Source organism: Variovorax sp. 278MFTsu5.1, assembly GCF_048305045.1.
Lineage (GTDB): Bacteria > Pseudomonadota > Gammaproteobacteria > Burkholderiales > Burkholderiaceae_C > Variovorax > Variovorax guangxiensis.
In genome coordinates this window covers 2,316,232-2,371,148 of sequence record NZ_CP157622.1, presented here as the reverse complement: position 1 = coordinate 2,371,148, position 54,917 = coordinate 2,316,232, and the positions used below count along the sequence as shown (strand labels likewise).

General features: G+C 68.4%; 57 protein-coding genes (1 of these 57 running past the window's edge). 39 read left to right on the top strand and 18 right to left on the bottom strand.

From position 1 onward, the window contains the following. Window positions 1-1,091: the 5' portion of an ergothioneine biosynthesis protein EgtB gene (egtB, locus tag ABL844_RS10670; RefSeq protein WP_184636212.1), read on the bottom strand. 169 nt of this gene lie to the left of the window's left edge; the window shows 1,091 of its 1,260 coding nt (coding positions 1-1,091); its start codon is at window positions 1,089-1,091; its stop codon lies beyond the left edge, outside the window. Window positions 1,092-1,258: 167 nt separating this feature from the next. Here egtB and ABL844_RS10665 point away from each other — a divergent pair, with 167 nt between their 5' ends. Together ABL844_RS10665 and ABL844_RS10660 are read left to right on the top strand one after the other, a co-directional pair. Continuing rightward, window positions 1,259-2,605, top strand: a complete 1,347-nt coding sequence (locus ABL844_RS10665; protein WP_418131223.1) for an NAD(P)/FAD-dependent oxidoreductase — start codon at window positions 1,259-1,261, stop codon at window positions 2,603-2,605. Between the two features lie 11 nt (window positions 2,606-2,616). Continuing rightward, a complete protein-coding gene (locus ABL844_RS10660; RefSeq protein ID WP_418131222.1) occupies window positions 2,617-2,865 on the top strand; it encodes a hypothetical protein in 249 nt (82 codons plus the stop codon). A gap of 21 nt (window positions 2,866-2,886) precedes the next feature. Here the strand turns inward: ABL844_RS10660 and ABL844_RS10655 are convergent, their stop codons facing one another. Together ABL844_RS10655 and ABL844_RS10650 are read right to left on the bottom strand one after the other, a co-directional pair. Further along, window positions 2,887-4,830 (bottom strand): PhoX family protein, encoded by a 1,944-nt coding sequence (locus ABL844_RS10655; protein WP_418131221.1) that lies wholly within the window; start codon window positions 4,828-4,830, stop codon window positions 2,887-2,889. Between the two features lie 96 nt (window positions 4,831-4,926). Beyond that, complete coding sequence (locus tag ABL844_RS10650) at window positions 4,927-5,481, bottom strand: thermonuclease family protein (protein WP_418119810.1); 555 nt, start codon at window positions 5,479-5,481, stop codon at window positions 4,927-4,929. A 141-nt stretch (window positions 5,482-5,622) separates the two neighbouring features. Between ABL844_RS10650 and ABL844_RS10645 the strand changes: the two genes are divergently transcribed. Further along, the gene (locus ABL844_RS10645) at window positions 5,623-6,105 is read left to right on the top strand and encodes a tetratricopeptide repeat protein (protein WP_126024158.1); all 483 of its coding nucleotides are present in this window, start codon (window positions 5,623-5,625) and stop codon (window positions 6,103-6,105) included. A gap of 18 nt (window positions 6,106-6,123) precedes the next feature. Here ABL844_RS10645 and ABL844_RS10640 read toward each other — a convergent pair whose 3' ends face one another. After that, window positions 6,124-7,821 (bottom strand): long-chain fatty acid--CoA ligase, encoded by a 1,698-nt coding sequence (locus ABL844_RS10640; RefSeq protein WP_418131220.1) that lies wholly within the window; start codon window positions 7,819-7,821, stop codon window positions 6,124-6,126. A gap of 226 nt (window positions 7,822-8,047) precedes the next feature. Here ABL844_RS10640 and ABL844_RS10635 point away from each other — a divergent pair, with 226 nt between their 5' ends. Then, window positions 8,048-8,488 carry an OsmC family protein gene (locus tag ABL844_RS10635; protein ID WP_184636200.1) on the top strand — a complete coding sequence of 147 codons (441 nt, stop codon included), beginning with the start codon at window positions 8,048-8,050 and terminating at the stop codon, window positions 8,486-8,488. Between the two features lie 45 nt (window positions 8,489-8,533). Then, window positions 8,534-9,502 (top strand): Bug family tripartite tricarboxylate transporter substrate binding protein, encoded by a 969-nt coding sequence (locus ABL844_RS10630; protein ID WP_418131219.1) that lies wholly within the window; start codon window positions 8,534-8,536, stop codon window positions 9,500-9,502. Window positions 9,503-9,517: 15 nt separating this feature from the next. Here ABL844_RS10630 and ABL844_RS10625 read toward each other — a convergent pair whose 3' ends face one another. Beyond that, window positions 9,518-10,252: a Crp/Fnr family transcriptional regulator gene (locus ABL844_RS10625; RefSeq protein WP_184636195.1), complete on the bottom strand. Its 735-nt coding sequence runs from the start codon at window positions 10,250-10,252 to the stop codon at window positions 9,518-9,520. A gap of 141 nt (window positions 10,253-10,393) precedes the next feature. On the opposite strand from ABL844_RS10625, the gene ABL844_RS10620 reads away from it, so the two are divergent. From ABL844_RS10620 to ABL844_RS10525, 20 genes are all read left to right on the top strand, one after another. Beyond that, the gene (locus tag ABL844_RS10620) at window positions 10,394-10,912 is read left to right on the top strand and encodes an ester cyclase (RefSeq protein WP_418131218.1); all 519 of its coding nucleotides are present in this window, start codon (window positions 10,394-10,396) and stop codon (window positions 10,910-10,912) included. Beyond that, entirely contained in the window at window positions 10,909-11,682 is a 774-nt protein-coding gene (locus ABL844_RS10615; protein ID WP_418131217.1) for an SDR family NAD(P)-dependent oxidoreductase, read from the top strand. Before ABL844_RS10620 ends, ABL844_RS10615 begins: the two co-directional genes overlap by 4 nt. Window positions 11,683-11,724: 42 nt before the next feature. Then, on the top strand, window positions 11,725-12,798 hold the full coding sequence (locus ABL844_RS10610; protein WP_418131216.1) for a hypothetical protein: 1,074 nt from the start codon (window positions 11,725-11,727) through the stop codon (window positions 12,796-12,798). Window positions 12,799-12,832: 34 nt separating this feature from the next. Continuing rightward, a complete protein-coding gene (locus tag ABL844_RS10605; protein ID WP_418131215.1) occupies window positions 12,833-14,173 on the top strand; it encodes an MFS transporter in 1,341 nt (446 codons plus the stop codon). Between the two features lie 99 nt (window positions 14,174-14,272). Beyond that, window positions 14,273-15,037, top strand: a complete 765-nt coding sequence (locus ABL844_RS10600) for a GntR family transcriptional regulator (RefSeq protein ID WP_184636185.1) — start codon at window positions 14,273-14,275, stop codon at window positions 15,035-15,037. Beyond that, entirely contained in the window at window positions 15,034-15,834 is an 801-nt protein-coding gene (locus ABL844_RS10595) for a transporter substrate-binding domain-containing protein (protein WP_126024152.1), read from the top strand. The genes ABL844_RS10600 and ABL844_RS10595 overlap by 4 nt, the downstream gene beginning before the upstream one ends. A gap of 119 nt (window positions 15,835-15,953) precedes the next feature. Continuing rightward, window positions 15,954-16,616 carry an amino acid ABC transporter permease gene (locus tag ABL844_RS10590; RefSeq protein WP_126024151.1) on the top strand — a complete coding sequence of 221 codons (663 nt, stop codon included), beginning with the start codon at window positions 15,954-15,956 and terminating at the stop codon, window positions 16,614-16,616. A gap of 24 nt (window positions 16,617-16,640) precedes the next feature. Then, window positions 16,641-17,294 carry an amino acid ABC transporter permease gene (locus tag ABL844_RS10585; protein WP_019654918.1) on the top strand — a complete coding sequence of 218 codons (654 nt, stop codon included), beginning with the start codon at window positions 16,641-16,643 and terminating at the stop codon, window positions 17,292-17,294. After that, the gene (locus ABL844_RS10580; protein ID WP_126024150.1) at window positions 17,278-18,060 is read left to right on the top strand and encodes an amino acid ABC transporter ATP-binding protein; all 783 of its coding nucleotides are present in this window, start codon (window positions 17,278-17,280) and stop codon (window positions 18,058-18,060) included. The genes ABL844_RS10585 and ABL844_RS10580 overlap by 17 nt, the downstream gene beginning before the upstream one ends. 192 nt (window positions 18,061-18,252) lie before the next feature. After that, on the top strand, window positions 18,253-18,744 hold the full coding sequence (locus ABL844_RS10575; RefSeq protein WP_418131214.1) for an AAA family ATPase: 492 nt from the start codon (window positions 18,253-18,255) through the stop codon (window positions 18,742-18,744). Window positions 18,745-18,772: 28 nt separating this feature from the next. Continuing rightward, the gene (locus ABL844_RS10570; protein WP_184636182.1) at window positions 18,773-19,318 is read left to right on the top strand and encodes a GNAT family N-acetyltransferase; all 546 of its coding nucleotides are present in this window, start codon (window positions 18,773-18,775) and stop codon (window positions 19,316-19,318) included. Continuing rightward, on the top strand, window positions 19,315-19,896 hold the full coding sequence (locus ABL844_RS10565) for a DUF1439 domain-containing protein (RefSeq protein ID WP_184636180.1): 582 nt from the start codon (window positions 19,315-19,317) through the stop codon (window positions 19,894-19,896). The genes ABL844_RS10570 and ABL844_RS10565 overlap by 4 nt, the downstream gene beginning before the upstream one ends. Continuing rightward, a complete protein-coding gene (locus ABL844_RS10560) occupies window positions 19,893-20,885 on the top strand; it encodes a glycerophosphodiester phosphodiesterase (protein ID WP_184636178.1) in 993 nt (330 codons plus the stop codon). Before ABL844_RS10565 ends, ABL844_RS10560 begins: the two co-directional genes overlap by 4 nt. Continuing rightward, a complete protein-coding gene (locus ABL844_RS10555) occupies window positions 20,882-21,163 on the top strand; it encodes a hypothetical protein (RefSeq protein ID WP_184636176.1) in 282 nt (93 codons plus the stop codon). Before ABL844_RS10560 ends, ABL844_RS10555 begins: the two co-directional genes overlap by 4 nt. Window positions 21,164-21,199: 36 nt before the next feature. Next, on the top strand, window positions 21,200-21,631 hold the full coding sequence (locus ABL844_RS10550; protein ID WP_418131213.1) for a hypothetical protein: 432 nt from the start codon (window positions 21,200-21,202) through the stop codon (window positions 21,629-21,631). 80 nt (window positions 21,632-21,711) lie between these two features. Beyond that, a complete protein-coding gene (locus ABL844_RS10545) occupies window positions 21,712-23,220 on the top strand; it encodes a TolC family protein (protein ID WP_184636172.1) in 1,509 nt (502 codons plus the stop codon). Between the two features lies 1 nt (window position 23,221). Then, the gene (locus tag ABL844_RS10540) at window positions 23,222-24,610 is read left to right on the top strand and encodes a multicopper oxidase family protein (protein ID WP_418131212.1); all 1,389 of its coding nucleotides are present in this window, start codon (window positions 23,222-23,224) and stop codon (window positions 24,608-24,610) included. 40 nt (window positions 24,611-24,650) lie between these two features. Beyond that, window positions 24,651-25,178: a cupredoxin domain-containing protein gene (locus ABL844_RS10535; RefSeq protein ID WP_418131211.1), complete on the top strand. Its 528-nt coding sequence runs from the start codon at window positions 24,651-24,653 to the stop codon at window positions 25,176-25,178. 10 nt (window positions 25,179-25,188) lie between these two features. Further along, window positions 25,189-25,644 carry a DUF411 domain-containing protein gene (locus ABL844_RS10530; protein WP_418131210.1) on the top strand — a complete coding sequence of 152 codons (456 nt, stop codon included), beginning with the start codon at window positions 25,189-25,191 and terminating at the stop codon, window positions 25,642-25,644. Window positions 25,645-25,684: 40 nt separating this feature from the next. Further along, window positions 25,685-25,975 carry a copper-binding protein gene (locus ABL844_RS10525; protein WP_418131209.1) on the top strand — a complete coding sequence of 97 codons (291 nt, stop codon included), beginning with the start codon at window positions 25,685-25,687 and terminating at the stop codon, window positions 25,973-25,975. On the opposite strand, the gene ABL844_RS10520 is transcribed toward ABL844_RS10525, so the two are convergent. Beyond that, window positions 25,944-26,837, bottom strand: coding sequence for an isocitrate lyase/PEP mutase family protein (locus ABL844_RS10520; protein WP_418131208.1), 894 nt, complete (start codon window positions 26,835-26,837; stop codon window positions 25,944-25,946). The genes ABL844_RS10525 and ABL844_RS10520 overlap by 32 nt on opposite strands. A gap of 107 nt (window positions 26,838-26,944) precedes the next feature. Here ABL844_RS10520 and ABL844_RS10515 point away from each other — a divergent pair, with 107 nt between their 5' ends. Further along, complete coding sequence (locus ABL844_RS10515; protein ID WP_418125241.1) at window positions 26,945-27,841, top strand: LysR family transcriptional regulator; 897 nt, start codon at window positions 26,945-26,947, stop codon at window positions 27,839-27,841. A 15-nt stretch (window positions 27,842-27,856) separates the two neighbouring features. On the opposite strand, the gene ABL844_RS10510 is transcribed toward ABL844_RS10515, so the two are convergent. Both ABL844_RS10510 and ABL844_RS10505 read right to left on the bottom strand, forming a co-directional pair. Continuing rightward, window positions 27,857-28,348, bottom strand: a complete 492-nt coding sequence (locus tag ABL844_RS10510) for a hypothetical protein (RefSeq protein WP_418125240.1) — start codon at window positions 28,346-28,348, stop codon at window positions 27,857-27,859. A 281-nt stretch (window positions 28,349-28,629) separates the two neighbouring features. After that, the gene (locus ABL844_RS10505; protein ID WP_418131207.1) at window positions 28,630-29,970 is read right to left on the bottom strand and encodes an NAD(P)/FAD-dependent oxidoreductase; all 1,341 of its coding nucleotides are present in this window, start codon (window positions 29,968-29,970) and stop codon (window positions 28,630-28,632) included. A gap of 41 nt (window positions 29,971-30,011) precedes the next feature. On the opposite strand from ABL844_RS10505, the gene ABL844_RS10500 reads away from it, so the two are divergent. The 5 genes from ABL844_RS10500 to ABL844_RS10480 are packed head-to-tail and all read left to right on the top strand — an operon-like array spanning window position 30,012 to window position 35,141. Further along, window positions 30,012-31,043, top strand: a complete 1,032-nt coding sequence (locus ABL844_RS10500; RefSeq protein WP_418131206.1) for a P1 family peptidase — start codon at window positions 30,012-30,014, stop codon at window positions 31,041-31,043. Window positions 31,044-31,060: 17 nt separating this feature from the next. After that, entirely contained in the window at window positions 31,061-32,449 is a 1,389-nt protein-coding gene (locus ABL844_RS10495; RefSeq protein ID WP_418131205.1) for a TAXI family TRAP transporter solute-binding subunit, read from the top strand. Then, on the top strand, window positions 32,439-34,241 hold the full coding sequence (pabB, locus tag ABL844_RS10490) for an aminodeoxychorismate synthase component I (protein WP_418131204.1): 1,803 nt from the start codon (window positions 32,439-32,441) through the stop codon (window positions 34,239-34,241). The genes ABL844_RS10495 and pabB overlap by 11 nt, the downstream gene beginning before the upstream one ends. A 29-nt stretch (window positions 34,242-34,270) precedes the next feature. Then, window positions 34,271-34,759, top strand: a complete 489-nt coding sequence (locus ABL844_RS10485) for a MerR family transcriptional regulator (protein ID WP_418131203.1) — start codon at window positions 34,271-34,273, stop codon at window positions 34,757-34,759. Then, entirely contained in the window at window positions 34,686-35,141 is a 456-nt protein-coding gene (locus ABL844_RS10480; RefSeq protein ID WP_418131202.1) for a carboxymuconolactone decarboxylase family protein, read from the top strand. The genes ABL844_RS10485 and ABL844_RS10480 overlap by 74 nt, the downstream gene beginning before the upstream one ends. A gap of 106 nt (window positions 35,142-35,247) precedes the next feature. Here the strand turns inward: ABL844_RS10480 and ettA are convergent, their stop codons facing one another. Then, a complete protein-coding gene (gene ettA, locus ABL844_RS10475) occupies window positions 35,248-36,909 on the bottom strand; it encodes an energy-dependent translational throttle protein EttA (protein WP_126024130.1) in 1,662 nt (553 codons plus the stop codon). A 301-nt stretch (window positions 36,910-37,210) separates the two neighbouring features. Here ettA and ABL844_RS10470 point away from each other — a divergent pair, with 301 nt between their 5' ends. After that, window positions 37,211-38,977, top strand: a complete 1,767-nt coding sequence (locus ABL844_RS10470; protein WP_418131201.1) for a DEAD/DEAH box helicase — start codon at window positions 37,211-37,213, stop codon at window positions 38,975-38,977. A gap of 143 nt (window positions 38,978-39,120) precedes the next feature. Next, window positions 39,121-40,158, top strand: coding sequence for an endonuclease/exonuclease/phosphatase family protein (locus ABL844_RS10465; RefSeq protein WP_418131200.1), 1,038 nt, complete (start codon window positions 39,121-39,123; stop codon window positions 40,156-40,158). Window positions 40,159-40,170: 12 nt separating this feature from the next. Here ABL844_RS10465 and ABL844_RS10460 read toward each other — a convergent pair whose 3' ends face one another. The 5 genes from ABL844_RS10460 to ABL844_RS10440 form a co-directional block, all read right to left on the bottom strand. Beyond that, complete coding sequence (locus ABL844_RS10460; RefSeq protein WP_126024127.1) at window positions 40,171-41,241, bottom strand: ABC transporter ATP-binding protein; 1,071 nt, start codon at window positions 41,239-41,241, stop codon at window positions 40,171-40,173. A gap of 25 nt (window positions 41,242-41,266) precedes the next feature. Continuing rightward, entirely contained in the window at window positions 41,267-42,118 is an 852-nt protein-coding gene (locus ABL844_RS10455; protein WP_126024126.1) for a carbohydrate ABC transporter permease, read from the bottom strand. Continuing rightward, window positions 42,115-42,999 (bottom strand): carbohydrate ABC transporter permease, encoded by an 885-nt coding sequence (locus tag ABL844_RS10450; protein ID WP_126024125.1) that lies wholly within the window; start codon window positions 42,997-42,999, stop codon window positions 42,115-42,117. The genes ABL844_RS10455 and ABL844_RS10450 overlap by 4 nt, the downstream gene beginning before the upstream one ends. A gap of 49 nt (window positions 43,000-43,048) precedes the next feature. Further along, complete coding sequence (locus ABL844_RS10445) at window positions 43,049-44,431, bottom strand: ABC transporter substrate-binding protein (RefSeq protein WP_418131199.1); 1,383 nt, start codon at window positions 44,429-44,431, stop codon at window positions 43,049-43,051. Between the two features lie 105 nt (window positions 44,432-44,536). Continuing rightward, the gene (locus tag ABL844_RS10440; RefSeq protein WP_126024123.1) at window positions 44,537-45,280 is read right to left on the bottom strand and encodes a FadR/GntR family transcriptional regulator; all 744 of its coding nucleotides are present in this window, start codon (window positions 45,278-45,280) and stop codon (window positions 44,537-44,539) included. Window positions 45,281-45,429: 149 nt separating this feature from the next. Here ABL844_RS10440 and ABL844_RS10435 point away from each other — a divergent pair, with 149 nt between their 5' ends. The 5 genes from ABL844_RS10435 to ABL844_RS10415 all read left to right on the top strand — a co-directional run bounded on the left by ABL844_RS10435 (window position 45,430) and on the right by ABL844_RS10415 (window position 50,020). Further along, window positions 45,430-47,166 carry an IlvD/Edd family dehydratase gene (locus ABL844_RS10435; RefSeq protein ID WP_126024122.1) on the top strand — a complete coding sequence of 579 codons (1,737 nt, stop codon included), beginning with the start codon at window positions 45,430-45,432 and terminating at the stop codon, window positions 47,164-47,166. Then, entirely contained in the window at window positions 47,167-48,078 is a 912-nt protein-coding gene (locus ABL844_RS10430) for a 2-dehydro-3-deoxygalactonokinase (protein WP_418131198.1), read from the top strand. Continuing rightward, on the top strand, window positions 48,075-48,722 hold the full coding sequence (locus ABL844_RS10425; protein WP_418131197.1) for a 2-dehydro-3-deoxy-6-phosphogalactonate aldolase: 648 nt from the start codon (window positions 48,075-48,077) through the stop codon (window positions 48,720-48,722). The genes ABL844_RS10430 and ABL844_RS10425 overlap by 4 nt, the downstream gene beginning before the upstream one ends. Before the next feature lie 49 nt (window positions 48,723-48,771). Beyond that, on the top strand, window positions 48,772-49,512 hold the full coding sequence (locus ABL844_RS10420; protein ID WP_418131196.1) for an aldolase: 741 nt from the start codon (window positions 48,772-48,774) through the stop codon (window positions 49,510-49,512). Between the two features lie 196 nt (window positions 49,513-49,708). After that, on the top strand, window positions 49,709-50,020 hold the full coding sequence (locus tag ABL844_RS10415) for a hypothetical protein (protein WP_418131195.1): 312 nt from the start codon (window positions 49,709-49,711) through the stop codon (window positions 50,018-50,020). A gap of 42 nt (window positions 50,021-50,062) precedes the next feature. Here the strand turns inward: ABL844_RS10415 and ABL844_RS10410 are convergent, their stop codons facing one another. The 4 genes from ABL844_RS10410 to ABL844_RS10395 form a co-directional block, all read right to left on the bottom strand. Next, the gene (locus ABL844_RS10410) at window positions 50,063-50,779 is read right to left on the bottom strand and encodes an SDR family oxidoreductase (protein WP_418131194.1); all 717 of its coding nucleotides are present in this window, start codon (window positions 50,777-50,779) and stop codon (window positions 50,063-50,065) included. A gap of 59 nt (window positions 50,780-50,838) precedes the next feature. Then, entirely contained in the window at window positions 50,839-52,260 is a 1,422-nt protein-coding gene (locus ABL844_RS10405; RefSeq protein WP_418131193.1) for an MATE family efflux transporter, read from the bottom strand. Window positions 52,261-52,279: 19 nt separating this feature from the next. Further along, on the bottom strand, window positions 52,280-53,593 hold the full coding sequence (locus ABL844_RS10400) for an MFS transporter (RefSeq protein ID WP_418131192.1): 1,314 nt from the start codon (window positions 53,591-53,593) through the stop codon (window positions 52,280-52,282). Window positions 53,594-53,703: 110 nt separating this feature from the next. After that, complete coding sequence (locus ABL844_RS10395) at window positions 53,704-54,159, bottom strand: MarR family winged helix-turn-helix transcriptional regulator (RefSeq protein ID WP_126024114.1); 456 nt, start codon at window positions 54,157-54,159, stop codon at window positions 53,704-53,706. Window positions 54,160-54,234: 75 nt separating this feature from the next. On the opposite strand from ABL844_RS10395, the gene ABL844_RS10390 reads away from it, so the two are divergent. Beyond that, window positions 54,235-54,783 (top strand): PaaI family thioesterase, encoded by a 549-nt coding sequence (locus tag ABL844_RS10390; protein ID WP_369658837.1) that lies wholly within the window; start codon window positions 54,235-54,237, stop codon window positions 54,781-54,783. Window positions 54,784-54,917: the final 134 nt, after the last annotated feature.

Here is a 54,917-nt window from a genome sequence, read left to right as displayed (position 1 = left end):
AGTGGCCTGAAGCCGGGATACGGGTCGTACGACGACCGTGTCCATTGCCAGACATGTCCGGTCATCTGCGAGATGCCGGGCGCATCGTGCGCCGCCTCCCATTCGAACTCGGTCGGCAGCCGCGCGCCGGCCCATTCGGCGTAGGCGGCGGCTTCATAAAAGCTGAGCTGCGACACCGGCGCGTCGGCCTCCATCGGCCGCACGCCGTGCAGGCCGAACACATGCCAGCCACCTCCGGCCTGAGCCGTGGCGGCACCGGCGAAACGCAGCCTCGGATCGTCCTGCGCCAGCCAGTAGGCCGGATGCCGCCAGCCATTGGCCTGCACCGCGGCCCAGCCGTCGGACAGCCACAGGTCGGGCCGCTGGTAGCCGCCGTCGGCGATGAACTGGGCGAAGTCGCCGCAGCTCACCAGTCGGTCGGCAATGGCATAAGGCTGCAGCAGCGCACGGTGGCGCGGCGTTTCGTTGTCGAAGGAGAAGCCGGTGCCGGCGTGCCCCACCTCGGCCACGCCACCGTGCTGCTCGATCCAGCGCATCGCGGGCGGCACCGCGGCAAGGCGCAGCGCGGGGCCGCCGGCGGGCCTGTAGGCGGGCAGCATCGGGTTGCAGGAGAACGCATGCAGGATGTCGGTGAGAAGCAGCTCCTGGTGCTGCTGCTCGTGGTGCAGGCCCAGCGTGACGATGGGCTCGATCACGCTCCAGTCGGGCCCGCCCTCTTCCAGCAGCGCCACCACGGCCTCGTCGACATGGCGGCGGTACTCGTGCACCTCGTCCAGCGATGGCCGCGTGAGCAGGCCGCGCTGCGGGCGCGGATGGCGCGGGCCGAGCGCCTCGTAGTACGAGTTGAAGAGATAGAGGAAGCGCGCGTCGAAGGGCTGGTAGCCGCTGGCGTGCGGCTGCAGCAGCACGCTTTCGAAGAACCAGGTGGTGTGCGCCAGGTGCCACTTGGTGGGGCTGGCATCGGGCATCGACTGGATGCACTGGTCTTCGGCGGACAGCGGGGCGGCAAGCGTCAGGCTGGCTGCGCGCACTTCGCGAAACCTGTCGCGCAGGGCGCCCGCCGCCTGAGTGGTCGGCCGGGAAAGCGTCATGGAGTCTCCAGTCGGGTCAGCCGCAAGTTGTAGCCCATCCGGGTCGCGGCGGCACGTAGGACAAAACGCCGCAGGCCTGCCGCCGCGACTTCGGCAAAGAGCACAAGGGGGAGCCACTGTGGCACAAGACGCCGGGGCGTGCAGGAGGGCTGCGTATCATCCGACGCATGCAAACGACCAACCCATCGGGCAGGCCCAAAGTCGTCATCGTCGGCTGCGGATTCGGCGGACTCGAAGCGGCGCGCAAGCTGCAGAACGCCAATGTCGACGTGACGGTGATCGACAAGACCAACCACCACCTGTTCCAGCCGCTGCTGTACCAGGTGGCGACCGCCGGGCTGGCCGCGCCGTCCATCGCGGCGCCGGTGCGCGGGCTGTTCCGCAAGCAGCAGAACATCACGACGCTGCTGGGCGAGGTGAGCGGCATCGATCCGGCCTCGCGGTCGGTGCAGCTGGCCAACGGCGACCGCGTGCCGTACGACCACCTGATCGTCGCCGCCGGCGCCACGCACAGCTACTTCGGGCACGACGAGTGGTCCACCGTGGCGCCCGGACTGAAGACGCTGGCCGATGCCTTCGAGATCCGCCGCCGCGTGCTGCTGTCCTTCGAGACCGCCGAGATCACTGCCGACCTGGAACGCCGTCGCGCCCTGCTCACCTTCGTGGTGATCGGCGCCGGCCCCACGGGCGTCGAGATGGCGGGCACGCTGGCCGAGATCGCCAAGCACACGCTCTCGGGCGAATTCCGTCACATAGACCCCGCCAGCGCACAGGTGCTGCTGGTCGAAGGCGGCCCGCGCGTGCTGCAGGCCATGCCCGAGTCGCTGAGCCAGAAGGCGCTGGAGCAGTTGCAGAAACTGGGCGTCGAAGTGCGGCTGAACGCGCGGGTGACCGCCATCGACACCACCGGGCTCGAAGTGCAGACTGGCGGCGGCGCGGAGGGTGCTCCGGTCGACAGCTACCGAATCGATAGCAGCTGCGTGGTGTGGGCGGCCGGCGTGGCGGCTTCGCCGCTGGGCCGCATGCTCGGCGCGGCCACGGGCGTCGAATGCGACCGCGCGGGCCGCATCAGGGTCGAGCCCGACCTGAGCCTCGCGGGCCACCCCGAGATCAGCGTGGTCGGCGACCTCGCCGCCGCCATGAGCCACGCGCCCGGCAAGCCGCCCAGGCCGGTGCCCGGCGTGTCGCCCGGCGCCAAGCAGGCGGGGCGCGCGGCGGCCGCCAACATCCTGCGCCGCATCGCGGGCCAGCCGACGGTGCCGTTCCGCTATGCCGACTACGGCAACCTTGCGACCATCGGCCGCAACTCGGCGGTGGTCGACCTGGGCACGCCTTTCGGCCCGCTGCGCTTCAGCGGCCGGCTCGCATGGCTGTTCTGGCTGTTCGCGCACGCCTACTTCCTGATCGGCTTTCGCAACCGCGTGGTCGTGATGATGGATTGGGCCAGCGCCTACTGGAGCTTCCAGCGCAACGCGCGCGTGGTGGCCGACGTTCAAGGCAAAAGCGAATCCTGAAAACCAGCCACATGCTCTCGCTCTTCATCTGGATCGCGGCGCATGCGGCCGAAGCGCTGTTCTGCCTCTGGGTGCTGCGCTGGGGCGGCGCCGAACGGCTCGAAGGCACCTTCGCCTCGGGCTTTTTCTTCAGCAACTTCGCGCCGCGCTGGAGCGCCGAGGGGCTGAAGATGGCGGCGCTGATCCTGCTGGTGTTCTGCGCCGTCAGCTTCGTCGCGGGCCTGTTCGTGCCGGGGCTGCGTTGCTGGGGCAGCTGCTAGCAGCGCCCTGCCCCCCAAGCCTCAAGTCCCGATCACGCCGCCGTCGTTCTTGGTGATGGCGATGGTCGCCGAGCGCGGCCGGCCCGCGCCGTCGGGCCACTTCGACACGGCGAGCGGGCGGTCGGGGTCGCTGCGCTCGTTGGCCGGTTCGCCCGGGTGCTGGATGTTGATGAACAGCGTGCGCAGGTCTGGCGTGGCAGTGAGGCCGGTGATCTCGCAGCCCGCCGGGCCGAGCAGGAAGCGGCGGATCTCGCCCTTGGTCGGGTCGCAGGCCAGCATCTGGTTGTTGGGCAGGTTGGCGTACTCGCCCTTGCCCAGCGTGGAGGTCGACACGTCGGTCTCGATCCACAGCACGCCGCGCGCGTCGACCATCAGGCCGTCGGGGCTGCCGAAGGTGTCGCCCTTGATGTTGCCCTGCGCCTCGTAGCGCTTCTGCTTCGGATCGCCCGCGAGCACGAGGTGGTTCCACGTGAACTTGGTGGCATCGAGGTCGCCGCTTTCCTTCCAGCGGATGATCTGCCCCATCGTGTTGTTGGAGCGCGGGTTGGCCGCGTCCATGAAGGGCTGGCCGGCGGCGCCGCGGTTGCTGTTGTTGGTGAGCGTGCAGTAGATCTCCTTGGTCAGCGGATCCACCGTGGTCCACTCGGGGCGGTCCATCTTCGTGGCGCCCAGCAGGTCGCTGGCCTGGCGAGCCTTGATGAGCACGTCGCCCTGGGTCGTGAAGCCCTTGTCGGCCACGAGGCCGCCCTTGCCTTGCGTGAGCGGCAGCCATTCGCCGGTGCCGTCCACGTCGAAGCGCGCCACGTACAGCGTGCCGTGGTCGAGCAGGTCGCGGTTGGCGGCGGCGCCGCCGGGCTTGACCTCGTCGCGGCTCACGAACTTGTAGATGTATTCGAAGCGCGAGTCCTCGCCCATGTAGACGACGGCGCGGCCGTCGTTGGTGAGCGCGGTGGCTGCGCCCTCGTGCGCGGCGCGGCCCATCGCGGTGCGCTTGCGCGGCGTGGAGGTGGGGTCCTGCGGGTCGATCTCGACCACCCAGCCGTAGCGGTTCGATTCGTTGGGGTGCTTCGACACGTCGAAGCGCGCCTCGTGCTCGTGCCAGCGGTACTTGGCGCCGTTGCCCTTCTTGATGCCCCAGCGCTTCTGGTGGGCGTCGGGCGTATCGGTGCCCTCGAAGTAGTCGGCGAAGTTCTCTTCGCAGGTGAGGTAGGTACCCCACGGCGTGTGGCCGTTGGAGCAATTGTTGAAGGTGCCCAGCACCTGCGTGCCCGAGGGGTCGGCGGCGGTGCGCAGCATCGCGTGGCCGGCGGCGGGGCCGGTGAGCGTCATCGGGGTGAGCGCGGTGATGCGGCGCGCGAAGCGCGAGGGCGCGAGCTGGGTCCACTTGCCGGCGCCGTCGCGCTGCAGCTCGATGACCGACACGCCGTGCGCGTTCATCGACTTGCGCACCTTCTCGGGCGTCCAGGTCTTCATGCCGTCGGGGTGAAGCAGGCCATCGTCGACGTATTCGTGGTTCAGCACCAGCAGTCCGCGGTTGGAGCCTTCGATCGGGAAGAAGGCCATGCCGTCGTGATGCATGCCGGCCTGCAGCGCCTGCTCTTCGGCGGTGTTGGAACCGTCGGTCTTGAAGGCGGGCATGGCGCCCGCGATGCCGGTCGGGTCGCCCCAGCGGTAGAGAACCTGGGTGCTGTAGCCCTCGGGCACGACCACGGTGTCGACGGCTGCCATGGGCACGCTCTTGAAGCCGATGGAGCGGCCCAGGCCGCTCACGTTGCCGCTTCCTCCGGTGGTGCCGGTGGTGGCGCATCCGGCCAGCGTGCCGGCCGCCAGCGGGCCGAAGAGCCCGGCCACCGCCGCCGCCATGCCGCCGCGCACGAACACACGCCGGGCGGGGTCGGAAACTTCATGGATCGTGGGGTTGGTGGAGGGATTGGAGGCCTCCATGCGGGCGAAGTCTTTGGCCATGTTGTTGTCGCGGGGGATTGTGGGAACCCGCCATGCTCCGGAGATCCCGTGAATTTGCCGTGACATTGGCAACCTGGGCTCCAGGCACCGGCAGGCTCAGAAAAGGTTTCCCCAATGGCCGCCGCCCCAGTGCGGCCGTGCCTGTTCGTCGCGCTGGTGCTTGCGCCATTCCCATGGCGGCGTCGGCTTCGGGTCGGCCCAGAGGCCGGCGCGGCGCGCCTGAGCGCGTTCCTGCAGCTTGAACAAGCCGCCGCCGCGCTTGGTGGCGAGGCGGTTGTAGTCGTACACCCAGGCCCAGCCCTCGGAGACCATGCGGCTGCCGGCGTCCTCGCCGTTGCAGCTCACGTCGGCCACGGTGCGGCCGTAGCGGTCGGTATCGACCTCGGTGATGAGCGCCTGCTCGCCGAAGCAGATGCCGCCGAGCGCCTGCCTGCTGCGCTGGCCGTAGGGCTGGGCCTTCTCGGGCGCGTCGATGGCTGCGATGCGCACCTTCACGCGCTCGTAGGCGCCGATGCGCCCGCAGCGCGCGGTGAGCGTGTCGCCGTCGCTGATGCCTACGACGAGGCAGTTGCGCGGCGCGGCCTGGGAAAGAAGGGGGAAGGCAAGAAGAGCGAGAGCAAGAAGACTGGAAGGCAGCGCGCGAAAGTGCATGAAAGAGCCGGAAGGACCAGGAGATTGGCAGAATGGCCGGTCCGGTCGAGGCTAAGTGATGCGCACGCCGGAAAAGATCGGGACACAGTTTTTTTCTTTCTTGCGTTCTTCCCTGAACGGCGCTTCGAAGGAGACCCGCACATGCAGGAACCCACCCGGGACGACTGGTTTTTCGCGGCCAACGACGCATGGGACGCCGGCGCGCACAAGAAGGCGCTGTCGCTGTTCCTCAAGGCCGCTGCAGCCGGCGAGACGCACGCGCTCAACAGCGTCGGCTACTTCCTCGACCACGGCATCGGCGTGAAGCAGGACAGCGCCGCCGCTCGACTCTGGTATCGCAAGGCGGCCAAGGCAGGCGACATTGCGGGCTGCGCCAACCTGGCCATCTGCTACCGCGACGAAGGCAATTTCCGCTGGGCCCGCTACTGGTTCGAGCGCGCCTACGCACAGGGCGACGGCGACGCAGCGCTGGAGCTGGGCCGCCTCTTCCTCTGGGAAGGCCCGCACAAGAACCACCGCAAGGTCGTCGACTACCTGACGAAGGCGACGCTGGCGGCTTCGGTTACGCCCGATGGGAAGAAAGAAGCCGGGAGATTGTTGAAGTCGATGGGGCGCAAGGAGTAGCGCGCCCCCGGCTCCAGCTCACTTCCCCGCGTTCTCATCCTCCTGCAGCAGCCGCCACATCACCTTCCCGCTCCCGCTCTTGGGCAGCGCATCGACGAACTGCACCTTGCGCGGGATCTTGTAGACGGCCATGTTCTCGCGGCACCAGTCGATGATCTGCTGCTCGGTGGTGTCCTTGTGGGTGGGGCGCAGCACCACCACGGCCTTGACGGATTCGCCGCGGTAGTCGTCCCTGGTCGAGATCACGCAGGCTTCCTGGATGGCCGGGTGGCGGAACATCAGCAGCTCGACCTCGGCCGGCCACACCTTGAAGCCGCTCGCGTTGATCATGCGTTTCAGGCGGTCGGTGATGAAGAAGTAGCCATCCTCGTCCATGCGGCCCATGTCGCCCGAGCGGAAGAAGCGCTTGCCCTCGAATTCGACGAAAGCTGCCGCAGTGGCATCGGGGCGCTTCCAGTAGCCCTGGAACACCTCTGGCCCGTGGATGATGATCTCGCCCGATTCGCCGATGGGCATTTCCTTCAGCGTGTCGGGGTCGACCACGCGGGCGTCGGTGCTCATGAAAGGGATGCCCAGGCACTGCTGCTTGGGGTGGTCCGACGGGTTGGTGTGCGAGGGCGCGGCGGTCTCGGTGAGGCCGTAGCCCTCCTGGTACTTCAGGCCGTACTGCTCGAACAGGCGTTGCGCCACTGCCTGCGGCATGGCGGCGCCGCCGCCGCCGATGTAGTTCATGCTCGACAGGTCGTAGTCCTTGAAGTTGGGGCTGGCCATCAGGTCGATGACCATGGTCGGGATGTTGGTCCAGGCCGTGACCTTCCAGCGCGAGATGAGCCGGCCGGCCACGTCGCGGTCCCAGCGCGGCATGATGATCAGCGTGGCCGCCGCGAGGATGGCCGTGTGCATCATGCTCACCACGCCGGTGATGTGGAACATGGGCACCACGGCCAGCACCACCGTCTCGGAGGTCGAGCCGCCCCACATCAGGCCCGCGAAGGCGTTGTGCATCAGGCTCGAGTGGTGGTGGACGCAGCCCTTGGGCAGGCCGGTGGTGCCGCTGGTGTAGGGCAGCAGCGCCATGTCGTTCGCGCCCACCACGTGCTCGGGCGGCGGGTGGCCGGCTTCGAGCGCGTCGGTCCAGGCGATGACCTTGCCGCCTTCCAGAGCGGGCAGCGGATGGCGGGTGGTGAGCCATTCCTTCCAGGCGGGCGCCGGGGCGTCGTCGCCCGAGGCATCGGCATCGAAGGCGTCGGTGAACTGGGTCACGATCATGTGGCTCAGCCGCTGCCCGGGCGGCAGCGCGTTGCTGGCCTTGGCCAGCTCGGGCGCCAGGTCGCCGGTGATGATGGCCACCCTGGCGTCCGGGTCGGTGATGTAGTGCTTGAGCTCCTCGGCCCGGTTCATCGGATTGACCGGCACCACCACCGCGTTGGCGCGCAGGATCGCGAAATGCGCGATCACCAGCTGCGGGCAGTTCTGCATGTCCAGGATCACACGGTCGCCGCGCTTCACGCCCAGCGCGTGCAGCGTGCCGGCCAGCTTCTCGGCCTGCGCGGCGAAGTCGCGGTAGCTGGTCACCCGGCCGAAGAACACCAGCGCGGGCTTGTCGGGGTAGCGCGCGGCCGAGGTGGCCAGGTTGTGCCAGAGCGAGGTGGCGGGGACGGTGATCGAATGCGGCAGGCGCTTGGGCCAGAACTTGTGGTGCGGGCGTTGTTCCATGGTTGAAACGGGCGGAAGGAGGAAAGAGGGAAGGAAGGGAAAGCAGCTTTGCGCCAGCCTAAGCCGCCGCGCCCGCCGCTCCCATCGGGGAAGCCCCCGGGGCGTCACCTTGGCGACGCCCATTTTTCTGACGCGGCATGCGACGCGATGTGCGACTACAGACAAGCGCCCCCGCTTCGGCGATACCTGCTGACCCGCAACCCGTCACCGCAATGAAGGAGTCGACATGGCAGCAGACAAGCACGCGAGCGTTCACTGGGAAGGCGCCGGCAAGACCGGCAAGGGCCTGATCAGCACCGAGACCGGCGCCCTGAAGGACTACCCCTACGGCTTCGCCAGCCGCTTCGAGGACGACAAGCGCGGCACCAACCCCGAGGAGATCGTCGGCGCGGCCCATGCTGCCTGCCTGACGATGGCTTTCGCGTTCGCGCTGGAAAGAGAAGGCCTGACGGCCACGAAGATCGACACCCGGGCCGCCGTGCGCCTGGCCAAGGATGGCGCGGGCTTCAAGATCGACCGCATCCAGCTCGAACTCGACGCCAGCGTGCCGAACCTCGACGAGGCGAAGTTCCAGGAGATCGCGGCCGCCGCCAAGGCCGGCTGCCCGCTGTCGAAGGCGCTGGCGAGCGTGCCCGAGATCACGCTGAAGGCGACGCTGGCCGGCTGAGCGGGCTGCCTATGATCGTCTCCTCACAAGAACAGGAGACGGATCATGAACAAGCCCTTTCGCGCCGCGCTCGCGGCCATTTCCCTCGGCCTCGGCGCCACGGCGGCAACGGCCGCCTTTCCCGACAAGCCGATCAAGATCGTCATCGGCTTCCCGGCCGGCGGCCCGCTCGACCAGCATGCGCGCCTGCTCACCGACAAGCTGCAGGCCGTGCTGGGCCAGCCGCTGATCGTCGACTACAAGCCCGGCGCGGGCGGCTCGGTGGGTGCCGACGCGGTCGCCAAGAGTCCGGCCGACGGCTACACGCTGATGCTGGCCAACACCGGCGTGGCGGTGATCAACGGCGCGCTCTACAGCAAGCTGCCCTACAACACGCAGCGCGACTTCGTGCCCATCGCGCGCACCGCGATGCAGCCGCTGGCGCTGCTGGTCACGCCCAGGCTGCCGGTGCAGAACCTGAAGCAGTTCATCGACTACGCCAAGGCGCGGCCCGGCCAGGTCAACTACGGCTCGGCCGGCAACGGCGGCATCAGCCATCTGGTGCCCGAGATGTTCAAGACCGCCACGGGCATCTTCATGGTGCACATCCCCTACCGCGGCAGCGCGCCGGCCTTCACCGACCTGATGGGCGGGCAGGTGCAGTTCATGGCCGAGTCGATCCCGCAGGCGGCCAACTATCACAAGCAGGGCAAGGTGCGTGCCCTGGCCGTGACCAGCCGCGAGCGCAACCCCGCCCTGCCCGACATCCCGACCGTCATCGAATCGGGCGTCAAGGGCTTCGAGGTGGTGGGCTTCTACGGCTTCCTCGCGCCGAAGGACACGCCTAAAGACGTGGTCGCCAAGCTCAGCGACGCCTTCAAGCTGGTGCTCAACAACCCCGAGGTGCGCGAACGCATGGTGAGCCAGGGCGCCGACCCGGCCTTCCTGGGCAGCGACGACTTCGCGCGCTTCCTCGCGACGGAAACGCCGCGCTGGGAGAAGGCGGTGAAGGCCTCCGGCGCGCGGATGGACTGACCCGACCGGCGCGGCTCAGGGCGGCGTGGCCGCGTGCCGCTCGAGCCGCGCGCGGTCCAGCAGCTCGATGGCGCGGTAGCGCACGCGCAGCGTGCCGTCTTCCTCCCAGAGCTTGAGCTGCCGGTTCACGCTCTGGCGCGACACGCCGAGCATGAACGACAGGTCTTCCTGCGACACGCCCAGCAGCGTGCCGCCGCCCTTGCCCGTGCCCTCATTCACGCCCTCCGCGCGCGCGTCCAGCGTGAGCAGCCGGTGCGCGAGCCGAACCGGCAGCGGCATCAGGATCACGTCGTCGATCCACGCCAGCGCCTGGCGCAGCCGCAGGCACACCAGCCGGGTGAAGGCCATGTGCACGTCGGGATGCTCGGCCACGAGCCGGTGGAAATCGGCCGCCGCGACCACCGCCATCTCGGTGGTGTCGACCGCGCAGGTGTCGTAGACGCGCTCGCGCCCCACCAGCAGCGACACCTCGCCGAACCAGTGGCCGGGTTCGAGCATCGCGATGACGGCCTCGCGCCCGCCCGGCGCCACCACGCTCACACGCAGCGATCCTGAAACCACGCCGAAGAGCGCATCGGGCGACGAGCCCTTGTGGAAGAGCGATTCGCCGCGCGCCAGCGTGCGCCGGTGCGCCACTTCGAGCAGGCGCCGCTGCACGTCCTCGGCCAGCCGCATGTCGCCGTTGTGCACCGGCGATGGCTGTGCAGAGTCCGGCGCCGTGCCGGTCGATGAAGGGGGCGTGCGTGGCATCGCGGGTTTGTCCGTAGCGGCGATTGCCAACACCGGACAGTCTTGTTTCAGGGGCGTGCCGATAGTACGCAGCGAGCCCGGGCAGGCGCATTCGCGCCAACCCGATGTCAGCAGCTTTCCTGTCACATGGAGCACACCCCGATGAACGACGACAGCACCCCACGCACAGCACTCCAGGCCCGCCGCGAGCGCCTCGTGCTCGACCACTTCGCCGACGAGACCCGGCAGGACTTCGACGCGGTGCTCGGCACCTTCCCGCATCCGCACTACGAGCTGGTTCCCAGCGGCGAGGTGCACGACGGCATCGCCGAGGTGCGCCAGTACTACGTCGACACGCGCCGCGCATTTCCCGACCAGCGCCACGAGATCATCAAGCTGCGCCACGCCGACGATTCGGTGGTCGTCGAGTTCTGGCTGCTGGGCACCCACAAGGGCCCGCTGAAGGGCCTGCCGCCCACGGGCAACAGCTTCCGCTGCCGCATGAACGCCTTCTTCATCTTCGAGGGCGACCGGCTGGTGTGCGAGCGCGTGTACTTCGACACGCTGACGATGCTGCGGCAGCTGCTGGCGGGCGTGCCGGCCGAGCACGTCGGCGCGCTGGTTGGCGGCCTGCTGGGCCAGCCCGCCGCCGCACGCGCACCCGAGACCGCCTCGGCATGAGCGCGCTGCGCGGCGATGCGCTCGCGGGCCGGCACGCCATCGTGACCGGCGGGGCGCGCGGCATCGGGCTGGCGATCGCGCGGCGGCTCATGGCGGCGGGTGCGAGCGTCGCGCTGTGGGATCTCGACGCATCGGTGCTGGCGGATGCCTTGCGCAAGCTCGAACCGCTCGGCACCGCCACATCGGCTGTGGTCGACGTGCGCGACGAAGAGCAGATCGCACACGCGGCCTCGCAGTCGAGCGAGCGCTTCGGCGGCACCGACATCCTCGTCAACAACACGGGCGTGCTCGGCCCGACCGTGCCGGCCTGGGAGCACACGCCCGCGCAATGGCGCATCGTGCTCGACATCAACCTGACGGGCGCATGGCTGTGCTGCCGAGCGGTGGCGCCGGCGATGCTCGCCCGGCGCCGCGGCCGCATCGTCAACATCGCCTCGGTCGCGGGCAAGGAGGGCAACGGCTTCAACGCCGCCTACTCCGCCTCGAAGGCCGGGCTCATCGCACTCACCAAGTCGCTGGGCAAGGAGATGGCCTCGTCCGGCGTGCTGGTGAACTGCATCACGCCCTCCGCGGCCGACACCGACGTGTTCGCGGCCGTGCCCGCGGAGCACCGCGAGCAGCTTCGCACCGCCCTGCTCTCGCGCGTGCCGATGGGGCGCTTCGTCGAGGTCGACGAGGTGGCGGCCATGGCCGCATGGCTTGCGTCGGATGACTGTTCCTTCAGCACCGGCGCGGTGTTCGACATCTCGGGCGGGCGCTCGATGTACTGAGCGTGCCCTGCCCGCTTCCTTCAAGAGAGACAAGGAGCCCCCATGATCCGAGACCCCGAACCCTCCGGCCTCGCGCAGCTCGCGGATTTCGACGGCGCGCACAACGCCGCCATGCCTCAAGACCGCCTGCGCGCCGTCCGCCGTGCCGCCGAGGGCCTGCGCGAGCGCCTGCTCGACGCACCGCCGGTACGCTTCGCGCGCAGCTTCAACCTGCTGCGCATTCCCTACCCAGCCTGGTTCGCCTTCACCGGCGTGTATTCGCAGCAGCTGCTCAAGCCGCACATGGTGCATCTGCTGGCGCGCATGGTGCTCGTGCAGTACGACGACTTCGAGGGCCGGCTGCGCACGCTGCTGTTCACCCCGGCCGACTTCGAGGCCGGCAACGAGACGCCCTACTTCAAGCGCCTGGCCGCGCAGACGCCGAAGTTCCTGCACAAGGCCATCGCGCCGGTCTACCAGACCGTGCCGCAGGCGCTGGCGAGCTGCGGCGTGGCGCCGGAGCAGGTCGACTACATCACCTACGACCACCTGCACACGCAGGACGTGCGCCGCTGGCTGGGCAGCGACGGCACGCCGGGCCTGCTGCCGAACGCGAGGCTGCTGGTGCACCGCCAGGAACTCGCGAGCGTGCAGGGCCTGATGCCGGTGCAGGCCGAGTGGTACTGCCCGCACGGGCTCGACGGCATTCCGGCCGATCGCATCGTGGCCTTCGACGGCAGCATCCAGCTCGGACGCGGGCTGGCGCTGGTGCACACGCCGGGCCACACCGAGGGCAACCATTCGCTGGTCTACCGCGCCGCCGACGGCCTGCGGGTGAGCAGCGAGAACGGTGTGTCGGCCGACAGCTGGGCGCCGCTGCAGTCGCGGCACAACGGCATCCGCCGCTACGCGCAGGCCACCGGTGCGGAGGTGATCCTCAACGGCAACACGCAGGAGAGCAGCAACGACCAGTACCTGTCGATGGTGCTGGAGAAGACGCTCGCGGGCACATCTTCCTCGCACGGCTTCAGCAACGTGGTGCCGTCGGCCGAATGCACGCCGCACTGGCTCTTTCCGGGCGCACCGGCCAGCTTTCTCTGGGGCGAGACCAGCTTCGGAACGCCGGTGACGGCCTGACCCAACAACGACAACGACAACGAGGAGACAGACGATGAACACAGCCACCCTGGCCGGGGCGCAGGCAAGCACCTCCCCGGGCGCCACCGCGCGCGAGGACGCCGCCCTCTTCCGCAAGATCACCTGGCGCCTGATGCCGCTGCTGTGCGCCTGCTACGTGCTGAACTACCTGGACCGCACCAACGTGGGCTATGCGCAGCTGCAGATGAAGGAGCAGCTCGGCTTCAGCGACGCGGTGTTCGGCCTGGGCGCGGGCATCTTCTTCATCGGCTACGCGGTGTTCGAGATTCCGAGCAACCTGATGCTCGCGAAGATCGGCGTGCGCGCGACGCTGCTGCGCATCATGGGCCTGTGGGGGCTGGCCTCGGCCGCGATGATGTTCGCGACCACGCCCGCGCAGTTCTACGTGCTGCGCTTCCTCATCGGCGTGTTCGAGGCCGGCTTCGCGCCGGGCGTGCTGTTCTACCTGACGCTGTGGTTCCCCTCGCACCGCCGCGCGCAGGCCACGGCGCTCTTCTTCATGGCCTTCGGCGCGGCGCCCATCGTGGCCGGGCCGATCGCGGGGCTGACCATGACGTATCTCGACGGCGTGCTGTCGCTGCGCGGCTGGCAGTGGCTCTTCCTGCTCGAAGGGCTGCCGAGCGTTCTGCTGGGCATCGCGGCTTTCGGCTTGCTGTCGAACAGCCCGGCGCAGGCGGCCTGGCTCAGCGCCGCCGAGAAGCAGCGCGTGGCCCGCCTGCTGGCCGAGGACCAGGCCGCGCACGGCGCCGCCGAGCGCCACACCTTCGGCGCGGCCATGCGCGACGGCCGGGTCTGGCTGATCGGCTTCATGTCCTTCCTCATCATCCTGGGCATCTACGCGTTGTCGTTCTGGCAGCCCACGATCCTGAAGTCGATGGGGCTGAGCGTGCTGCAGATCGGCTTCTACTCGGTGATCCCGGCGGTGGCGGGCATCGCGGCGAACATCGTCGTGGGCCGGCATTCCGACCGCAGCAAGGAGCGCCGCTGGCACTTCGCGCTCAGCGCGGTCGTGGGCGCGGCCGGGCTGGCGCTCACCACGCTCTTCATGCACGACGCCATCGCCGCCGTGCTGTGTCTCTCGCTGGCGGCCATGGGCATCTCGGCGGCTTTCACCGTGCTGTGGGCGGTGCCGGGCAACTTCATGTCGAAGAGCGCGGCGGCGGCTGGCATCGCGCTCATCAGCACCATCGGCGGCAGCGCGGGGCTGGTGGCGCCGATGATGGTCGGCTGGCTCAAGACGCTCACCGGCGGCTTCACCGCCAGCCTCTACGTGCTGAGCGGGGCGCTGGTGCTGTCGGCACTGCTCATGCTTGTGGCGCTGCCGGCCAGCGCGCTGGGGCGCGGCCGGCACTGAATCGGCGCACCGCGCCGGGCCTCCGTGCGGGGGCATGCTCCATTCAGGTGCGCAAATCTTGCATACCAGTTGGCACAGAAGCTGCTGGTATGCAGGCCTATGGCCATTTCCGCATCCGAAATCAGTGCACGCATCGTCGAGGCGGTGATGGCGCAGAAGCTCGCGCCGGGTTCTCGCCTGGGCGAGCAGCAGTTGGCGATGCTGTTCGACTGCAGCCGCACCATCGTGCGCGAGGCGCTCACGCGGCTGGCGGCGCGCGGCATCGTCACGGTGAGCGCGCGTCGCGGCTGGTTCGTCATCGAGCCTTCGCAGGACGAGGCGCGCGAGGCCTTCGAGGCGCGGCGGGTGATCGAGCTCGGCCTCATCCGCAGCGCGGGTACCGCCGGCAAGATCGAGAAGACCGCCCTGCGCCAACTGAAAGCGCACCTGCAGCGTGAAAAGGCCGCACTGAAAGAGAGCGACGTCGGCAACCGCAGCTTCCTGCTGGGCGATTTCCATGTCTGCCTGGCCGAGTGCCTGGGCAACACGCTGCTGGCGGACACGCTGCGCGACTACACGGCGCGCACCACGCTGATCGCGATGCTGTACCAGTCCACGCACGACGCGGTGCAGTCCTGCGAAGACCACGTGCGCATCGTCGCGGCGCTGGAGCGCGGCGACCACGCCGCCGCCGAGGCGCTGATGGCCGAGCACATCGGTACGGTGCAGTCGGCCCTGCGCGTGCAGGCGCCCACCGATCCGCTGGCGCAGTTGCGCGACGCGCTGGCGCCGTTGCAGAACACGGCCACGCCCAAAGGCAAGGGCCGCAAACCCGGCGCACCACCCGATTCCGATTCTTCGACTTACCTAGGAGCCCTGCTATGACTTTCTCTGCTTCCAAGCGCCGCATCGCCCTCGCGCTCGCTTCCGCCGCCATGCTCGCCTCGGCCGGCGGCGCCTATGCCCAGAACGCGCTCGACAACGTGCTCAAGGCCAAGACCATCAAGATCGCAGTGCCCACCGACTACCCGCCCTACGGCTCGGTCGACAAGAACATGAAGCCCCAGGGCCTCGACGTGGAGATGGCAGAGCTGATCGCCGCCAAGCTCGGCGTGAAGGTCGAGCTGGTGCCCGTGACCAGCGCCAACCGCATCCCGTACCTGCAGACCAGGAAGGCAGACCTGGTGATCTCCACGCTGGGCAAGAACCCCGAGCGCGAGAAGGTGATCGACTTCTCGTCGGCCTACGCGCCCTTCTTCCAGGCCGTGTACGCCGCCAAGAGCATGAAGCTCACCAGCTTCGCCGACATGGCCGGCAAGACCGTGGCCGTGACGCGCGGCGCGATGGAAGACCAGGAGCTGAACAAGGTGGCGCCGCCGAACGTCGACTACCGCCGCTTCGAGGACAACAACGCAACCATCGCCGCCTTCGTGGCCGGCCAGACGCAGACCATCGCGACCAGCGCCGCCGTGGCCGGCGACATGCTCGCCAAGAATCCGAAGGTCAGCGCCGAGTTCAAGCTGCTGCTGAAGGACAGCCCCTGCTTCGTCGGCGTGGCCAAGGGCGAGACCGCGCTGAAGACCAAGGTCAACGAGATCATCGCGGCCGCCAAGAAGGACGGCACGCTCGACGCCATGTCCAAGAAGTGGCTCGGCAAGGCCGCTGGCGACCTCCCTGTCTGAACAAGCACTCCCCCATGCTTCGCGCACTTCGTGTCGCTGCGCACACCCCCTCGCCGGGGGCAACGCCTGCGGCCCGGCAAAGCCGGTTCCGCGGCGTTCCACGAAGAGAAGACTGACTTATGAACATCGAGTTTGACTTTGCTGCGGTGCTCTCCGAGTGGCCGCTGCTGCTGCGCGGCGTGGCGTGGACCATCGGCCTGACCGCCGTCGGCACCGTGCTGGGCATGATCGTGGGCACCTTCTGCGCCTGGGCGCGCGCCGACGGCCCGAAGTGGCTGCGCGCCATCGTGGGCACGTACGTGGAGCTGATCCGCAACACGCCCTTCATCGTGCAGCTGTTCTTCATCTTCTTCGGGCTGCCGGCCGCGGGCGTCAAGCTCACGCCGGAGGTGGCCTCGGTGATCGCGATGGTGCTGAACCTGGGCGCCTACTCCACCGAGATCATCCGCGCCGGCATCGAGGCCACGCCCAAGGGGCAGATCGAGGCGGCCGTGAGCCTGGCGCTCAGCAAGTCGCAGGTGTTCCTGCGCGTGGTGCTGCCGCCGGCGCTCAAGAAGGTGTGGCCCGCGATGGTGAGCCAGATCGTCATCGTGATGCTGGGCTCTGCCGTGTGCGGGCAGATCTCCACCGAGGAGCTGAGCTACGCGGCCAACCTTATCCAGAGCCGCAACTTCCGGGCCTTCGAGGCCTTCATCGTCGCCACGCTGATCTACCTGGCGCTGTCGGTGGCGCTGCGGCGGCTGCTCGACTGGGCAGGGCCGAAGTTCTTCTTCGGACGCTGAGCGAACACGGGCACTTTCACCACCATGGCTGACTTTTCACTTTGGGACATCCTGCGCAACCTGCTGCTGGCACTGCGCTGGACTGTCGTGCTCTCGCTCATCGCCTTCATCGGCGGCGGCATCGTGGGTGCGCTGCTGCTCTTTTTGCGGCTGCGCGGCGGCAAGGCGATCGGCCGGGCCGTGGGCCTTTACGTGCAGCTCTTCCAGGGCACGCCGCTGCTGATGCAGCTCTTCCTGGCCTACTTCGGCATTGCGCTCTTCGGCGTGGACGTCTCGGCGTGGACCGCCGCCAGCGTGGCACTCACGCTCTACACCAGCGCTTTCCTCACCGAGATCTGGCGCGGTTGCGTGGCCTCGATACCGAAGGGCCAGTGGGAGGCCTCGGGCAGCCTCGCGCTGAGCTTCGGCGAGCAGCTGCGCCACGTGATCCTGCCGCAGGCGGTGAAGATCGCCATCGCGCCCACGGTGGGCTTCCTGGTGCAGGTGATCAAGGGCACCGCGCTGGCGTCGGTGATCGGCTTCGTCGAACTCACCAAGGCCGGCAGCATGATTTCGAACGCCACCTTCAAGCCCTTCGTGGTGTTCAGCTGCGTGGCCCTGCTTTATTTCGTGCTGTGCTTCCCGGTGAGCCTGTACGCCAAGAACCTCGAGAGGAAATCCCATGGCCGCCGTGCTTGAACCCCAACAACAACCCGCCACCGTGGCAGGCTCGCCCATCGTGCGCATCACGGCGCTGCGCAAGTCGTACGGCACCAACGAGGTGCTCAAGGGCATCGACCTCGAAGTGAAGCGCGGCGAGGTGATCGCCATCATCGGCAAGAGCGGCTCGGGCAAGAGCACGCTGCTTCGCTGCATCAATGGGCTGGAGGTGTTCCAGGAAGGCTCGCTCACGGTGGACGGCAAACCGTTGCTGCACGAGAGCGCCATGGCCATGCGCGAGCTGCGCCAGCGCGTGGGCATGATCTTCCAGGGCTTCAACCTGTTTCCGCACCTCACGGTCGGCAAGAACGTGATGCTCGCGCCCACGCTGGTGAAGAAGCGCACCAGCCTCGAAGCCGCCTCGCAGGCGCGCAAGCTGCTCGCTCGCGTGGGCCTGGCCGAGAAGTTCGATGCCATGCCCGACCAGCTCTCCGGCGGCCAGCAGCAGCGCGTGGCCATCGCCCGCGCGCTGGCGATGGAGCCGGCCGTGCTGCTGTGCGACGAGATCACGTCCGCGCTCGACCCCGAGCTGGTGGGCGAGGTGCTGCGCGTGGTGGAATCGCTGGCCGACGAGGGCATGACGCTGCTGATGGTCACGCACGAGATGAGCTTCGCGCGCAAGGTCAGCGACCGCGTGATCTTCATGCACCAGGGCCGCGTGCACGAGATGGGGCCTCCGGCGGAGCTGTTCGGCAATCCGCGGACGGCGGAGCTGAAGCAGTTCCTGTCTTCGCTGCACGACTGAATCGAAACCGGCCGGGTTATCCTCGGCCCATGGCCTGCCTGCGTACCGCGTCCACTATTCGACCCATCCGGAAGACGGTGGGTTAGCGCGCGGCACTTCGAACGACAACAGGTACACGCCATGCAACCCGCCCCACGAGGCGGGTTTTTCGTTTCCTGGGGCATCTTTCTTCCACCCTTCCAGGAGATCGAAATGACACCACTCCCCCGCCCCGTGCTCCACATGGTCTGCGGCAAGATCGGCGCCGGCAAGTCCACGCTCACGCGGCAACTCGCCGAGGCGCCCGCCACGGTGCTGATCAGCGAGGACACATGGCTGGCCGCGCTGTACCCCGGCGAGATCCACGAACTGCCCGACTATGCGCGCCGCGCGGGCCGGCTGAAGAAGGCGATGGCGGAGCATGTGGTGGCGCTGCTCGGCGCGGGCGTTTCGGTGGTGCTCGACTTTCCCGCCAACACGGTGGCCAGCCGCCAGTGGATGCGCGGCATCTTCGAGGCCGCCGGCGCGGCGCACGCGCTGCACTTTCTCGACGTGCCCGACGAGGTCTGCAAGGCCCGCCTGCGCGCGCGCAACGCGAGCGGCACGCATCCCTTCGAGACGACGGACGCGCAGTTCGACCTGATCGGCAGCCACTTCGCCCCGCCGTCGCCGGAGGAAGGCTTCGACGTCGTCCGGCATGGCTGAGGTCTCGCACCGCTATGCTCTGCCCCCGATGCAGATCGAACAAGCCAGGCCCGACGAGGCCGCCACAGTCGCCGCCGTGCTGAACGAAGCCGCCCAATGGATCGCCGCCGAGGGCCGGCCGCTGTGGTCGGCTGCCGACGTCGGCCTGGAGCGCGTGCAGCGCGACACCGATGCCGGCGGCTACTTCATCGCCCGCGCAGGCGCCGACGTGGCCGGCGTGGTGCGGATCGACCTCGAGGACCCGGGCTTCTGGCCCGAGATGGAAAGCGGCAGCGCGCTCTACGTGCACAAGCTCGCGGTGAGCCGGGCCTGGGCGGGGCATGGCGTTTCGGTGCGGCTGCTGGAGTTCGCGCGCGAACGCACGGCGCAACTGGGCCGACCGTGGCTGCGGCTCGACTGCGTGGCCGACCGGACGCCGCTGCGCTCGCTATACGAGCGCTTCGGTTTTTCACTACACAGCGTGATCCACAAGGGCGAACGGGCCTTCGCCCGCTACGAGTTGCAGGTACAGGCCATCGGCGCGCCGCCCGACACCGGGAAACTTCCCGCCTGTGGCAAGCTCGGAGCCCTATGAACCACCGCAACCCGCCCCCCAACTCCCGCCGCCGGGTGCTGCGCGCGCTGCTAGGCGCCACGGCGCTGCAGGCGCCCTTCGCGGCGCTGGCCGGTTTCAACTTCTTCACGAGCGAATACACCGCCAGCCGCGACGAGCTGCAGACGCAGATCGCCAAGCGCTTTCCGGTGGCAGAGCGCTATGCCGAGATCTTCATGGTCGGCCTGCGCGATCCGCAGCTGGGCCTGGATTCGAAGGCCAATCGCGCCGCCATCACCGCCACGCTGACCATCGCGAGCCCGCTGCTGGCGGCTTCGCCGGTGCAGGGCGTGGTGTCGGTCAGCAGCGCCCTGCGGTACGACGCCACGGCGCGCGCGCTGCGGCTGGACCAGCCCAAGGCCGAGCGCCTGGAGCTGCAGGGCATCGAGGGCCGCGACGCGGAGCGGCTGCAGAAGGTGGGCGCGGTGGTCGCGCAGGAGCTGCTGCAGGGGCAGGTGCTGCGCAGCTTCACGGCCGACGAGCTCACCGTGGGACGCAAGACCTACGAGATCGGCGACATCACCGTGCAGGACAACGGCATCAAGGTACAGCTCAAATGAAATACACCCTCCTGGCCTCGGCGCTGCTCCTGGCCGGCTGCTCGGCCATCATGCCCACGGCCAGGCAGCATTTCGACCTCGAAGCCCATCGCGGCGGACGCGGACTGGCGCCCGAGAACACGCTGGCCGCGTTCTCCAACGCAGTCGACATGGGCGTGACCACGCTGGAGCTGGACATCGGGCTCACGGCCGATGGCGTGGTCGTGATCTCGCACGACACCTCGCTCAACCCCGACCACACGCGCGACGCGAGCGGCGCATGGCTCGCGCCGAAGAGCGGCGCGCCCATCCGCACGCTCACGCTGGCACAGCTGCAGACCTACGACGTGGGGCGCATCAACCCGGCAAGCAACTACGGCAAGCTGTTCGCGCTGCAGGCTCCGCGCGACGGCGAGCGCATTCCCACGCTGGCCTCGCTCTTCGCGCAAGTGCAGGCTCGCGGCGCGGATGCCGCCACGGTGCGCTTCAACATCGAGACCAAGATCGACCCGTCGAAGCCCGACGAAACCGCCGCGCCCGAGCCGATGGTGCGCGCGCTGCTCGCCGAGATCGACAAGGCGAACATGGCGAACCGCGTGACCATCCAGAGCTTCGACTGGCGCACGCTCACGCTGGTGGGCAAGCTCGCGCCGCAGCTGCCGCGCGCCTATCTCACCACGGCCCGCACGCTGAAGGACAAGCGCTGGACCGACGGCCTCGACGCGGCCAGCTTCGCCTCGGTGCCGCAGATGGTCAGGGCCGCGTCGGCCAACGCGCCGGGGCCGGTGATCTGGTCGCCGGCCTTCGCCGACCTCACGCCCGAGGTCATTCGCGAGGCCCACAAGCTCGGCCTGAAGGTGCTTCCCTGGACGGTGAACCAGCGCGCCGACATGCAGCGGCTGATGGACTGGGGCGCCGACGGCATCATCACCGACTACCCCGACATCCTGCGCGACCTGATGCGCGAACGCGGCCTCTCGCTGCCGCCGCCCGGAAAGAACGCATCGTGAGCGCCGCGCTGCAGCAGCTCGACGCCATCGCCGCGCGCGTCGCGGCCTTGCGCAACAACGAAGGCGGCTCCGTCACCACGCTGTCGGACGAGGCCCGCGCCAGTACCGAACTGCTGGGCGCCCTGCCCCCGCGCTACGGCGAGGTGCTGCTCGGCCTGCTCGACCGGCTGGAGTCGAGCGCGTTCTTCAGCGAGGAAAGCTGCTCGTTCAGCCAGAAGGACCTGCTCGACAACCTGCAGGTGTGGGTCGACAAGGCCCGCGGCCAACTGGTGTCTTGACCGGCGTGCCGATCCGCCGGTTTATCATCCCGCCCCATGCGCACCCTGCTGCTCGCCATCATGATCGTCCTGCTGCCCATCCGCGGCTGGCTGGGCGATGCCATGGCGGTCGAGATGGTGCGGCATTCGCTGCAGGCGGCCATGGAGGCCGCTACCGTGGCCTCAGCAGCGGCCGAAGCCCATTGCCACGAGGCGATGGATGCCGATGCAGGCGGCGACATGGCGATGGCCATGGACATGTCCGCCCACGGCAGCAGCCATGACGACGGCGGCAGCAACACCACCAACCACAACGACCACCAAGGCTGCGGCACCTGTGTCGCCTGCCAGGTCTGCCACACGGTGGCGCTCGGCGGCATGCCTGTTGTCGCCATCGTTCACGGCGCGCCCCAGGCGTCGCCCGCGGCCCACGCGGCCCGCTTCGTCAGCGCGGAGCCCGTCCAGGGCCTGAAGCCGCCCATTTCCTGATCTCCCTGCCCGTAGTCCGTCCGCAGTGAGCCCGTTGTTCCGGCTCGCGGCGTCCGTCGTATTGCTCATGGAGATCGAAAGTGAATTCCCTCATTCGCCGGCAGGCTGCCGGCACCCGCGGCCATCGCAGGCGTAGCGAAGCGCGCCCGCCCCGGCTCCCATCCATCAGAACCATCAGGACCGGCGCAGCGCTGGCCGCCGCGCTGGTGCTCGCCGGCTGCGCCAGCCTCTCGCCCGACGGCGGCAGCGCCGACGTGCAGGCGCTTGTCGGTACCAATCCGCTCATGGCGGGCACGACCGCCCAGCGTACGCCCGACGAGGCTTCGCAGAAGAGCGTCGATGCGCTGCTGGCCAAGCCGCTGGACGTCGAGTCCGCGGTGCGCATCGCGCTCATCAACGGCCCGCGCGTGCAGGACGCCTTCGCGACCCTGCAGCTCAGCGATGCCGACCGCGTGCAGGCCGCGAGCCTGCCGAACCCGGTGCTCTCCTTCAGTCGCCTGGCGCAAGGCAGCGAGCGCGAGTTCGAACGGATGCTCAGCTTCAACGTGCTGGGCCTCGTCACGCTGCCATGGCAGGCCCGGTGGGCCGGCCAGCGGCACGAGGCCGCCAAGCTGCAGGCCGCACAGAGCGTGCTGATGCTCGCGGCCGACACGCGCCGCGCCTGGGTTCGCGCAGTGGCCGCACAACAGGGCGTGACCTATCTGCGCGACGCGAAGGAAGCCGCCGAAGCCGGCGCCGAGCTCGCTCACCGCATGGCCCAGGTCGGCAACTGGAGCGCGCTGCAGCGCACGCGCGAGCAGCTTCTGCTGGCCGATGCCGCAGCGCAGCTGGCGCGCGCCGAGCAGGCCGCCGTCGCCTCGCGCGAGCAGCTCACGCGCCTGATGGGCCTGGGTGGCGAACGCGCCGCGAGCTACACCCTGCCCGACCGCCTGCCGCCGCTGCCGAAGGCCGCGCCGGAACTCGGCGACGTGCAGGCGCGGGCGCTGCGCGACCGCCTGGACGTGCGCTCTGCACAGGCGCAGAACAACGCTGTGGCCGGCTCGCTCGGCCTCACGCACGCCACCAGCGTCATCAACGCGCTGGAGATCGGCGTGGTGCGCAACACCACCTTCGACAACGACGCCGACCGCACGAAGAAGACCCAGCGCGGCTTCGACCTGGAGCTGCCGATTCCCATCTTCGACTGGGGCCAGTCCCGTAACGGCCGCGCCGAGGCGCAGTACCTGCAGTCGGCCGCCCGCGTGCGCGACGTGGGCGTGCTCGCCGCGAGCGAGGCACGCGAGGCATGGCAAGGCTGGAACACGGCGTACGCGCTCGCCCGCCGCTACCGCGACGAGGTGCTGCCGCTGCGCAGGAAGGTCAACGAGGAAATGGTGCTGCGCTACAACGGCATGCTCGCCAGCGTGTGGGAACTGCTGGGCGAGACGCGCGCCAGCATGCTCGCGGTGAACGCGGGCATCGAGGCGCAGCGCGATTTCTGGATCGCCGACACCGACCTGCAGCTGGTGCTCACGGGCAGCTCGCCCGGTGGAATGTCCGCGCTGCAGACCGCTTCGGCCGCCGAAGCGCCGGCAACGGGAGGGCACTGACATGAACCGCCGCAACTTCTTCGCGGGCGCGGCCACGGCCGTCGCCGCCACCAGCGTGAGCCGCGTGTCCATGGCCGCGCTGCCCGAGCCGGTGTCGCAGGGCTCCACCGCCACCGCGCCACCGCTCTCGCCGCCCAACGGCCGCCCTTACAACCCTGTCGTCACGCTCAACGGCTGGACGCTGCCCTGGCGCATGAACGCGGGCGTCAAGGAGTTCCACCTCGTCGCCGAGCCGGTGGTGCGCGAGATGGCGCCGGGCTTCAAGGTCAACATGTGGGGCTACAACGGCCAGTCGCCCGGCCCGACCATCGAGGTGGTGGAAGGCGACCGCGTGCGCATCTTCGTCACCAACAGGCTGCCCGAGCACACCACCGTGCACTGGCACGGCCAGCGCCTGCCCAACGGCATGGACGGCGTGGGCGGCATCACGCAGCCGCACATTCCGCCGGGCAAGACCTTCGTCTACGAGTTCACCGCGCGCCGGCCCGGCACCTTCATGTACCACCCGCACGCCGACGAGATGGTGCAGATGGCGATGGGGATGATGGGCTTCTGGGTCACGCACCCGAAGGAAAGCCATCCGCTGATCGAGCCGGTGCAGCGCGACTTCTGCTTCCTGCTCGGCAGCTTCGACGTGGAGCCCGGCAGCGCCACGCCCAAGGTCAACACCATGACCGACTTCAACATCTGGAGCTTCAACAGCCGCGTGTTCCCGGGCATCGACACGCTCAACGTGCGCCGTGGCGACCGCGTGCGCATCCGCGTGGGCAACCTGACGATGACCAACCACCCGATTCACATCCACGGCCACGAGTTCGAGGTGACCGGCACCGACGGCGGCCCCGTGCCGCGCACCGCGCGCTGGCCCGAGGTGTCGGTGGACGTGGCGGTGGGCCAGATGCGGCAGCTGGAGTTCATCGCCGACGAGGAAGGCGACTGGGCCATGCACTGCCACAAGTCGCACCACACCATGGGCCCGATGGGCCACGACGTGCCCACCATGATCGGCGTCGACCACAAGGGCGTGGCCGAGAAGATAAAAAAGCTCGTCCCTGACTACATGGTGATGGGCGACAAGGGCATGGCGGACATGGGCGAGATGGAGATGCCCATTCCCGAAAACACCGTGCCGATGATGACCGGCACCGGCCCCTTCGGCTCGGCCGAGATGGGCGGCATGTTCACGCTGCTGAAGGTGCGGCGCGACCAGAAACCCGGCGATTACCGCGACCCGGGCTGGTTCAGGCACCCGCCGGGCACCGTCGCGCGCGAGGTGAAAGACGCGAACGTGCCGCCGGCGACCCGCAAGGAAGCCCCGGCCTCGCCGACGGGCGCCAAGCCCGACGCGACCGTGCGCAAGCCCTCGGGGCACGACGCGCACAACCACTGACCTCTGCTCTTTCGTCCTTCTTTCTCACGGAGCTCACCTCATGAAAAAGACACAACTCAAGTCCATCGTCGCGGGCCTTGCGCTCGCGGCACTCGCCAGCGCCCCGTTCGCGCACGAGGCCCACAACAAACCCAGGCCGAAGGGCGCCGCCGAACTCGCGCCCGAGCAGAAGCCCTGGGGCATCGCCGGCAAGAGCAGCGCGGTGAAGCGCACCATCGACATCGCGATGGCCGACGACATGAGCTTCACGCCCTCGATCATCGAGGTGCGCGAGGGCGACACCGTCCGCCTGCGCTTGAAGAACCGCGGCAAGGAGCTGCACGAGCTGGTGCTCGGCACCACCTCCGAGATCGAGGCCCACGCGGCCATGATGAAGAAGTTTCCGGACATGGAGCACGACGATCCATGGATGGTCCACGTGCCCGCCGGCAAGACCGGCAGCATGGTCTGGACCTTCAACCGCGCCGGCGACTTCGACTTCGCCTGCCTCGTGAAAGACCACTACGAGCTCGGCATGGCGGGCCGCGTCCGCGTGCTGCCTGCCGCCATGGGCGGCCACAAATCCTGAAGGAGACCCCATGAAGAGAAGACGCGTGTTGCTGGCGTTGGCTTCCACCGCCATGCCTTTCGCCGCGACCAAAGCGCTGGCCGCCGCGCCGATGGTCGAGATCTGGAAAGACCCGAACTGCGGCTGTTGCCAGGACTGGGTGAAGCATCTCAACAGGAACGGCTTCGCCACCCGCGTGCACGACGAAGGCAACACGGCCGCGCGCAACCGGCTGGGCGTGCCCGCCAAGCTGAGCTCCTGCCACACGGGCCTCGTCGGCGGCTACGCCATCGAAGGCCACGTGCCCGCACGCGAGGTTCAGCGGCTGCTGAAGGAAAAGCCCAAGGCCATCGGCCTCGCGGTGCCCGGCATGCCGGTCGGCTCCCCAGGCATGGACGGCCCGGCCTACGGCGACCAGCGCGATCCCTACGACGTGCTGCTGGTGCTGGCCGATGGCAGCACGCGCGTCTTCCAGAGCTATCGCTGAATCGACCCCGAACCACCCAGACAAGGAAAGCAAACTCATCATGAAGAAACTGTTCACTGCCCTCGCCGCCACACTGCTCGCCGCCGCGGCTTTCGCCCAGGCTGCCCTGCCCTCCGTGGAGGGCGAGGTGCGCAAGATCGACCTCGACGCGAAGAAGATCACGCTGAAGCACGGCGACATTCCCAACCTCGAGATGACGGGCATGACGATGGTGTTCCGCGTGAGCGACCCCGCGCTGCTCGGCAAGGTGAAGCCGGGCGACAAGGTGCAGTTCACCGCCGACAAGGTCGACGGCGCGCTCACCGTGCTGTGGATAGCTCCGGCGAACTGAGCCCGGCCCGCAGCGCGGCTTCGAACACCGCGTTCAGCTCGCGCTGCGGGATCTGGCTGCTCGCGTAGGAGACCGTTCCCAGCGTGCGCAGCTCCTGCGCGCTGCGCCGCACGAGCGCCATGGCCGAGCGCGCGATCGAGCCGCCCACGCTGATGCGCCTGGCGCCGGCCTCGATCAGGCTGAAGGCGCTGGCGCCCGCCTCGTTCAGCCCCATCACGATGTTGAGCGGGCCCGCGATCTCGCGCGCCAGCGTCGACACCAGCGACGGATCGGTGACGCCGGGCACGAACACGCAGTCCGCGCCGGCCTCGATGAAGCGGTTGGCGCGCTGGATCGCGATGCGCAGCGCGCCGTTGCCTGGAAACTGGAACGCGTCGGTGCGCGCGTTCAGCACGAAGCTGCCGCCGGCCGCATCGATGGCGGCTCGGGCGGCCGCGATGCGGGCCACGGCCAGTTGCTCGTCGAAAAGGCGTCCGTGCGCGGCATCGGTGTCCTCGATATTGCCGCCCGCCGCACCTGCATCCATCGCCATGCGAACCGTGTCGGCCACATCTTCGGGCGCGTCGCCGTAGCCCGCTTCCAGATCGGCATTGACGGGGATGGAGACCGCTGCGGCGATCTTCCCGACCACTTCCAGCATCTCCTCGCGCCCTACCGCGAGCCGCGAGTCCCTCACGTTGTAGTCGGGCCTGCCCAGCGAGAACGCGATGCCCGCGCTGGTGGTGCCTATCGCCTCGAAGCCCTCCGCCGCGAGCAGCACCGCGCTGCCCGGGTCCCAGGCGTTGGGCATGACGAATCCGCGATTCGCGCAGTGCAGCTCGAGAAAGGCGCGGCCGCGCGCCAGGCGTGTCTTCGGGTCCATTCCAGCTCCGGCTTGATCGATGAAGGCCCGATCGTCGCGGCCGCTGTGGCGCGCGTCAAACGCATAATATTTCTTCAACCCATCGATTCTTTGCATGGATTCGCCACATGGACTCGGAAGCCCTCGCCACATTCCTGACGGTCCACCGCCAAGGCGGCGTGTCAGCCGCCGCGACCGCCCTCTCGCGCACGCAGTCGGCCATCAGCCGCCGCCTGGCGCTGCTTGAAGAGGAGCTCGACGCCCCGCTCTTCGAGCGCGTGGGCCGGGGGCTGCGGCTGAGCCAGGCGGGCGAGGCGCTGCTGCCGCATGCGGAGAAGGTCGCTGCAGCGCTGGGCGACGCGATGGCCGCCGTGCAGGCCGCGAAATCCGACGCGGCGGGAACGGTGCACATCGCCGCCGTCGGCACTCTGGCGAGCTCAGGCCTCGCGGCGGTGCTCGCGAAGCTGCGGACCTCGCTGCCCGGCCTCGACATCCGCCTGCAGACGGCCACCAGCGCCGAGGTCAGCGAGAAGGTGCGCGCGAGCGACGTGGCAGTGGGGTTGCGCTACTACGAAGATCCATCGCCGGACCTGCTGTGCAAGGTCATCCACAACGAGCAGCTGGTGGTGGCCTGCGCGCCGTCGCATCCGCTGGCGGGCAGGCGTCTGAAGTCGCTGGTGCGGCTCTCGAAGGAGCGGTGGCTGGCCTTTCCGCAGCCGCCCCGGCGCACCGAGCCGCATGCGGAGGCGATCTTTTCGCAGTTCCTCGTGCGGGGCGTGGAGCGCATCGACTGGAGTGCGGTCGACAGCCTCACGGCGCAGAAGCGGCTGGTGGAGGCGGGATTCGGCCTCGCCTTCCTGCAGGCAAGCGGCATCGCGGAAGAAGTCGCGCGGGGCAGCCTCGCGCTGATCCGCATCGACGATCTGGACGTGCGCGTGCCCGTGGCGTGCGTGGTGCGCCGCTCGGCGTTTCTCAGCCGTGCGACGCGCGCCCTCTTGGCCGAACTGGAGAACGCCGAGCTCTAGCCAACGCCGGAAATGTCATCCGCCGTACCCGGAAAACAGCAGTGGATGGGCTGGAAAGCCGATTGGCTTGACGTCCAGAAACACCAAGCCCCGGTGGAAGTAAATGACTGCAGGAAGATGCCCTTCCGGCAGCATGAACCCGCCATCCTTTGCGATCTTGGTCATGGTCGCTTCGTTTTGACGGTTCGTTCCAACCAGGTGCAGGGGAGCGATCTTGTCGCCATTCGCCAGATCGAGGGTGACCGCGTATCCCCCTCTGGTTACGCAAAAGATGAAGGACTTGTTCCCATCGCGCGATTCCGTTCGAAAGTGGGGGTCGCACGTCTTGTCGCACGGCGCCGCGTCCTGAATGAACATGTACACCGTCGCGTCGGTCGGCGCTTTCTTGTATGCCTGTATCTCGGCGTGCTCTCCGTTCTTGATGTGGCTGGCGGAACCAGACTGCCTCCATACTGCAGCCGTGTTGTTCTTTTCTTTGTTGGGGACGTAGACGACTGAATCGACCATCTCAGCATCCTCTCTGATCGGCTGGTTGAAAAATTGTCGATTGCTGACACTGATCAGTGGAGTATTCGGGACCGAATCGGCGAATAACCATCCGCAGTGGATCGGGCGCAATCCTAGGCTGAGGTTCGTTTCGAGCCCATCCCTGAAAACAAGTAGAAGTGCCTCCCTGTCGATGCCGAAAGAGGACTGCGCTCAAGTCCTGCGAGGTCACCCACCGCGGCGCGTCAGGGTTCGGCCTGCGCATGCGATACGTCGCAGGGGCCAAGCGGATCGGCTCGACATCAGACTGCCTTTGCGTTGAAGCAGGCCGAGTTGGGCACCAGCGTCCGGAAGCGCGCCGGGTCGAAGGGCGCCAGCGGAATCTCCGGATCGGTACCCGCGAGCAACTGCGCCGCCAGCCGCCCGGTGCGCGCCGAGCCACACAGGCCGACGTGCCCATGGCCGAAGGCCAGCACGATGTCGGGCGTCGCGGCAGCCGGCCCGATGCAGGGCAAGCCATCGGGCAGGCTCGGGCGATGCCCCAGCCAGTGCTTCACGGTGACCGCTCCCGATGCGGGCCGTGCAAGCGAGGGAAACATCGATTGCAGATGCGCGTGCAGGATCTCGGCGCGGCGCCAGTCCGGCGCGGCTTCGAGGCCCGCGATCTCCACCTGCCCGGCCGCGCGCAGGCCGCCGTCCATCCAGTGCGCGATGAGCTTGCCGTCGGCCACCATGGTCGGCGTGCGCGGGCCGGCCTTGGCGTCTTCGACGACCACGTGGTAGCCGCGCTCCGATTCCAGAGGCACCGCCGAGCCGGCCGCTGCCGCCAGCGGGCCAGAGCGGGCACCGGCGCAGATGGCGGCAGCGTCGCAGGCGATCTCGCCGGTATCGGTGAGCACGGCTCGCAGCCGGCCGCCCTCGATGCGGAAACCAGTCGCGCGAGCCGCAATGCGCTCGGCGCCCGCGTCGAGCGCATGCCGTGCCAGCGCAGCCACGTAGCGGCCCGGGTCGCGGCAGTGGCCGGCCTCGGGCACGAAGATGCCGAGCGTGTATCGCGCATCCAGGTCGGGCTCGCGGCGGCGGAGTTCGTCCTGCGGCCATTCCTCCCACCGGACGCCGGTTCGGCTGCGCACGCGCCAGCCCAGCACGTCGCCGTCGAACTCGGCGCGCGAGCGATAGGCATGCAGCAGCCCGCGCTGCTCGATGAGCTGGGGCACGCCGGCTTCGGCTGCCAGCCGCGCATGCAGCGCAGGCGCATCGGCCAGCAGCGTGCGAAGCGCGTCGGCCGTGCGCTGCACGCGCGCCTCGGTCCAGCCCGAGGCCAGGTAGCGCAGCAGCCACGGCAAGGCACGCGGCAGGTAGCGCCAGCGCAGGGCCAGCGGGCCGAGCGGATCGGCCAGCCAGCCCGGCACCTTGAGCCAAGCGCCCGGCAGCGCGGGCGGCACCACCGAGTGCGACGAGAGCCAGCCGGCATTGCCGTAGCTGGTGGCGTGCTGGCCTCCCGGCTCGCCGGGCTCCAGCACCGTCACGCGCAGGCCCGCGCGCAGCGCCTCGATGGCGGTGGCGCTGCCGACCGCGCCCGCGCCGATCACCACCACGTGGCGAACCCCACCGGGGGAAGAGAAACTTCTTGCAACCGTCATGGAGGGCGATCGTAGAGGGTGCGGTCTCATAATCGGCCGCCATGTCAGCACCGTCTTCCTCCCTCCTCTCCCATTCCGCCGGTGCCATCACCGACGTCGCCGGCATCGAGGTCGGCCATTTCACCGAAACCCGCCGTCCCACCGGCTGCACCGTGATCATGGCGCGCAAAGGCGCGGTGGCCGGCGTGGACGTTCGCGGCGCCGCGCCCGGCACGCGCGAGACCGACCTGCTTTCGCCCGGCAACCTCGTGCAGCAGGTGCACGCGGTGATGCTCGCGGGCGGCAGCGCCTGGGGCCTGGCGTCCGCCGAAGGCGCGATGCGCTGGATGGAGGAACGCGGCATCGGCATGGACGTGCGCTTCGGCACCCTGCCCATCGTGCCGGCCGCCGTGCTGTTCGACCTGCCCATGGGCGACGCGCGCATCCGTCCCGACGCGGCCGCCGGCTATGCGGCCTGCGAAGCCGCCAGCACCGCAGCGCCCGCCGAGGGCAACGTGGGCGCCGGCACCGGCGCGCTGGTGGGCAAGCTCTTCGGCGTGCACCGCGCGATGAAGGGCGGCGTCGGCACCGCATCGGTCAAGGTGGGCGGCGTCACGGTGGGCGCGCTGATTGCCGTGAACTCGCTGGGCGACGTGATCGACCACGACACCGGCCAGCCCGTGGCCGGCGCACGCACCGAGGACGGCAATGCGCTGCTCGACACCCGCCGCGCGCTGCTGCGCGGCCTGAGCCCCAAGCCGCTGCTCGCGGGCACCAACACCACCATCGGCGTGATCGCCACCGACGCGGTGCTGACCAAGGTGCAGGCCAACCGGCTCGCCACGGTGGCGCACGACGGCCTGGCACGCGCCATCAACCCGGTGCACACCATGAGCGACGGCGACACGCTGTTCGCGCTGGCTACCGGCCGCGTGCCGCTGGAGGGCGACGCCCCCGGCATGACGGTGCTGAGCACCATGGCCGCCGAGGCCGTCGCCATCGCCACGCTGCGCGCGGTGCACGCGGCTCGCACGGTGACGGTGGGCGAGCTGCACATTCCCTGCGCGGCGGATCTCGGCAAGGCGCGCGGCTGACAACGGGAGGCATCACCATGGCGTTCCCCAGAACCCTGAAGCTGATACTGCTGTCGATCCGCGACCTGATCGCTTCGGCGGGGCCGATCGTGTTCATCGTCATCGGGCTGCTGGTCGCGGCCTACTGGTGGCTGCAGCCGCAGCCGCCCAAGCACGTGACGCTGGCCACCGGCCCAACGGGCAGCGCCTACGCCCAGTTCGGCAAGCGCTATGCCGAGGCGCTCAGGCACAACGGCATCGAGGTGGAGCTCAAGGCCACCTCGGGCTCGACCGAGAACCTGCAGCTGCTGCGCACCGGCGGCGCCGACGTGGGCTTCGTGCGCGGGGGCAGCGCCGACCCGAAGGCCGACGAGGAAGCCGGCCTCACCTCGCTGGGCAGCCTCTTCTACGAGCCGATCTGGCTCTTCTACCGCACCGACTCGGCCCAGAAGATCGACCGAAAGACCGCCACGCTGACCTCGCTCGCCCAGCTGCGCGGCCTGCGCGTGAACGTCGACCTGCCCGGCAGCGGGCTGCCGGACATCATGGAGCGCATGCTCAAGGCCAACAGGCTCGGGCCCGACGACCTGCTGCTGTCGAACCTGGAACAGGCCTCGGCCGCCGAGGCGCTGGAAGCTGGCATCCTCGACGCCATCGTGCTGTCTTCCGCGCCGCAGTCGCCGCAGGTGCAGAGGCTGCTGCGCTCCGACTCGATCAAGCTCATGGACTTCGGGCAAGCCGACGCCTACTCGCGGCGCTTTCCCTTCCTCTCGGCCGTGACGCTGCCGCGCGGGATGATCGACCTGTCGAAGGACATGCCGCCGCACGACATGTCGCTGCTCGCGGCCACCACCTCGCTGCTGTCGCGCGACGAGACCCACCCCGCGCTGCGCCAGCTCTTCGCGCAGGCGGCGCAGTCGGTGCACAGCGGCGCCGGCTGGTTCAACCGCGCGCGCGACTTTCCCAACACCCGCACCAGCGAACTGCCGGTGAGCCCCGAGGGCGACCGCGCCATCAACGGCACGCCGCCGGTGTGGCAGCGCTACCTGCCCTTCTGGGCCAGCAACCTCGTAGAGCGCATGTGGCTGGTGCTCGGCGGCCTGCTGGTGCTGATGCTGCCGCTGAGCCGCGTGGTGCCGCCGCTGTACCAGTTCCGCGTGCGCCGGCGCGTGTTCCGCTGGTATGCGCGGCTGCGCGACATCGAGGCGAAGGTCGACGCACAGAAGGGCGAGCAGAAGGAACTGCTCGAAGACCTCGACCAGCTCGACCGCGTGGTCAACAAGGTGGCGGTGCCTCTGTCGTACGCCGACGAGCTCTATGCGCTGCGCAACAACATCTACGCGGTGCGCAAGCGGGTGCTGGCCAGGACGCCGCAGGGCGCCGCGACCGAAGCGGCCCCGACGACCGCCGCGAACGATGCGACCTGACGAGGCCCGGCCCAGGACATTGCGCACGCTGATCGACTTCGCACAGCCGCTCGGCGGCGCCGGCCGGCTGCGGCTGGGCTTCGGCGAGCCTTCACGCGTGCTGGTGGCGCGCACGGCGGACGAGGTGCGGCCCGTGCTCGATGCCGTCGAGGCGCTGGCACGCGAGGGGCGATGGTGCGTGGGCTATCTGCGCTACGAGGCGGCCGCGGCCTTCGACCGTGCGTTCGCCGTGCATGCGGCGGATGGACCGCTGGCATGGTTCGGTGTGCACGACGAAGCCCTGCCGTGGCCCGAACCCATTGGCAACGATGCTCTGCCATCGGTCGACTGGCAGCTCGGTCTCTCTCGCGCGGACTTCGACAGCCGCATGCAGGCCATCCACCGCGCGATCTCCAACGGCGAGCTCTACCAGCTCAACTACACCGCCGCGCTGCACGCCGACTTCCACGGCGAGCCGCAGGCCCTGTTCATGGCGCTGCGGCAGGCGCAGCCCGACGGCTATGCCGCCTTCATCGACGCCGGCGAGGAGCAGCTTCTGTCGGTGTCGCCCGAGCTTTTCTTCGACTGGCAGGGCGAACGCATCCTGACGCGCCCGATGAAGGGCACGGCCCCGCGCGGCGCCACGCCCGCCGAGGACGAGGCGCTGGCCCGGCGGCTTCGCACCGTGCCCAAGGAGCGGGCCGAGAACGTGATGATCGTGGACCTGATCCGCAACGACCTCTCGCGCGTGGCCAAGCCCTTCTCGGTGCGCGTGCCACGCCTCTTCCACACCGAGGCGCTGCCTACCGTGTGGCAGATGACGTCGGACGTGGAAGCCGTCGCGCGCGAAGGCACGACGCTGGCCGACGCGTTCGCGGCGCTGTTCCCGTGCGGCTCCATCACCGGCGCGCCCAAGGTGAGCGCGATGCGCATGATCCGCGAGCTGGAGCCCGAGGCGCGCGGCGTTTACTGCGGCGCGGTGGGCGTCGTGCAGCCCGGCGGCCATGCGATCTTCAACGTGCCGATCCGCACCGTGACATTGCGCGGCGCGCAGGCGCGCTGCGGCATCGGCAGCGGCATCACGGCCGATGCCCGGGCCGATGCGGAGTGGGAGGAATGGCGGCACAAGCGGGCCTTTCTGGACCGGGCGGGCCGGGCATCAGGGCCGCCGTTCGACCTGCTCGAAACCCTCGCGCTGGTGGATGGCGAACTCCGCGACGCACCGGCCCATCTGGCGCGCATGGCGATCGCAGCCGCGCATTTCGAGCGCCCGTGGAACCAGGCGTCGGTTGCCTCCTGCCTCGACGATCTGAAGGCCCGGCACGCCACGGGCATGTGGCGTGTGCGCCTGCTGCTCGACGCACAAGGCACGCCGCGCGCCGAAGCCTTCGCGATGGAAGCGCCGCCCGCGCGCGTGCGCCTGCAGCTTGCCACGCGCCCTTTCGGCGAGGCCCATAGCGAGTTCACCCGCTTCAAGACCACGCGCCGCGCCCACTACGAAGCCCTCGCGCCCACGGAATCCGGCGCGTTCGACACGCTGCTGTGGAACCGCGACGGCGAGATCACCGAATGCACCCGCGGCAACATCGCCCTGTTGCTGGACGGCCGCTGGGTCACGCCGCCGCTGCGCTGCGGGCTGCTCGGCGGCATCGGCCGCGCCAATCGCCTGCGCAGCGGCCAGCTTGCCGAAGCGGTCGTGCGCGTGGACGATCTGCCCCGCGTGCAGGCTCTCGCCTTCGTCAACAGCCTGCGCGGCTGGATCGATGCCGACTTTGCCCTTTTCAAAAATAGTTCGACAAAGCGCTTGACTTAGAGCGCGCTCCAATTTCGAGAATCGACGCCATGGAAACCAGCCTGACCATCGCGGAAGTCGCTGAACGAACCGGTCTCACGGCCTACACGCTGCGGTATTACGAGCGCATCGGGCTCATCGCGGCAGTGCCGCGTGCACCGGGCGGTCAGCGGCGCTATGCGAGCGCCGACATGGACTTGCTGGATTTCCTGTTGCGCCTGCGCGAGACCGGCATGTCCATCCAGGGCATGCAGGCCTTCGTCAGGCTTCGAAGCCTGGGGGACGCCAGCGTCGGCGAACGGCGCGAGATGCTCGAACGGCATCTCGCCGAGGTTCAGGCCAAGGTGGCGGCGCTGCAGCAATCCATGCAGGCGCTGTCGCTCAAGATCGACCATTACCGCGAGGTCGAGAAGACGAAGAAGCGTCCCCCTCTGTCGGGCAAGGCCCGGGAAGGAAAGACGAGCAATGACGAACACACAACAGAACCTGGGCCAAGGCGACAGCCAGCGCTACGCGCGTGGCCTGGCCAAGCTTCGTGAGATCGATGGCGAAGGCGGCGTCAAGGTGGTCGAGAGCCTGGCCGGTATCGCGCCGGACTTCGGCCGCCTGGTGATCGAGTTTCCCTTCGGCGACATCTACTCGCGCCCCGGCCTCGACCTGCGCTCCCGCGAGATCGCGACGGTGGCCGCGCTCACAGCCATGGGCAATGCCACACCGCAGCTGAAGGTGCACATCCAGGCCGCGCTGAACGTGGGCGTGACGCGCGACGAGGTGGTCGAGGTCATCATGCAGATGGCGGTGTACGCGGGCTTTCCGGCGGCACTCAACGGCCTCTTCGCGGCGCGCGACGTGTTCGCGGCGGAGGATGAAAAAAGCGCGCGGCCCCTTGCGGAACCGCGCGCTCTTGCCGAAGCGATCTGAGCCCATTCGAGGAACACCGCGGAACCGGCTTTGCCGGGCCGCAGGTGTTGCCCCCGGAAGGGGGTTGGCGTAGCGACACGAAGTGCGCGCAGCCTGGGGGCGAGCCTTATTTCAGGGCTTTGTAGCGCATGCGCTTGGGCTTGGCGCCCTCTTCGCCCAGGCGCTTCTTCTTGTCGGCTTCGTACTCCTGGTAGTTGCCATCGAAGAAGGTCCACTGGCTGTCGCCTTCGGCCGCGAGGATGTGCGTGGCGATGCGGTCGAGGAACCAGCGGTCGTGGCTGATCACCATGACCGTGCCGGCGAACTCGAGCAGCGCGTCTTCCAGCGCGCGCAGGGTTTCCACGTCGAGGTCGTTCGACGGTTCGTCCAGCAGCAGCACGTTGCCGCCCGCGATCAGCGTCTTGGCCAGGTGCAGGCGGCCGCGTTCACCGCCCGACAGCGTGCCGACCTTCTTCTGCTGGTCGGCGCCGTTGAAGTTGAAGCGGCCCGCGTAGGCGCGGCTGGCCATCTGGAACTTGCCGACGTTGATGATGTCGAGCCCGCCCGAGATGTCTTCCCACACGGTCTTCTGGTCGGCCAGAGCGTCGCGCGCCTGGTCGACGAAGGCCATCTTCACGGTCTGGCCGATGGTGACCTCGCCCGAATCCGGCTTCTCCTTGCCCGCCAGCAGCTTGAACAGCGTCGACTTGCCGGCGCCGTTCGGGCCGATGATGCCGACGATGGCGCCGGCCGGCACGTTGAAGCTCAGGTTGTCGATCAGCATGCGGTCGCCGAAGGACTTGCTGACGTTCTTGAACTCGAACACCTGGCTGCCCAGGCGGTCGGCCACGGGAATGAAGATTTCCTGCGTTTCGTTGCGCTTCTGGTATTCGACGTCGCTCAGCTCCTCGAAGCGGGCCAGGCGCGACTTGCTCTTGGCCTGGCGCGCCTTCGGGTTCTGGCGCGACCACTCGAGTTCCTTCTTCAGGGCCTTGGCATGGGCTTCCTCGCTCTTCTGCTCCTGCGCCAGGCGCTCGCCCTTCTGCTCGAGCCAGGTGCTGTAGTTGCCCTTCCATGGAATGCCGCGGCCGCGGTCCAGTTCGAGGATCCACTCGGCGGCGTTGTCGAGGAAGTAGCGGTCGTGGGTGATGGCCACCACGGTGCCGGGGAAGCGCTGCAGGAACACTTCGAGCCATTCGACCGATTCGGCGTCAAGGTGGTTGGTCGGTTCGTCGAGCAGCAGCATGTCGGGCTTGCTCAACAGCAGGCGGCACAGCGCCACGCGGCGCTTTTCACCGCCCGAGAGCACGCCGATCTTGGCGTCCCAGGCCGGCAGGCGCAGCGCGTCGGCGGCGATCTCGAGCTGGTGCTCGGAGTCGGTGCCGGCGGTGGCGATGATGGCTTCGAGCTCGGCCTGCTCGGCCGCAAGCGCGTCGAAGTCGGCGTCTTCGGCTGCGTACAGCTCGTAGACCTCTTCCAGGCGCTTCTTGGCGGCGTTGACGGCGCCCATCGATTCCTCGACCGATTCGCGCACCGTGTGCTCGGGGTTGAGCTTGGGCTCCTGCTCCAGGTACCCGATGGTCAGGCCGGGCATGGGCAGCGCCTCGCCCTCGATTTCCTTGTCGACGCCCGCCATGATCTTGAGCAGCGTGGACTTGCCCGAGCCGTTCAGGCCGAGCACGCCGATCTTGGCGCCGGGGAAGAAGGACAGCGAAATGTCTTTCAAGATCTGCCGCTTGGGCGGCACGGTCTTGCTGACACGGTTCATCGAATAGACGTATTGAGCCATGTGTGGTTTTGTTACCTTGGGTAGCGGGATTCGAGGGAATGCGCGGCCGCCGGAATGGAGCCATTCGGGCGCGGCAAACCACCGATTATCGACTCATGCGACAATAGGCTCCGTTGCCGGGTCCAGTTGCCCGCAACACCGGCTCTCTGCCGGGGACGAAGAAAGCTCCATTTCAACCCTTTTGCGAGGGCGGACTTTCCGGCTCCCACCCCTGACCCTCATCTGCCTTGACTGGCTCGGCGTCAACAAGACGCCAAGCGGGCCGATGCCACTGCGCCGTGTATGGCGCTTATTGTTTTCAATGACTTTTGACGAACTGAAGCTGGCTCCCGCCATCTTGAAGGCTGTGCACGAGCACGGTTACGACACCCCCACCCCCATCCAGGCGCAAGCCATCCCCGCCGTCCTCGAGGGCCACGACCTGCTCGGCGGCGCCCAGACCGGCACCGGCAAGACCGCCGCCTTCACGCTGCCGATGCTGCACAAGCTCACCATGAGCCGCAGCGCCACCAACAAGTTCGGCGGCACCGGCATCCGCGCCCTGGTGCTGACCCCCACCCGCGAACTCGCCGCTCAGGTCGAGGAATCTGTGCGCACCTACGGCAAGTACCTGCAGCTGAGCTCCACCGTGATCTTCGGCGGCGTGGGCATGAACCCGCAGATCAGCAAGCTCAAGAGCGGCGTCGACATCCTCGTGGCCACCCCCGGCCGCCTGCTCGACCTGCAGCAGCAGGGCATGCTCGACCTGGGCCAGGTCCAGATGCTGATCCTCGACGAAGCCGACCGCATGCTCGACATGGGCTTCATCCACGACGTGAAGAAGGTTCTGGCGCTGGTGCCCAAGGAAAAGCAGAGCCTGCTGTTCTCGGCCACCTTCAGCGACGAGATCCGCGACCTGGCCGCCACCCTGCTGCGCAACCCGCAGAGCATCCAGGTCACGCCGCGCAACACCACGGTGCAGCGCATCACCCAGGTGATCCACCCCGTGGGCCGCGGCAAGAAGAAGGCGCTGCTCGCGCACATCATCAACGAGAACAAGTGGAGCCAGGTGCTGGTGTTCACGCGCACCAAGTTCGGCGCCAACAGCGTGGCCGAATTCCTCACCAAGAACGGCATCGAGGCGATGGCGCTGCACGGCAACAAGAGCCAGAGTGCACGCACGCAGGCGCTGGCCGGCTTCAAGAGCGGCGAGTTGCGCGCGCTGGTTGCCACCGACATCGCCGCGCGCGGCATCGACATCGACGAGCTGCCGCACGTCGTGAACTACGAGATCCCGAACGTCAGCGAAGACTACGTGCACCGCATCGGCCGCACGGGCCGCGCCGGCTCCAGCGGCGAGGCCGTGAGCTTCGTGTGCCTGGACGAGGAAGGCTTCATGCAGGAGATCGAGCGCTTCACCAAGCAGACGATTCCCGTGCAGGTCATCGAGGGCTTCGGCCCCGAGGAAGGCGAGCGCGCCGAGCCCATCGCCATGGGCCGCCAGACCATCTGGGGCGGCGCCGGCCGTCCGCCGAGCCGCGAAGTCATGCAGGCGGCCGCCAAGGCCGCGCGCACCGAGATGCTGCAGCGCATCCGCGAGAACAAGGCTGGCCAGGGTGGCGGCAACGGCGGTGGCGGCGGCCAGCGCCGTGGCGGCGGCCAGGGTGGCAACGGCCAGGGCCGCAATGCCAATGGCGGCGGCCAGGGTCAAGGACAAGGCCAGGGCCCGCGCGGCCAGGGCGCGCGTCCGCAACAGCAGCCGCGCAACCCGCAGGGTCCGGCACGCGCTCCGCAGCATCACCATCACGCTCCGCACGAGGAGCGCCAGCCGCGCCATCACGGCAACAGCCACAGCCCGACGCAGGCCAACCAGGTCGCGCACCTGCGCGCCGAATCGGTCGGAGGCGGCGCCGGCCAGCCCGATCCGCTGCGCACCAGCGTCGACCACATGGGCGGCCGCGGTCGCGGCGGCCGCTCGGGCGGCGGTGGCTACGGTGGCGGCGGTGGTGGCCGTCGCTCGGGTGGCGGTGGCGGCTACGGCGGTGGCAACCGCTCCGGCGGCGGCGGTGGCCGTTCGTTCGGCCGCTGAGATCCGCCGGTAGCGCCAGCCTGCTACCGCCAGGAATCGGAAGAGGGCATCCGGCACACCGCCGGGTGCCCTTTTTTCATGGGGTTTTCCTGCGCCGCGGCACAGGGCGGCCGGACGACGACTCAAGACACAATCGTCACGCCATGCAATACATCCCGCCCAACTACGCCACCCTCTTCGTAGCCACCTGCAACGTCCTCAATCTCGCGGCCCCGAACCGCGTGTACTACGAGAACCAGGACGCCTACACCGAGCGCGAGTACGAGCGGAAGATCGATTGGACCGGCGAGCGTTTCCATGCGCTCAATGCCGACGTGCTGGCGGTGCAGGAGGTGTGGGACGAATCGGCGCTGAAGGCCTGCATCGCGCGCAGCGGCCTGCGCTACGACTTCATCTCGGTGCCCGGCGCGGAGAACACGCCGCCGCCCGGCAGCCCCGAGGGTACGCTCGCGCGACCGGGCGCACAGGGCACGCCGCGCGTGGGCATCGCGACGCGGCTGAAGGTGGACGAGGTCCGCTCCTTCGTCGACTTTCCGCCCGGCTTCGGCGTCGATGTGCCTGGGCTCGGTCCGCACACGCGCTTCGAGCGGCCTCCCCTGCTCGCCACGGTTCGCATGAAGCACGGCCAGCAGGTGCACGTACTTACGGTGCACCTGAAGTCCAAGCGCCCCAAGTTCCTGCAGGACGCGCAGGGCAACCCGCTGGAAGACCGCGACGACCGCAAGGTGGGCGTGATGGCTTCGCTGCGCTCGCTGCTGATGCGCGGCGCCGAGGCCGCCGCCCTGCGCTGCATCGTGATCGACCTGCTGCAGGGCACCAACGTGCCGCTGGTGGTGATGGGCGACTTCAACGACAACCCGCACAGCGTGACCACCCAGCTCGTGGCCGCCACCTCCGAGGTGGCCTACGACAAGGCGGCGCGCGACGTGGCCCTCTTCAACGCCTACGAGATGCAGGGCGAGTCGGCACTCAAGAAGGACGTGGCCTATTCGCACATCCACCAGGGCTACCCGGACGTGCTCGACCAGATCTTCGTGAGCGAGGAATTCGTCGCCACCAGCCGGCACAGCCTGGGCGACGTGCGGCGCGTCGACTACTTCAACGACCACCTGCACGAAGGGCGCGACCGCTCGCGCTCGGACCACGGCTTCGTGCGCGCCCTGCTGCGGCTGCGCACGTAGCCACGATCGGGCTCAGCCCATGCGGCGGCCGGTCTGCCGATCGAACAGGTGCACGTTCTCCGACTCGATGGCGAGCCGCACGATGTCGTCGGGCCCGGCATCGACCCGGCCGTGCACCGCGAGCACCAGCCTGGCCTCGCCGACCTGCACCAGCAGTTCGGTCTCGGCGCCGGTAGGCTCCACGACGACGACCCTGGCTTCCACGCCGTGCGAGCCGCCGCCCAGCGTCATGTCGCCGGGGCGGATGCCGTAGTGCACCGGCTGGCCGTCGGGCACCGCGGTCGCGGCCGGAACCGGCCAGCGCGCACCCTGCGACTCGACCCAGCATTCCCCGCCCGAGCGCCGCACCGTGCCCTCGATGACGTTCATCGAGGGCGAACCGATGAACTGCGCGACGAAGAGGTTGTCGGGGCGGTCGTACAGCTCCAGCGGCGTGCCGATCTGCTCGATGATGCCGTCGTGCATCACGACGATGCGGTCGGCCATGGTCATGGCCTCGATCTGGTCGTGCGTCACGTAGACGGTGGTGGTCTTCAGCCTCTGGTGCAGCGCCTTGATCTCGGCGCGCATCGCCACGCGCAGCTTGGCGTCGAGGTTCGACAGCGGCTCATCGAAGAGAAACACCTTCGGGTCGCGCACGATGGCGCGGCCCATGGCCACGCGCTGGCGCTGGCCGCCCGAGAGTTCGCGCGGATAGCGGCCCAGCAGCGCGTCGAGGTTGAGGATCTTCGCGGCCTTGGCCACGCGCTCGTCGGTTACCGACTTGTCGGCGTTGCGCAGCCGCAGGCTGAAGCCCATGTTCTCGCCCACCGTCATGTGCGGATAGAGCGCGTAGCTCTGGAACACCATCGCGATGTCGCGGTCCTTGGACTCGAGATCGTTGACCACGCGGCCGTCGATGACGATCTCGCCGCCGCTGATGTCCTCCAGGCCCGCGAGCATGCGAAGCAGCGTCGACTTGCCGCAGCCCGAGGGGCCGACCAGCACGACGAACTCGCCGTCGGTGATGTCGAAGCCCAGGCCCTTGATGATCTGGACCTTGCCGAAGGATTTCTGGATATTGCGAAAGGATACGGATGCCATTTTTTCGTTTCCTGCGTGGGCTCTTTCAGCTCTTGACTGCGCCGGCGGTTATTCCGCCGACCATGTAGCGCTTGAATGCGTAATAGATCGCCGCCGGGGGCAGCGCGTAGATCAGGCCGGTGGCCATCAGCAGCTCCCACGGCGAATCGTCGGCCGAGAGGAAGTTGCCCAGCGCCACGGCCAGCGTCACGCTCTTGTCGTTGGACAGCAGCAGGAAGGCGTAGAGGTACTCGTTCCAGGCCAGCAGCAGCGAATACGTGCCCACGGCCACCAGCGAAGGCACCATCAGCGGCAGGTACACGAGGCGGAACAGCTGCAGCGGCGAGGCGCCGTCCATGCGCGCGGCCTCGTCGAGCTCGTAGGGCAGCTTGTCGGAGGCCTGCTTCAGCACCCAGATGCAGTACGGCGAAGCGATCGTCACCATCGCGAGGATCAGCGCCCACTGGCTGTTGAGCAGGCCGTAGTTGCCCATGGTCTTGTACATGGGCACCGCGAGGAAGGCCGCCGGGATGAAGTAAGTGAACAGCGCCATGTTCATCACCGTGCGCCCGCCGCGCACGCGCAGCCGGCTGATGGCGAACGCCGCCGTGGTCGCCACGAAGAGCGTGAGCGCGCCCACCGACAGCGCGATCAGCAGTGAGTTCCACAGCTGCAGCCAGAAGTGGTCGAGGTAGAAGTGCTTCTGCTGGAACACGATGCGGAAGTTGTCCAGCGTCGGACTCTTGGGCCACAGGTGGCCCGAGGTCGCGGAGTCCTTCGACGAGATCGCGAACAGCACCATGTGGTAGACCGGGATCAGCGTCCACAGCAGCACCGGAATGCCGATGAGCAGCAGCCGGGCCTCGGTGAGCACGGCTCTTGGTGTCCAGCGCTTCATTTCGAGAGCCTCTTCATCATGAAGTAAACCAGCGGCAGAACGAGCGGCATCGCCACCACGATGGAAGCCATCGACAGGTCGACCTGGTCGAGGCGCAGGTAGCGGATGCCCAGCGTGGCGAGCACGTGCGTGAGGTCGGCGGGGCCGCCGCCGGTCAGCAGGTAGACGCTGTTGAAGTCGCCCAGCGTCCAGATCATCGAGAGGATGAGCGAGGTGATGTAGAGCGTCTTCAACGCCGGCCAGCTCACGAAGCGGAACTTCTGCCACGACGAGGCGCCGTCGACGGAAGCAGCCTCGTACTGCTCGGTGGGAATGGCCAGGCGGCCCGCCACGAGGATGAGCGTCCAGAACGGCAGCGACTTCCAGATGTGCACGATCATCGCGAAGGCCAGCGCCAGCGAGGGATCGTTGAGCCAGTTGGGGCCGTCGGCGCCGGTCAGGCGGAAGATGGTGCTGTTGATCACGCCCCACTCCGGGTTCAGCATGAAGCGGATCGACAGGATCGTGGGAATGGAGGGCATCGCCCACGGCAGGATGAAGATCGCCGAGACGATCTTGATCCACCAGCGCGATGTCACGAAGAAGCCCGAGAGCACGAGTGCCACGAGCATCTTGAGGTTGATCGCCACGACCAGGAAGATGGCCGTGTTGATCACGGAGCGGAAGAAGATCGGGTCTTCGACCAGCTTCACGTAGCTTTGCGGATGGCGGGCGAGCCAGAGGCCGTAGCCCACCGGGTACAGCACGAACACCACGAACACCAGCAGGTAGGGCACGACCATGACCGCGCCCCAGAACTGCCAGCGCGCATGCCGCGCTCCGGGATTGACGACAGGCGCCGAAGTACTCGGCGCGGCGGCGGAGGCAGTTGCACTGCTCATGGCGTGCTGCTGGTGGTGAACGTGCCGACGGGTACCGTGCGTGCGCGGCTTACTGGCCCGCCACCGTCTTGATGCGGGCGATCATCTCGTCCACCGCCTTGTCCACCGGCACCTTGTCGGTGACGATGCGGCTCATGGCCTTGGCCCAGACGTTCTCGTTGTTCAGCACGGTGAACTTGTAGTTCTTCGTGAATTCGAAGGTCACGGTGCCGGCGGCGTACTGGTTGTAGACCGAGAGGCGGTGCGGGTCTGCCTTCCAGAAGTCACGCTGCTGCGCGGCCTTGGTCACCGGGAACCAGCGGCCCAGCGAGCCTTCGACGTACGGCGTCAGGTTCTCTTCCTGCATCAGGAACGAGACGAACTCCTTGGCGCGGGCCTTGTTCTTCGCGTCCTTGAACACCACGCCGGTCTTCACGGCCGTGCGGTAGACCATCTTGCTGCCATCGGGCTTGTTCGGGAAGCCGGCCGTGCGGATGCGCTCGGTGTAGTTCTTGCGCGCCTCTTCACGCTGCTCGGGCGTGAGCGATGCGTTGTTCGAGTCGTCGAGCCACTTGGCGGCGATGGAGATGGTCGCGTTGTGCGTCATCACGGTCGTCTTGTTGTGGAACGCGACGTTGTTGTCCGGGTCCTTCCAGCTGGTGGAAGAAGGCGGCGTGCAGCCCTTGACGTAGGGCGTGGTGTAGTCGGTCATGGCGCCGATGAGGCCGGTGCGCACCTTCGGGTCGTCGACCAGCAGCTTGCCGTTGTCGTCCACCAGCTTGACGTTGTAGGCGTCCATGAAGGTCAGGAACGAATAGAACGCGTCGCTCGAGTCCACGCCCATCGGCATGCCGATGCCGAAGTTGCGCTTTCCGCTCTTCTGGCGGCTGGCTGGCTGCACTTTCTCGCACCAGAACGACCAGTAGTCCTTCCAGCCGGTGGGAATGTCGGACTCCTTGAACCCGGCTTCGGCCAGCATGTCGAGCCAGTACTCGATGTGCATGGTCTGCTGCTTGATCGGGAAGGCGTAGTACGCCTTGCTCTTGGTCTGGTCGTTGTAGAGGTAGGTGGTCTCCAGCGTGTTGGGCGCGAAGCGGGCCTTCATGGGCGTGAGCACGCTGCTGATGTCCTCGAGCTTGCCGTCGTAGGCCCACTTGCCCGTGACCTGGAAGTCGTAGACGTCGGCGTACGCCACGTCGGGCGGGCTGCCCGAGTCGAGCGCGGACACGGTCTTGGGGATCATGTCCTGGATCGGGTACTGCGAGAGTTCGATCTTGACGTTCTTGTTCTTCTCTTCGAACTTCTTGATGGCGGCGAACAGTGCGTCGTCCTCCGCCTTGTAGAAGCCCTTGACCCACCAGACGGTGAGTTTCTCCTGCGCGGCGACGTGGCCTGCCGACAGCAGGCCCATCGCGACCAGCGTCGGCGCGATCAGCGACTTGACGAATTTCATGGACGTTGTCTCCTTCTCTTCTGGGGTGGAATCTGCTCGGCGCGCGAGCGTGGGGGGTGAAAGAACCGGAAGTGGACCGTGAGCGCCGCCAGTGCGCCTGGCTGGCTAACTGGCCCTGAGCCTGGGTGGCGGCCTGCTCAGCCGCGGCAGCCGGCGGCGCGAGCCGAGCACGTCCTCGATGTCCTGGCGGGCGCCGTCGATGAGCCGGAGGATCGCGCGTTCCGCGACGTCGGGGTCGTGCGCGATCACCGCGTCGAGCACAGCGCGGTGCAACGGCAGCGAGAGCGTGGGGCCGTCGGGCTTGGTTGTCGATATCTCGAAGCTGGTGCGCAGCAATGCGTTGAGCACCTTGCTCATCTGCGCAATCATCCTGTTGCGCGCGGCCCCCAGCAGGCCGTTGTGAAAGCGCAGGTCGAAGGTGACGTAGTCGCCGCCGTTCTCCACGGCTTCCTTCATGCCGGCGTAGGCACGCTCGATTTCGTCGATGTCTTCCGCGGTGGCCCTCTCCGCGGCCAGCCGCACCGCCGCCGGCTCCACCGCGCGGCGCAGGTCCTGCAGGTCGCGCAGGAACTCGGGCGTGAGGCCGGCACGCGCCTGCCAGGTGATGACGTCGGGGTCGAACCAGTTCCACTTGTCCTTGGGCAGCACGCGCGTGCCGACCTTCGGCCCGGTCACGATCAGACCCTTGGCCACCAGCGACTTGATGGCCTCTCGCACCACGGTGCGGCTCACGCCCAGCTCCTCGCCGAGCACGGGCTCGGACGGGATGGATGCACCGATCGCATAGCGGCCCGACACCACGGCTTCACCGAGGAGTTCGAGCGTGCGACCGTGGATGTTCTTGATCATGCGTGATGTGAAAACTGGTATCCCGTCGCTCGAAAACACTAAGGGTCCGGCGCGTTGTTCGCGCTTATCATATGATGATTGAAACGCTCTATCGGCAGGACAAACCCTGAGGATCGGGCGCAGGTTTCGACAACAAAGAGAGACATCCAATGAGCACCGCCCCCAGGAAGAAACCCGAAGAACTCCGCAGCCAGCAATGGTTCGGCCGGCACGATCGCGACGGCTTCATCTACCGAAGCTGGATGAAGGGCAAGGGCGTTCCGCACGACCAGTTCGACGGCCGCCCGGTCATCGGCATCTGCAACACCTTCAGCGAACTCACGCCCTGCAACTCGCACTTCCGCACGCTCGCGGAGCAGGTGAAGATCGGCGTGTACGAAGCTGGCGGCTTCCCGCTCGAGTTCCCGGTGATGTCGCTCGGCGAGACGCTGCTGCGTCCCACCGCGATGCTGTATCGCAACCTCGCGAGCATGGACGTGGAGGAAAGCATCCGCGGCAACCCGCTCGACGGCGTGGTGCTGCTCATGGGCTGCGACAAGACCACCCCCGCGCTCATGATGGGCGCGGCCAGCGTCGACCTGCCGACCATCGGCGTGTCGGGCGGCCCGATGCTCTCGGGCAAGTGGCGCGGGCAGGAGCTCGGCTCGGGCACCGGCGTGTGGCAGATGAGCGAGCAGGTGCGCGCAGGCACGCTCAAGCTGCAGGAATTCTTCGAGGCCGAGAGCTGCATGCACCGCAGCCACGGCCACTGCATGACGATGGGCACCGCCAGCACCATGGCGAGCATGGTCGAGTCGCTGGGCATCGGCCTGCCGGGCAACGCGGCCTACCCTGCCGTGGACGGCCGCCGCAACGTGCTGGCGCGGCAGGCGGGCCGGCGCATCGTCGGCATGGTGCATGAAGACATGAACATGTCGAAGATCCTCACGCGCCAGGCCATCGAGAACGCGATCAAGGTCAACGCGGCCATCGGCGGCTCGACCAACTTCGTGATCCACCTGCTGGCCATCGCGGGGCGCATGGGCGTCGAACTCACGCTGGAAGATTTCGACCGCCTCGCCTCCGAGCTGCCCTGCCTGGTGAACCTGCAGCCCTCGGGCCAGTTCCTGATGGAAGACTTCTGCTACGCGGGCGGCCTGCCGGTGGTCATCAAGGAGATCGCCGAGCACCTGCACAAGGACGTGATCACCGCCACCGGCCAGAGCCTGTGGGAGAACGTGAAGGACGCCGAGAATTTCAACCCGCAGGTCATCCGCCCCCTGGCCGAGCCCTTCAAGGACAAGGCCGGCATCTGCGTGCTGCGCGGCAACCTCGCGCCCAACGGCGCCATCATCAAGCCCAGTGCGGCCACGCCGGAACTGCTGGTGCACAAGGGCCGCGCGGTGGTGTTCGAGAGCGCCGACGACCTGCACAGGCGCATCGACGACGAAAACCTCGACATCGACGAGAACTGCATCATGGTGCTCAAGAACTGCGGGCCCAAGGGTTACCCCGGCATGGCCGAGGCAGGCAACATGCCGCTGCCGCCGAAGGTGCTGCGCAAGGGCATCACCGACATGGTCCGCATCAGCGACGCGCGCATGAGCGGCACGGCCTACGGCACCGTGGTGCTGCACACCGCGCCCGAGGCGGCAGCGGGCGGCCCTCTGGCGCTGGTGCAGGACGGCGACATCGTCGAGCTCGACGTGCCCAACCGCAGGCTGCACCTGCACGTGAGCGACGAAGAGCTGGCGAAGCGCCGCGAGAAATGGGTCGCGCCCAAGGCGCCGCTGGAATCCGGTTACTGGAAGTTGTATGTCGATACGGTGCTGCAGGCCGACCAGGGAGCAGACCTGGCCTTCCTGCGCGGTCGCCGCGGTGCCTTCGTGCCGCGCGACAATCACTAGATGACAAGACTGGTTGCAATCGACTGGGGCACGAGTTCACTGCGCGGCGCGCTGCTTGACGCCAGCGGCAAGGTGCTTGAAGAGCGCAACGATGCGCGCGGCATTCTCACGGTGCCCGAAGGCGGCTTTCCGGCCGTCTTCGACAAGCTCTTCGGCGACTGGATGCGCCTCGAAGGCGCGCGCTGCCTGATCTCCGGCATGGCCGGCAGCAAGCAGGGCTGGGTGGAGGCGCCCTACTGCGCCTGCCCCGCCGGCCGCGTCGAAGTGGGCCGCCGCATCATCGACATCGACGCCGTTCCGGGTGCGCGCATCGCGATCGTGCCGGGCCTGAGCGACGAGCACGCCGGCGTGCCCGACGTGATGCGCGGCGAGGAAGTGCAGATCTTCGGCGCGATGGAGCTCACCGGCCTGAGCGAAGGCGTCTTCGTGCTGCCCGGCACGCACAACAAGTGGGCCTCGGTGAAGAAGGGCCGCGTCGCCGGCTTCCGCACCTACATGACGGGCGAGTTCTACGCGCTGCTGAGCCAGCATTCGATACTGGCGCGCACGCTCGATGCGGCCTCGCCGCTCGACGAAGCGGCCTTTCTCGAAGGCGTGACCCGCTCCGAGAACGGACACGGCCTGCTGCACAACGCCTTCGGCACCCGCACGCTGGCGCTGTTCGAGCGCATGCCGAAGGAGGAGCTGTCGAGCTATCTCTCGGGCCTGCTGATCGGCGAGGAGCTGCGCACGCAGGCGCTGCAGGCGTCGGGCGAAGTGATTCTGATCGGCTCGTCCAACCTCACCGAGCGCTACACGCTGGCCCTGCGCGCCACCGGTGTCGCCACGCGCACGCTGGGCGCCGAGGCCACCTGGGCCGGACTGCACGCGCTGTCCGGCTTTCTCGATTCCTCCGACAGAATTCCCGCATGACCTCCCCCACCCCTCTCGAAAAATTCGACGCCGCGACGCGCGAGCTGCCGCTGGTGGCCATCCTGCGCGGCCTCACGCCCGCCGAAGCGGCCGACGTTGGCGACGCCATCGTCGAGCCCGGATTCCGGCTGCTCGAAGTGCCGCTGAATTCGCCGCAACCGCTGGAAAGCATCGCGCTGATGCGCAAGCGCTTTCCGCAGGCGCTGGTCGGCGCCGGCACGGTGCTCGGCGCGCAGCAGGTGCGCGATGTGCATGCGGCGGGCGGCGAGCTGATCGTCTCGCCCAACTTCAACGCCGAAGTCATCGCCGAGGCCGTGCGCCTGGGCATGGTGTGCCTGCCGGGCGTGATGACGCCGACCGAGGCCTTCGGCGCGCTCGCGGCCGGCGCCTCCGGGCTCAAGCTGTTCCCGGCCGAGCTGGCCTCGCCCGCCGTGGTGAAGGCATTGCTGGCCGTGCTGCCGGCCGGCACGCCGGTGATGCCCGTGGGCGGCATCTCGCCCACGAACATGGCCGAATGGCGCACAGCCGGTGCCGCCGGCTTCGGCATCGGCTCCTCGCTCTACAAGCCCGGCAAGCAGGCCGCGGCCGTGCGTGAAGATGCCGACAGGTTCGTCGCGGCCTGGAAGGGCCTCGTCCGCACCTGACTGGCGCGCCTGACCGACCCACATCAAAGAAGAAACGGAGACCCCACCGATGTCCGCCGATGCCATCTACGCCAGCCCCGCCGTGCGCAAGCTGCGCGAAGACCTCGCCCTCGCCTTGCGTGCAGCCGACCATCACGGACTGTCGGAAGGCGTCTGCAATCACTTCAGCGTGATGCTGCCGGGCGCGCAGGACCGCTACCTCATCAACCCGCGCGGCCTGCACTGGAGCGAGATCGGCCCCGACGACATCGTGCTGATCGACGTGCACGGCGAGGTGCTGGCGGGCCGTCACCGCGTGGAGCCGACCGCCCTCTTCATCCACGGCGCGGTGCACCGGCTCACCGGCCACGCGGTGGTGCTGCACTGCCACATGCCCTACGCCACGGCGCTGACGATCACGGTCGACCGCGCGCTCGACCCGACCGCGAGCCAGAACGCGATGCGCTACATGAACCGCATCGCCATCGACGCCGAGTACAACGGCCTGGCGCTCGACGACGCCGAGGGCGAGCGCATCGCCCGCGCGATGGCCGGCAAGGACGTGGCCTTTCTCGCGAACCACGGCGTGATCGTGGCCGGCGGCTCCATCGCCCATGCCTACGACGATCTCTACTACCTGGAGCGCGCCTGCCTGCACCAGGTGATCGCGCAATCGACCGGCCGCCCGCTCGTGCCGGTCAACCCGAAGCTGGCCTCCCACGTGGCGGCGCAGATCCAGGGCGAGCGCGAGCAGTCCGACCTGTTCTTCGAGGCACTGCGCCGCCTCCTGCCTGCGCCGTCGCGCGGCTGAACCTTCGGCCGATAGAGCCTATGGCCTACCCGCGGACGATGTTCCGCGGTGCAAACTCCATTCACAATTGTGTCTCGCCTGTGCCGCGCTTTGCGCGCACCGGCTTACAGCTCTTCATCCGATTTCGCTCGAGCCTTACACCAACTTAACAAAGGGCCGCGAGGATGAGGCTTCCAACTCATAACCGGGGGATCACATGAAACAGCTTACTTTTGCATTCGGCGCCGCGGCCCTGATCTCGCTGGCCGCATTCACCGCACCGGCACAGGCACAGACGGGCGGCTCCTTCATCCAGGCGCAGGTGTACGTCGTGCCGGCACCGCCGCCGCCCCGCCGCTACTACGCGCCGCCGCCTCCGCCGCGCCACTACTACGGCCCCGGCTACCGCCGCGACCACTATTACGACCGCCGCTGGGACGACCGCCGCCGCTACGGCCGCCGGGACAACGACGGCGACGGTGTTCCCAACCGTTACGACCGTCGTCCCAACAACCCCTACCGCTACTGATCGACATGAAGACCCGGGCCGCGCGCCCGGGTCTTCGTCCATTCAGGCCGCGCCCGGTGCGCCCGCGTAGGGCGGCGTGGGGCTCGACAGGCCCTGCTTGAGCTGCCGCGAAGTCTCGTCGGCCAGCACTTCGGGCTGCCCCGCTTCGAGACCGGCCAGCGCCTGGCGCGCGACGTCGTCGGGCGATGCCTTGGGCGTGCCCTGCACGTGCGCCGCCATGTCGGTGTCCATGTAGCCCACGTGCAGGCTAGTGACCCGCGTGCCCTGCCCGGCCAGTTCGTTGCGCAGGCCGTTGCTCAGCGACCATGCCGCCGACTTGGTCGCGCTGTAGGTCGCCACGCTCGGGAAGGTGGTCCAGGCCAGCGCCGACAGCACGTTGATCACGCCACCGCCGCCGTTGGCCGCGAGCACCGGCGCAAAGGCCTGTGTGAGCGCCCAGGGGCCGAAGAAGTTGGTTTCGAACTCGGCGCGCGCCGCCGCCACCGCGTCGGGCGAACCGAGGAAGCTGGAGCCGCGCGAGATGCCCGCGTTGTTGACCAGCACCGTCACGTCGCCGCAGGCGCGCACGGCCGCCTCGATCTGCGCGGGCTGCGTCACGTCGAGCGCCACCGGGGTCACGCCCGGCAGGTCGATGCTCTTGGGGTCGCGCGCCGCACCATAGACCTTGCGCGCGCCCGCTGCGAGCGCGGCCTTCGCGAAGGCGAGACCGAGGCCGCGATTGGCGCCGGTGATGAAGACCACGGAGTCCTTGATTTTCATGACGAGTCTTTCGTTGGTTGGTTGGTTGCTTGCTTGGTGAATGAATCGATGGATGGATTTCAGGCCTGCGCCATGCGCCGCAGCAGCCCGCTGGTGGTGCGCGGCCAGCCCACGCGGCCGAACCAGGCCCCGCCCGCGATGGCCGACGCGATCACGACGCCGTACACCGCCAGCGCCACGCCCTGCGCCGCAAACACGCCGGTGAGCCCGCCGCCCCAGCGCAGCGCCAGCCAGCCGCCCGTGCCCGCCACCGCGAGCCGCGCGATGTTGCCGAGCACCGGCCACAGCAGCCGGCCCGCGCCCTGCGACGCGAAGTAGAGAACCAGCCCGACGCCGAACAGGCCGTACATGGGTCCGACCACCCGCAGGTAGTGCGCGCCGGTCTCCAGCATCGCCGGGTCGTTACCGAAGAGCAGCAGCCACGGACGCGGGAACAGCGCCGCCGCGAGGCCGATGGCTTCGGTCAGCGCGAAGGCCAGCGCCGCGCCGGCCCAGGTGGCGCGCAATGCCCGCTCACGGAGCCCCGCTCCCATGCAGGTACCGACCATCGCAACCAGCGGCGCACCCAGGCCGAACACCAGCGGCACCAGCAGGTATTCGAGCCGCGAGGCCGTGCCGTAGCCGGCCAGAGCGCCCGAGCCGAAATGCCCGGTCAGCGCGGTGGCGATGCCGATGGAAAGATTGGTCGCCACCGTCGACACCGCGCCCACCAGGCCGATGCGCAGGATGTCGCGGAACAGCGGCCAGCGCAGCTTCAGCGCGTCGAGCGTGGGCTTGAGCAGGCTGCGCGGCGAGCGCAGATAGGCGATGAGCGCGATAGAGCCCAGCAGGTAGTACAGCAGCAGCGCGATCGCGCCGCCCGCGATGCCCATGCCCGGCAGCGGCCCGAAGCCGAAGATCAAGAGCGGCGACGCCGGAATGAGGAACACCACGCCCACCACCGTCACGTTGGCCGGCACAGACATGTTGCCTGTGCCGCGGATGATGGCGCCGAGCGAGTTGAAGAGCCACACCAGCGTCGCGCCCGCGAAGACCCAGTTGGAATACGTGAGCGCGGCTTCCAGCGCGGCCCCGGTGCCGCCCATCACGCCGTAGAGCCAGCGCCCGCCCAAAAGCAGCGCCAGCGTGAAGCACAGGCCGAAGCCCAGCGCGATGACGATGGCGTGCCACACCAGCGCATCGGCGTCGTCGCGGCGGCGCGCGCCGAGCGCCCGGGCGATGGACGAGGCGATGCCGCCGCCCATGGCGCCGCTGGAGGTCATCTGCATCAGCATCACGATGGGAAACACCAGCGCCATGCCGGCGAGCGCATCGGTGCCGAGCTTGCCGACGAAGTAGGTCTCGATGAGGCCGACGGAGGCCTGCGCCACCATCACCAGCACATTGGGCGCGGCCAGGCGCAGCAGCGTGGGGACGATGGGCGCCTCGAGCAGGCGGCGCGTGCGCGGGTCGAGTTCGGTGGTGCCGTGGGGTGCGGTCATGGCTGGGGCCTTGGCGGGTTCAGGCACGGGCCGCGGCGGGCGTGGCCGGGGAGCCGGACTTCGCGGCCGGACGGCGGATGGTCATCACGATCAGCGCCGCCACCAGGCAGGCTGCGCCGGCGGTGTAGAGCGCCGGGGTGTAGGTGAGCAGCAGCGTGCGGGCAAAGCCCGCGCCGTACGCGGCCGTGGCGGCGCCCAGCTGGTGCGCGGCGAAGACCCAGCCGAACACCAGGCCGACCTTGGCCGGGCCGAAGGTTGCGCCCGCGAGCTTGACGGTCGGCGGCACGGTGGCGATCCAATCGAGACCGTAGAACATCGCGAAGATGCCGAGGCCGTAGATGGTGAATTCGGAATGCGGCAGCCAGAAGAGCGACAGCCCGCGCAGGCCGTAGTACCAGAAGAGCAGCTTGCGGTTGTCGTAGCGGTCCGAGAGCCAGCCCGAGAGGATCGTGCCGACGAAGTCGAAGGCCCCCATCATCGCGAGCACCGATGCTGCCGGCACGGCGCTCATGCCGTAGTCGCCGCACAGCGAGATGAAGTGCGTCTGCACCAGGCCGTTGGTGCTCAGGCCGCAGATGAAGAAGGTGCCGGCCAGGACCCAGAAGGTGCGGTTGGTCGAGACTTCCTTCAGCACGCGAAAGGGCGTGGCGAAGTTCATCGCGGGCGCGGCTGCGGCGGGCGCCGCGGGCTGCGTGCCGGGTGCCTCGCCGTAGGGCAGCAGGCCAACGTCGGAGGGCCGGTTGCGCATCAGCAGCAGCGCCAGCAGGCCGATGAGGATGGTGCCGATCACGATCGGCACGATGGCCGAGCGCCAGCCCCAGTGCTCGATCATCCAGGCCGCCAGCGGCAGGAAGGCCAGTTGCCCCGTCGCCGAACTCGCAGTGAGCATGCCCACCACCAGCCCGCGCCGCGCGACGAACCAGCGGTTGGCCACCACTGCGCCGAGCACCAGCGCCGTCATGCCGGTACCCAGGCCCAGCATCAGGCTCCAGAGCACGAAGAGCTGCCAGAGCTGCGAGGCCATGGTGACCAGCGCCATGCCCAGCCCGACGAGCGCGAGGCCGGTGCAGACCACCGCGCGCAGGCCATAGCGCTCCATCAGCACGGCGGCGAACGGCCCCATCAGCCCGAAGAGCGCGAAGCGCAGTGCCAGCGACGAGGAGATCTGCTCGGTGCTCCAGCCGAATTCCTTGCCCAGCGGCTGCAGCATGGCGCCGGGCAGGCCCAGCGCGGCCGACATGGTCAGCATGGTGAGGAAGGTGATGGCGGCGACGATCCAGCCGTAGTGGATGCCGCGGCGCTGCAGCCACGCGGAAACGGAGTTGGCGAACATGGGGCCTCTGCTGTTGGAATTGAATGGGAGGAAAAAAAGGCGAAACGGGGCCCTCGCGCGCCTGTGCGCACGATTGAGCGAATGGGTGTGGGTGAAGAAAGGTTGGGGGGTCAGTCGTCGCTGGCGTGCTCTTCCTCGCCGCCCAGCAGCTCCATGGCCTCGTCGATCAGCAGGTGCAGCGCGAGCACGCGCTCCACGCCCAGCAACGCATTCAGCTTCTGCTGCGCGGTCTTCCAGTGCGCCAGCGCTTCGCGCCGCTTGACCTCGCCTTCCTCGGTGAGCTGCACCAGCCGGCTGCGCGCATCGGCGCCGGCACCCTGCGCGATCCAGCCCGCGACGATCAGCGGCTGCAGGTTGCGGCTCAGGGTGGAGGCAGTCATCTTGAGCTCGGCCGCCAGGTCGACGGGACGCGAGGGACCGAGCCGCGCGAGGTGCGACAGCAGCGAGTACTGCGTGGTCTTGAGGCCGCTTTGCGAAACCTCGGCGTCGTAGTGCTGCGAGAGGCGTCGCGAAAGCTGTCGCACCTTGAAGCTGGTGCAGCCGCGTGGCTTGGCGGGAGTGTCCATAGGCTATTATTGTATGTGCAACTATTGCATATGCAATCAACATCCCGGCACAAAGCCCCCAGAAGGAACACAGGCATGACACAAGCCACCAGCCAGCTCGACGCATGGATCGCCGAGGAACAGAAGATCACCGGCCGCCTCGAGGCCGGCCCGGGCCCCGGCCTCGCCCGCCCCGACCAGATCGCCGGCAAGACCGGCCTGGAGATCATGCAGGCGATGCTCAACGGCGACATTCCCTACGCCGCCATCGCCAAGACGCTGGACTTCACGATCATCGAGGCGCGCCTTGGCGTGGCCATTTTCCAGGGCACGCCGCTGCCGCAGCACCTGAACCCGCTGGGCACCATCCACGGCGGCTGGGTCGCGACGATGCTCGATTCGGCCCTGGGCTGCTCGGTCCACACGATGATGCCGCCCGGCCGCGCCTACACCACCGCCGAACTCGGCGTCAACTACGTGAAGGGCCTCACGCCCAAAGTGCAGCGCGTGCGCGCGGAAGGCAAGGTGATCCACTGCGGCAAGCAACTCGCCACCGCCGAAGCCCGCCTCTACGGTCCCGACGGCACGCTGTACGCGCACGCGACGACCACCTGCCTCGTCTTCGAGGTGCCGCCGGCGCGTTGAGCCGCGAGGCCAGCGGGCGAAGGCGGACTGCAGTAGGCCTTCAACCTGTAAGTCCAAAGGCGTCGCGATCCAGGGCGGCCAGTGATAATTATTCTCATCCGGCGGCCGCAACACGCGACACCGGCGGCGACATC

Coding starts and splice junctions, on each gene's coding strand:
- ABL844_RS10540 (WP_418131212.1), top strand. CDS start 23,222: ATGAACCGCCGCAACTTCTTCGCGGGCGCGGCCACGGCCGTCGCCGCC.
- ABL844_RS10470 (WP_418131201.1), top strand. CDS start 37,211: ATGACTTTTGACGAACTGAAGCTGGCTCCCGCCATCTTGAAGGCTGTG.
- ettA (WP_126024130.1), bottom strand. CDS start 36,909: ATGGCTCAATACGTCTATTCGATGAACCGTGTCAGCAAGACCGTGCCG.
- ABL844_RS10440 (WP_126024123.1), bottom strand. CDS start 45,280: ATGATCAAGAACATCCACGGTCGCACGCTCGAACTCCTCGGTGAAGCC.
- ABL844_RS10560 (WP_184636178.1), top strand. CDS start 19,893: ATGAAATACACCCTCCTGGCCTCGGCGCTGCTCCTGGCCGGCTGCTCG.
- ABL844_RS10400 (WP_418131192.1), bottom strand. CDS start 53,593: ATGTTCGCCAACTCCGTTTCCGCGTGGCTGCAGCGCCGCGGCATCCAC.
- ABL844_RS10450 (WP_126024125.1), bottom strand. CDS start 42,999: ATGAGCAGTGCAACTGCCTCCGCCGCCGCGCCGAGTACTTCGGCGCCT.
- ABL844_RS10505 (WP_418131207.1), bottom strand. CDS start 29,970: ATGACGGTTGCAAGAAGTTTCTCTTCCCCCGGTGGGGTTCGCCACGTG.
- ABL844_RS10465 (WP_418131200.1), top strand. CDS start 39,121: ATGCAATACATCCCGCCCAACTACGCCACCCTCTTCGTAGCCACCTGC.
- ABL844_RS10590 (WP_126024151.1), top strand. CDS start 15,954: ATGAACATCGAGTTTGACTTTGCTGCGGTGCTCTCCGAGTGGCCGCTG.
- ABL844_RS10390 (WP_369658837.1), top strand. CDS start 54,235: ATGACACAAGCCACCAGCCAGCTCGACGCATGGATCGCCGAGGAACAG.
- ABL844_RS10635 (WP_184636200.1), top strand. CDS start 8,048: ATGGCAGCAGACAAGCACGCGAGCGTTCACTGGGAAGGCGCCGGCAAG.
- ABL844_RS10585 (WP_019654918.1), top strand. CDS start 16,641: ATGGCTGACTTTTCACTTTGGGACATCCTGCGCAACCTGCTGCTGGCA.
- ABL844_RS10480 (WP_418131202.1), top strand. CDS start 34,686: ATGACGAACACACAACAGAACCTGGGCCAAGGCGACAGCCAGCGCTAC.
- ABL844_RS10630 (WP_418131219.1), top strand. CDS start 8,534: ATGAACAAGCCCTTTCGCGCCGCGCTCGCGGCCATTTCCCTCGGCCTC.
- pabB (WP_418131204.1), top strand. CDS start 32,439: ATGCGACCTGACGAGGCCCGGCCCAGGACATTGCGCACGCTGATCGAC.
- ABL844_RS10650 (WP_418119810.1), bottom strand. CDS start 5,481: ATGCACTTTCGCGCGCTGCCTTCCAGTCTTCTTGCTCTCGCTCTTCTT.
- ABL844_RS10435 (WP_126024122.1), top strand. CDS start 45,430: ATGAGCACCGCCCCCAGGAAGAAACCCGAAGAACTCCGCAGCCAGCAA.
- ABL844_RS10550 (WP_418131213.1), top strand. CDS start 21,200: ATGCGCACCCTGCTGCTCGCCATCATGATCGTCCTGCTGCCCATCCGC.
- ABL844_RS10515 (WP_418125241.1), top strand. CDS start 26,945: ATGGACTCGGAAGCCCTCGCCACATTCCTGACGGTCCACCGCCAAGGC.
- ABL844_RS10430 (WP_418131198.1), top strand. CDS start 47,167: ATGACAAGACTGGTTGCAATCGACTGGGGCACGAGTTCACTGCGCGGC.
- ABL844_RS10500 (WP_418131206.1), top strand. CDS start 30,012: ATGTCAGCACCGTCTTCCTCCCTCCTCTCCCATTCCGCCGGTGCCATC.
- ABL844_RS10455 (WP_126024126.1), bottom strand. CDS start 42,118: ATGAAGCGCTGGACACCAAGAGCCGTGCTCACCGAGGCCCGGCTGCTG.
- ABL844_RS10565 (WP_184636180.1), top strand. CDS start 19,315: ATGAACCACCGCAACCCGCCCCCCAACTCCCGCCGCCGGGTGCTGCGC.
- ABL844_RS10640 (WP_418131220.1), bottom strand. CDS start 7,821: ATGGAACAACGCCCGCACCACAAGTTCTGGCCCAAGCGCCTGCCGCAT.
- ABL844_RS10395 (WP_126024114.1), bottom strand. CDS start 54,159: ATGGACACTCCCGCCAAGCCACGCGGCTGCACCAGCTTCAAGGTGCGA.
- ABL844_RS10580 (WP_126024150.1), top strand. CDS start 17,278: ATGGCCGCCGTGCTTGAACCCCAACAACAACCCGCCACCGTGGCAGGC.
- ABL844_RS10530 (WP_418131210.1), top strand. CDS start 25,189: ATGAAGAGAAGACGCGTGTTGCTGGCGTTGGCTTCCACCGCCATGCCT.
- ABL844_RS10415 (WP_418131195.1), top strand. CDS start 49,709: ATGAAACAGCTTACTTTTGCATTCGGCGCCGCGGCCCTGATCTCGCTG.
- ABL844_RS10655 (WP_418131221.1), bottom strand. CDS start 4,830: ATGGCCAAAGACTTCGCCCGCATGGAGGCCTCCAATCCCTCCACCAAC.
- ABL844_RS10410 (WP_418131194.1), bottom strand. CDS start 50,779: ATGAAAATCAAGGACTCCGTGGTCTTCATCACCGGCGCCAATCGCGGC.
- ABL844_RS10420 (WP_418131196.1), top strand. CDS start 48,772: ATGTCCGCCGATGCCATCTACGCCAGCCCCGCCGTGCGCAAGCTGCGC.
- ABL844_RS10665 (WP_418131223.1), top strand. CDS start 1,259: ATGCAAACGACCAACCCATCGGGCAGGCCCAAAGTCGTCATCGTCGGC.
- ABL844_RS10460 (WP_126024127.1), bottom strand. CDS start 41,241: ATGGCATCCGTATCCTTTCGCAATATCCAGAAATCCTTCGGCAAGGTC.
- ABL844_RS10645 (WP_126024158.1), top strand. CDS start 5,623: ATGCAGGAACCCACCCGGGACGACTGGTTTTTCGCGGCCAACGACGCA.
- ABL844_RS10595 (WP_126024152.1), top strand. CDS start 15,034: ATGACTTTCTCTGCTTCCAAGCGCCGCATCGCCCTCGCGCTCGCTTCC.
- ABL844_RS10520 (WP_418131208.1), bottom strand. CDS start 26,837: ATGGACCCGAAGACACGCCTGGCGCGCGGCCGCGCCTTTCTCGAGCTG.
- ABL844_RS10510 (WP_418125240.1), bottom strand. CDS start 28,348: ATGGTCGATTCAGTCGTCTACGTCCCCAACAAAGAAAAGAACAACACG.
- ABL844_RS10620 (WP_418131218.1), top strand. CDS start 10,394: ATGAACGACGACAGCACCCCACGCACAGCACTCCAGGCCCGCCGCGAG.
- ABL844_RS10660 (WP_418131222.1), top strand. CDS start 2,617: ATGCTCTCGCTCTTCATCTGGATCGCGGCGCATGCGGCCGAAGCGCTG.
- ABL844_RS10610 (WP_418131216.1), top strand. CDS start 11,725: ATGATCCGAGACCCCGAACCCTCCGGCCTCGCGCAGCTCGCGGATTTC.
- ABL844_RS10445 (WP_418131199.1), bottom strand. CDS start 44,431: ATGAAATTCGTCAAGTCGCTGATCGCGCCGACGCTGGTCGCGATGGGC.
- ABL844_RS10425 (WP_418131197.1), top strand. CDS start 48,075: ATGACCTCCCCCACCCCTCTCGAAAAATTCGACGCCGCGACGCGCGAG.
- ABL844_RS10525 (WP_418131209.1), top strand. CDS start 25,685: ATGAAGAAACTGTTCACTGCCCTCGCCGCCACACTGCTCGCCGCCGCG.
- ABL844_RS10570 (WP_184636182.1), top strand. CDS start 18,773: ATGCAGATCGAACAAGCCAGGCCCGACGAGGCCGCCACAGTCGCCGCC.
- ABL844_RS10605 (WP_418131215.1), top strand. CDS start 12,833: ATGAACACAGCCACCCTGGCCGGGGCGCAGGCAAGCACCTCCCCGGGC.
- ABL844_RS10615 (WP_418131217.1), top strand. CDS start 10,909: ATGAGCGCGCTGCGCGGCGATGCGCTCGCGGGCCGGCACGCCATCGTG.
- ABL844_RS10600 (WP_184636185.1), top strand. CDS start 14,273: ATGGCCATTTCCGCATCCGAAATCAGTGCACGCATCGTCGAGGCGGTG.
- ABL844_RS10535 (WP_418131211.1), top strand. CDS start 24,651: ATGAAAAAGACACAACTCAAGTCCATCGTCGCGGGCCTTGCGCTCGCG.
- ABL844_RS10495 (WP_418131205.1), top strand. CDS start 31,061: ATGGCGTTCCCCAGAACCCTGAAGCTGATACTGCTGTCGATCCGCGAC.
- ABL844_RS10575 (WP_418131214.1), top strand. CDS start 18,253: ATGACACCACTCCCCCGCCCCGTGCTCCACATGGTCTGCGGCAAGATC.
- ABL844_RS10625 (WP_184636195.1), bottom strand. CDS start 10,252: ATGCCACGCACGCCCCCTTCATCGACCGGCACGGCGCCGGACTCTGCA.
- ABL844_RS10405 (WP_418131193.1), bottom strand. CDS start 52,260: ATGACCGCACCCCACGGCACCACCGAACTCGACCCGCGCACGCGCCGC.
- ABL844_RS10485 (WP_418131203.1), top strand. CDS start 34,271: ATGGAAACCAGCCTGACCATCGCGGAAGTCGCTGAACGAACCGGTCTC.